The organism is Alkalidesulfovibrio alkalitolerans DSM 16529 (genome assembly GCF_000422245.1).
In the GTDB taxonomy this organism is placed as follows: domain Bacteria; phylum Desulfobacterota; class Desulfovibrionia; order Desulfovibrionales; family Desulfovibrionaceae; genus Alkalidesulfovibrio; species Alkalidesulfovibrio alkalitolerans.
This window is the reverse complement of the sequence record NZ_ATHI01000010.1, coordinates 1-47987: the sequence shown is the minus strand read 5'-3', so window position 1 is coordinate 47987 and position 47987 is coordinate 1. Positions and strand designations below refer to the sequence as shown.

Genomic DNA, 47987 nt, shown 5'->3' with positions numbered 1-47987 from the left:
CGCGAGGGCTTGAATCTTTTCCGCGCCTTGCCTCTGGAGCTTTTCTTATGCGGCCCGAGAGACGAGGCTTGTGAACAGCCGCATGCGAAGAGGTTGCAGCACGCCTTTAGGCAGTGCGCAGGCGGGTTTGCAGCCTGCCCGCCTGGCGTTTTTGCCGTGCTGGATGGTTTTTGAACAGCTCGTTCAAGACTTGGTGAAGGGCACGTCGGCCCGCGCGCAGCGCAGCTCGGCCGCGACGAGGCCCGCGAGGCAGGCCAAGAGCGCGGCGAGCGCGCCGGTCGCCCCGGCCAGGCCGAGCAGGCCGCATGCGGCGCTCAATCCCACGTAGCGCAGGGCCACGGCGTCGTGGCCGAGGCCTGAGCGCATCAGCCGCTGATAGACGTGACTGTGGTGGGCATTGAGGACGTTTTCACGGCGCAGGGCGCGGCGCGCCAGGGTGTAGAGGGCGTCGCCGAAAAGCGGCAGGCCCACGGCCATCATGGGCCAGGAGAAGTCCGGCCCGGCGGCCGGAGCCAGGAAGGCCGCGCACAGGAAAAGTCCGAGCGCGGTGCTGCCCACGTCGCCCATGAAGATGCGCGCCGGATGCCAGTTGAAGAACAGGAAACCCGCCACCGCCCCGGCCAGGGCCCACCACAGCGGGGCCGCGAAGGCCGCGCCCGCGAAGAGCAGGATGACCACGGACACCCCGGCCACGAAGCCGTCCATGCCGTCCATGAAGTTGGTGAAGTTGATTACGGCCACGGCCGCGACCACGCACAGGACGAAGGCCGCCGCGTGCGGCATGATCTGCGTGAGCATCTGGGGCGCGCCGAGCCAGGCCACGAGCGCCGTGGCGCAGGCGAACTGCACCAGCGAGCGCGCGCGGCGCGACAAGCCGCGCTTGTCGTCCAGCCAGCCCGCGAAGGCCAACGGCGCGGCCGCGAGCAGCAGGGGCAGGGGGTCGGGACGGGCGGCCTCGGGCGCAAGGCCGCGCAGGACGAGCGCCACGGCCGCGAAAGACAAAAGGAAGCCAAGGCCGCCGCCGCGCGGCGTGGGCGCGGTGTGCGAGCTGCGGCCGCAAGGGATGTCGAGCAGGCAGCGCGAGGCGTAGCCGAGCACCAGCCGCGTGGCCGCAAGCCCGCACATCAGGGCCAGGACGAAGAGCCCGGCGGCCAGGGACCAGCTCATGAGCGGCCTCCGGCGGCAAAGGCCCGGCCCATGGCGCGTACGCTCTCGCCAAGGTCCGCGAGCGGGGTGTAGCCGAGTTCGGCCCGGATGCGCGCGTCGTCCACGCACAGGTCGCCCAAAAGGCGGCCGCAGGCCGCGCCCTTGCCCGCGAGCCTCGCCAGGAACGAGATCAGGCCCGGCGGCACGGGCAAGAGTCTGGCCGACCGCCCCATGCCCTCGCCCAGCAGGCGGCACAGTTCGGCCGTGGAGATGTCGCGGTCGTCGCGCACGAGATAGGCCTTGCCGGGCGCGGCCTCGTGCTCGGCGGCCAGGGCCAGGGCCAGGGCCAGGTTGGGCAGCGAGACGAGGCTTCGGCGGTTATTCGCCAGCCCAAGCGGCAGCGGCAGCCCGCGCGCCACGGCCGCAGCCAGCCGCGCCAGGTTGCCGCCAGCGCCCGGACCCACGACCAGGGTCGGCCGCACGGCCACGGCCTCGATCACGCCTTCGCGATCCATGGCGAAGAGCCCTTCCTCGGCCTCGCGCTTGCTCACGGCATACGGGTCTTCGGGTGCGGGCGGGTCGTCGTCGCGAAACGGGCGGCCCGGCGCGGTGCGCTCGCCCAGCACCTTGACCGTGGAGCAAAAGACCAGGCGGCGCACGCCTTGGGCCGCGGCCTCGCGCGCCAGGGCCAGGGTCAGGTCGCGGTTGGCGGCGCGGTGCGCGGCCAGGGGGTCGGAGGCGTCCTCGCGCATGCGGTGCACCCGCGCCGCGAGATGCACGACCACGGACACGCCGCGCAGCGCCTCGGCCAGCCCCTGGGGCATGGCCAGATCGCCCACGGCGCGCTCGCGCACGCCCTCGGGTAGATGCCCGGAAGTCCGCGCGTCCGCCGAGCGCGTCAGGGCCGTGACCTCGTGCCCGCGCGCCAAAAGCTCGGCGCACACGGCCCGGCCCACGAATCCGGCCGCGCCGGTCACGGCCATGTGAAGCTTCGCCCCTGCCGCGCTCATGCGGGCCACGCTCCACGCAACAGCCGCCGGTACACGTCGAAGGTCCGGGCCACCACGGCCTCCTTGGAGAAGATGTTCTCGGCTATTTCGCGGCTTTTGGCCCCGAAGGCGCGGCGAAGTTCGGGGTCGCGCGCCAGCCGTTCGAGGTTGTCGGCCAGTGAGACCGGATCGCGGATCTCGGCCAGGAGACCGTTTTCGCCGTGGCGGCAGATCTCGCGGCAGCCGGGCACGTCCGTGGAGACGAGCGGCCGTCCGGCCGCGGCCGACTCGATGAGCGAGAGCGGCAGCCCCTCGCGAAACGAGGGCAGGCAGGCGATGTGGCAGGATGCGAGAAGCTCGGGGATGTCCGCGCGGCGGCCAAGGACGCGCACGCCGTCCTTTCCGTCCCAGGCGGCCAGGGTCTCGGGGCTGATGGCGGCCGGGTTCTTGGGATCGGGCTCGCCCGCGAGCAGAAATTCCATCTCCAGGCCGCGCGCGGCCAAAATCCCGGCCGCCTCCACGAGCACGCCGATGCCCTTGTCCCAGAGCATGCGCGAATGGGTCAAAACCCGCACCGGGCCGTCCACGGGCTCGGGCGCGGGAGTGAAACGTCCGGTGTCAACGCCGGAGCCGGGCACAATGTCCACTTGCCCCGGATCGATCAGGCCGTGGGACAGGAAGTGGGTTTTGTCGTCGGGGTTTTGCACCAGCAGCCGCACATTGGGCCGCCCCTTGAGAAACAGGCGATACCACTTCTCGGCCACGAAGCGCAGCACGCGCCGCTTGCGGCCGCCGGGCAGAAAGACGAAGCCCATGCCCGCCACGGCCGCGACCAGGGAAGGATCGCCCGCCAGGCGTGCGGCCAGCGCGCCGTAAAGGATGGGCTTGATGGCCACGAGGTGGGCCAGATCGGGTCGCACCGCGCGCAGGAGACGCGCGATCGCCACGACGCACGAGGCCTCGCGCAGGGGATTCAGGCCCGCGCGATCGAAGGGCAGGTGATGGGCGATAAAGCCCTCGGCCTCGATGTGCTCGCGGCAGGCGTTCATGGCCGAGGCCACGTGCACCTCGGCTCCGGCCTCGCGGCAGGCGCGGGCAAGGTGCAGGCGGTGGGACCAGAAGTAATAGTCCTCGGCCACCACGAAGAGCAGGCGCGGGGGTGTCGTAACGGTTGCTTCAGTCATCGCGAGCGGGCTCTCGTGTCGTGGCAAGGGATGGTCCGCACGGCTGGCCGGACAAGGGTCCGGACGGCAATTCGCGCAGGCGGGCAAGGGTCGCGGGGGCCGCGTTCGGGGTCTTTTCCAAGCGCGATTGAAGATTCAGCAAATCGGAAAGCGTGTCAACATCGCGCCATTGCGGCAGGAGCGCAGGCTGTACGCCGAGCGCGGCCAGCCGTTCGACGGTCGCGGCCAGGGTGGTTTCGCTGCTCCAGGGAAGGCGGTCGAGCATGTCGGGCGTAAAGACGTGGGCTGAAACCCCGATGCACCAGAAGCCGCCGTCCTCGCAGGGGCCGAGCACGGCGGCATGCGTGCTCAAAAGGTCGAGCGCCTCACGGATGAGCGCGGGCGGCGCGTCTGGCACGTCGCTGCCCATGAGCAGGGCATGCGTCGCCCCGGCCGCGAAGGCCAGCCCCAGGGCATGGGTCATGCGCCGCCCGAGGTCGTCCTCGACCTGCGGCCAGAGCGGAATGTCCGGGCCGAGCCAGGTCGCGATTTCTGTCGCGGCCTCGGCCGGGGTGAAGGATACGGCCAGGGGAGCGCCTGTCTGCCGCGCGGCGGCCAGCGCGTCCTCGGCAAAGGCCTGGGCCAGCCGTGCGGCCTGATCCGGCCCAAGCGCGGCCGCGAGGCGCGTCTTGACCTCGCCTGGGCGCGGGGTCTTGAGCATGACGATTACGCGCTCGGCCGGATTCATGCGCCTCCCATGGGCCGGTAGAAGCGGGCCAGCCGCGCGGGCGGCGCGCCGAGCAGGTAGAGCGAGAGCAGCGTCCAGTTGCGCAAGGTGCAGGCCAGCGGCCCCAACCGCTCGAAGCGGCGGGCCGAAGTCACGACGTTTTCACGGGCCACGACCGGGCGCGCGCCGTTTCTGGCCAGGCGGCGCACGAACTCCACGTCCTCCATGAGCGGCAGGTCCGCGAAGCCGCCAAGATTTTCGAACAGGTCGCGGCGTAGGAAAAGCCCCTGGTCGCCGAATGGCAGTCCCAGGAATCGCGCGCGCAGCGTGGCCATCCGGGCGATGAACCGTATCGAGGCGCGCGGCGAGTCGATCTCAAGGCCGAAGGCCCCGGCTCGCGCGCCGTTGTCCAATAGCCGCGCGGCCGTGGCCAGGGCGGTTTCGGGCAGGCGTGTGTCCGCGTGCAGAAAGAGCAGGATTTCGCCCCTGGCCGCTGCCGCGCCCGCGTTCATCTGCCTGGCCCGGCCCTGCGGCGCGCGCAGGCCACGCACCCCGGCCAGCCGCGAGCGGGCGGCCGGGTCGAGGCGGTCGAGCGCGGACAGGGTCGAACCGCCGTCGCCGGGCTCGGCGTCCGCCACGACGACCTCGGCCACCATGTCCGCGCAAGCGGCAGCCAGGGCCACGGAGGAAACGGCCCGGCAGACGGTCGCGGCCTCGCCAAGCGCCGGAATGACGACGCTCAGGCGGGGGATGGGGTCTTTCGCTCGACTCGTCATGGTGACATAAGGGTCTGCGCGCGGCAAAAGACCGCGCCAGCGGAGGATACCATGCGCAAGGCGCTTCGGGAAATCAAGGACCAGGGTGAAATCGAGGCCCTTCTTCGGCGCGGGCAGGTCATACACCTGGCCCTGAACGCGGCCGAGGGGCCATACGTGGTTCCCATGAACTACGGCTACGAGGACGGCGTGATCTGGCTGCACTGCGCGCGCGAGGGCACGCGGCTCGACCTTTTGGCCCGCGACCCGCGCGCGGGTTTTTCCGTGCTCGTGGACTACGCCGTGGTTTCCGCGCAAAGCCCCTGCGAGGCCACGGCGCATTACGCCAGCGTCTGCGGTTGGGGCAAGCTTCGCGTGGTCGAGGACGAGGCGGAGAAGCGCAAGGGGCTTTCGGTCATCACCCGGCAGCTTCTGCCCGGCGTAGCGCCCGAGTTCCCGGATGCGGCGCTTGCCGCCACCTGCGTGCTGGCGCTCTCGCCCGACATGCTCACCGGCAAGCGCAACCCGGCGGCAGGCCGCTGAAAATGCGCCATCTGCGGCGTTGCAGCGAGAAGTTCAAACCCTCGCGTATTGGCAATACGCGTCGGCCTTGAACTTCCCTTGCGCCTTGCATCTGACGCATTTTGAGCGGCCTGCGAAGATGGAGTAGCGCCATCTGCGGCGTTGCCTCCCTTTACACGCGGCGGATTTTGGATCATGACCGCGCCTTTCCGGACAGCGCCGAACGGCGTGAAAAGAGATCGGGAGAGCCGAGAATGAACACGCTCAAGAGCTTCGCCAGCGACAACGTCAGCGGCGTGCATCCCCGCATCTTGCAGGCCATGGCCAAGGCCAACGACGGCCCGGCCAAGCCCTACGGCCAGGACGGCGCGACCGCGCGGGCGGACGAGCTGTTGCGCAGGCACTTCGGGCCGGACATCGACCCCTATTTCGTCTTCCTGGGCACGGCCGCCAACGTGCTCTCGCTTTCGAGCATGATCCGGCCGCACCAGGCCGTTTTGTGCGCCGACTGCGCCCACATCGCCGTGGACGAGTGCGGCGCGCCCGAGCGCTTCACCGGCGCCAAGCTTTTGACCGTGCCCTCGCGCGACGGCAAGGTCGCGCCCGGCGATTTCCGGCGTTTTCTGCGCGACATCGGCAACGAGCACCACTCCCAGCCCGCGGCCCTGTCCATCACCCAGTGCACGGAATACGGCTCCCTGTACTCGCCCGACGAGATACGGGCCCTAGCGGACTTCGCCCACGAACACCGCATGTTCCTGCACATGGACGGCGCGCGCCTAGCCAACGCCTGCGCCGCGCTCGACCTGCCGCTGGCCGCGCTGACCGCCGAGTGCGGCGTGGATGCGCTGTCCTTCGGGGGCACCAAGAACGGCCTGATGTTCGGCGAGGCCGTGATCTTTTTCGAGCCGCGTCTGGCGGCCCATTTCCGCTTCGAGCGCAAGCAGGCCATGCAGCTCTACTCCAAGATGCGTTTCATCGCGGCCCAGTTCTCGGCCCTGCTCGAAGACGACCTGTGGCTCGCGAACGCCCGCCACGCCAACCGCATGGCCGCGCTGCTCGGCGAACTGGTGCAGGACCTGCCCGGCCTTTCCATCACCCGGCCGGTGCAGACCAACCACGTCTTCGCCCGCCTGCCGCGTGCCGCGCTGACGCGGCTGGAGGCCGACTGGCACTTCTACGTCTGGCGCGACGAGGACCCGGCCAAGGACCCCGAGGTGCGCTGGATGACCGCCTTCGACACCCGCGAGGAGGACGTGCGCGCCTTTGCCGCGGCCGTGCGCTCCTCACTGGACATCTGACAAGACTGCTCGCGCGCGTTGCGACGCGGCCCGCGATGGCGTACAGGCAGGGCATGCGCATCGCGCTCATCCAGACCAATCCCGTGGTGGGGGACGTGCAGGGCAACGCGGCCCGCGTGGAGGCGGCCGTGCGCCGCGCCGCCGTGCTTTCCGCCGACCTGTGTCTGACCACGGAGATGGTCCTCACGGGCTATCCGCCCCGCGACCTGCTGCTCTACTCCGACTTCGCGCGCCGCGCGGCAGAGGGAGCGCGCGATCTGGCCGCGCGGCTGGCCGATTGCCCGCCCGTGCTTCTGGGCTGCATCGAGGAGAACGCCTCGGGCCGGGGCAAGCCGCTGTACAACGCGGCGCTTCTGCTCTCCAAGGGCCGCGTGGCCGCTTCGTATCGCAAATCGCTCCTGCCTTCGTATGACGTTTTCGACGAGACACGGTATTTCGAAGCGTATCCCGGACTGAACATCCTCGAACTTGGCGGACGGCGGTTGGCCGTGACCATCTGCGAGGACATCTGGAACGACGCGGGGTTCTTCGAGCATCCGCTCTACGAGCGCGACCCCGTGGCCGAGATCGGCCGCGCGGGCGTGGACGCGCTCTTGAACCTCTCGGCCTCGCCCTTCACCATGGGCAAGCATCAGGCGCGCGAGGCCATGCTCTCGGCCATCGCGCGAAATCTGGGCGTGCCCGTGCTCTACGCCAACCAGGTCGGCGGCAACGACGACCTGCTCTTCGACGGCCGCTCCTGCGCGGCCGCGCCCGACGGCCGCATCTTCGCGCGCGCCAGCGCCTTTGCCGAGGATCTGCTGCTCGTGGATCTGGCCGACCTTTCCGGGGAGGTGCGCGAGCCTGACCTTTCCGATCTGGAGGAGGTCTGGCAGGGTCTTGTGACCGGCCTTGGCGACTACGCGCGCAAGACCTGCTTCTCCTCGGCGGTGCTCGGGCTTTCCGGCGGCATCGACTCCGCGCTCACGGCCGTGATCGCGGCCCAGGCGCTCGGTCCGGACAACGTGCTCGGGGTCTGCATGCCCTCGCCCTATTCGAGCCGGGGCAGCGTGGACGATTCCCTCGAACTCGCGCGCAGGCTCGGCATCCGCACCTTGACCATGCCCATCGCGGACCTCATGCGCGCCTTCGACGCGGCCCTGGCCCCGGCCTTCGCGGGCCGCGCCCCGGACGTGACCGAGGAGAACATCCAGGCCCGCATCCGGGGCAATCTGCTCATGGCCCTGTCCAACAAGTTCGGCTCGCTGCTGCTCACCACGGGCAACAAGAGCGAACTGGCCGTGGGCTACTGCACCATCTACGGCGACATGTCGGGCGGACTGGCCGTGCTGGCCGATGTGCCCAAGACCATGGTCTACAGGCTTTCCGACCACGTGAACGAGCGTGTCGGCGGGCCCATCCCGCGCGAGATCATCGAGAAGCCGCCCTCGGCCGAGCTTCGGCCCGGGCAAAAGGATCAGGACAGCCTGCCGCCCTACGACGTGCTCGACGCCATCCTGGCCCTGCATGTGGAGTCGGGCCTGTCCGTGGACCAGATCGCGGCCAGGGGTTTCGACGCGGCCACCGTGGCCCGCGTGGCCCGGCTCGTGGCCTCGGCGGAATTCAAGCGCCGTCAGGCTCCGCCTGGGCTCAAGGTCACCCAACGGGCCTTCGGCACGGGCTGGCGGATGCCGCTGGCCTGTCGGCTGGGTTGAGGGCGAACGGGAGGGCGCGGGCATGACGGCGGGCGAAAAGACCATTGCCGAACTGGCCGAAGAGATCGGCATCGCCGAAAACACCGCCCGCCGCTACGTTCGTCTTTTCGATGAATTCTTCGCGGGCCGCCAGCGCGGGCGCACCATGCGCTATCCGGCCGAGGCCGCGGCCCTGTTGTCCTGCATTTCAGGCTTCTACCGCGAGGGGCTGACCACGCCCGAGATATTCGAGCGGCTGCACGCGGAATTGGCCATGCGCCTGCAAGCGCCCCTGCCCGGCCAGGACGGGGCGGACGCCAAAGAAATGGGCGCGCGGACGCTTCCGGCGGTTGCGGCCATAGACGCCCGGCTTGCCGCGCACGAGGCTGCCCTGGCCGACGTGAGCCTGATCCGCAACACCCTGGCCATCCTGTGGCGCGAATACCGGCGCTGGAGGGCCGTGCCCGGCTCCTTCGGCGAGTTGGCCGCGGCGCTCAAGTCGCTTAGGGCCGAGGTGCCCAGGGTGGGGGAGGAGGCGAAGGCCCAGGCCGAGGCCGCGCGGGAGCAGGATCGTCGTGCGTGGGCCAAGGAGGCGGCCGAGCTTCGCGCCGAGATCGCCCGTTTGCGCGCGGAGAAGGAGCGGCTGGCCGAGCAGATGGCTGAATTGCGCCAGACGCTCGGGCCTGGGGAGGAATTCAGGCGGCTGCCGCTGGTTTTTCGCTCCGAGAAGGGCGAATTTCTCGGCGTCAGTGCGGGCACGCACAAGCACTTCAGCCTGGCGGATTTTCTGGGGCTTCTCGAACGAGGGGACCGCTCCGTGGCCGTGCGCTGGGCCGACGGTCACAAGGATCGCTGGCTTTTGCACCTGGTGGAGGGACCTGGGCTGTGCGACGAGCGGCAGCACCATCTGGCCGTGCGCCGCACCAAAACGCCCAAGGGCAACCGGGTCGTGCTCATCGAGCGCCTGAGCTTTGCCGGACGCGACGTGCCGGTCTTTTTTCTCTACGAGTTGTTCAAGCAGATCGGCCGGGACTTCGTCGAAAAGCCCGGCCCTGGAAGGTAGGTGGGCGGGCGAGACCGGCGGTCCGGATCAGTGGTTGTTGTCCGAGGCGGGGAAGGAGCGCACGGTGTCGCGCAGGGTGTTCGCGTCTACGGGTTTGACCAGATAGGCACTCGGCCCGGTCTTCTCGGCCCTGGCCCTGGTGTCGGGGTCGGAATAGGCGGTCACGTAGACCACGGGCACGTCGAAGCGCATTTTGATCCTGGAGCAGGCCTCGATGCCGTCCATGCCGCCTTCGAGATTGATGTCCATGAGCAAAAGATCGGGCGCGGGCTGGGCGTCAAGCAACGCCAAGGCGTCCTCGCCGCTGTGCGCGACGAGCACCTGGACTCCCATGCCGTCGAGAATCTTCTTATAATACAAGGCGATGATCTTTTCGTCTTCGACCAGGAGAACCTTCATCTCCGCCCCTTCCCTTGAAACCGGAAAGCAATACTATGTGCTCCCGTTTCCAGCGGGTCAAGTAGGAAATGCCGACAGAAGCGGAAAACGCGGGAAGGGCGGTCAGGCCTCGGCAGGGCCTTCGTCGGTCTCGATGTCGGCCGTGAAGCGGCATTTGGGGTTGGGGCAGGCGATGTGCTCGCCGCGCGCCTTGGTGGTCTTGCGCACCAGGACGGGAGAGCCGCACTCGGGGCAAGGCTGCGCGATGGGCCAGTCCCACAGGGCGTAGTCGCACCTGGGATACTGGTCGCAGGAATAAAAGACCTTGCCGCGCCTGGAGCTTTTCTCGACCAGCTCGCCCGGGCAGCCCTCGCGCGGGCATTTCACGCCCGTGGAGAAGGGCCGCGAGTGCGTGCAGGCCGGATACCCGGTGCAGGCGATGAAGCGCGAGCCCGTGCGCGAGGTCTTGACCACGAGGTCCTTGCCGCACTCGGGGCAGGTTCCCACCACGCGCGGCGTCTCCTCGCTGCGCGCGCTGACCACGATGGCTCCGGAGGCGTCGCGGGTGAATTCCTTGACGTTGCGGCATTCGGGATAGCCCGAGCAGCCCAGGAATTCACCCTTCTTTCCGAAGCGGATGACCATTTCCTTGCCGCACAGCTCGCAGACGATGCCGGTCTCTTTGCCGCTGCCCTTGACTCCGGCCATCTCGGACTGGGCCTTGTCCAGGGTGGGATAGAAATCGCCGGTGAAGGACTTGAGCAGCCGCACCCAGTCTTCCTTGCCCTCGGCCACCTCGTCGAGCTGCTCCTCCATGCGCGCGGTGAAGCCAACGTCCATGAGGGTCGCGAAGTGGGCCGCGAGCATGTCCGAGACCGTGGAGCCGAGTTCGGAGGGGGCGAAGCGTTTCTCCTCCAGCCGCACGTAGTCGCGGTCAAGCAGGGTGGAGATGATCGCCGCGTAAGTGGAGGGCCGGCCGATGCCCTTGTCCTCCAGCTCCTTGACCAGCGAGGCTTCGGTGAAGCGCGGCGGCGGCTGGGTGAATTTCTGTTCCTTGAGCAGTTTTTGCAGTTTCAGGGCCGTGCCCTTGGTCAGCTTGGGCAGGCTTTCGGGCAGATCGGCGGCGTCGTCCTCGTCGCGGCCCAGAATCTTCAGGAAGCCGGGAAAAAGCAGGCGCTCGCCCTTGACCTTCCACAGGGTATCCTCGGCCGCAATGGTGACCTGGGTGTCCCAAAAGCGCGCCGGGGCGGTCTGGGAGGCCACGAAGCGCTGCCAGATGAGGCGGTAGAGCTTGAAGAGGTCGGCCGGGAGTACGGCCTTGAGCCGCTCCGGAGTGATGGTCACGTCCACGGGGCGGATGGCTTCGTGCGCGTCCTGCGCGCCCGCCTTGGTCTTGAAGGCCCTCGGCTTGGCCGGAAGGTACTCCTCGCCCAGGGTGGCGGCGATGTGCGCCCGTGCGGCCTCGCGCGCCTCGTCGGCGATGCGCACCGAATCGGTGCGCATGTAGGTGATGAGGGCCACGATGCCAAGGTCGCCGAGTTCCACGCCTTCGTAGAGCTTTTGGGCCGCGCCCATGGTCTTCTTGGCCGAGTAGCCCAGGCGGCGGTTGGCCTCTTGCTGGAGCGTGGAAGTGATGAAAGGCGGCGCGGGTTCGCGCTTGCGCTCCTTCTCCGTGACTTCGGCGACGGTGAATTCCGCCGACTCGATACGTCCGGCGAGGGCTTCGGCTTCTTCGGCGGAGCCGATCTGGGCGGGCTTGCCGCCAACCTTCCACAGGTCGACGGTGAACGCGGGCGGCTCGTCTGCAGCCAACTCGGCCTTGAAGGGCCAGTATTCCACAGGCACGAAGGCCTGGCGCTCGCGCTCGCGGTCCACGATCAGGCGAAGCGCCACGGATTGCACGCGGCCGGCCGAGATACCGCGCTTGACCTTCTTCCAGAGCAGGGGGGAAAGCTTGTAACCCACGAGCCGATCCAGAATGCGCCGGGCCTGCTGTGACTCGAAGAGGCGGACGTCCAGTTCGCGGGGATGGGACAGTGCTTCGCGCACGGCCTTGGCCGTGATTTCGTTGAACTGGATGCGGCTGATGGTCTTTTCGGCCGCGGTCTTTTTCTTGCCGCCCGCTTCGCGCAGGATCTCGGCCACATGCCAGGCGATGGCCTCCCCCTCGCGGTCGGGGTCGGGGGCGAGGTAGATGCGCTCGGCCTTGTCCGCGGCCTCGCGCAACTTGCTCACGACCTTCTGTTTGCCGGGGATGACCTGGTACTTCGGGGCGAAGTCGTTGGCCTCGTCCACGCCCAGGTCCTTGGAGGGCAGGTCGCGAACGTGGCCGACCGAGGCTTCGACAGCATAGTCCTTGCCGAGGAATTTCCTGATGGTGCGGACCTTGGCTGGGGACTCGACGATGATGAGGTTTTTGGCCATGTCGAGCGCAGCTATAGACATGCTTCGTGGTCATGGCAAGGGGCGCTTGCCGCTGCAATGTCCCGTAAACGAAGCGTGCGGCCGTACTTCGGCTTCGTTTTCAGGCCGCGTCGCGCCCCTTGTGAGGCCGCGCCACACCAGCTATGGTGCCTCCTGAGCGAAATTTTCGAAAAGGAGATACAGGGGCGGAAAAGCTTTGGACGCGAACGGTTGTCCATTTCTGTCCTGACGACACCATGCGGCATGTTTTCGGCACCGTGGCCCTGATGGGCCCCCCCAACGCAGGCAAGAGCACGCTCATGAACCGCGTGCTCGGCGAAAAGCTGGCCATCGTCACGCCAAAGCCCCAGACCACGCGTAACCGCATCAGCGGCATCTGGACCACGGATGAGGCCCAGGTGGTCTTCATGGATACTCCAGGTCTGCACCGCCTGCGCGGCCGCATGAACCGCTTCCTGCTGCAGACCGCATGGGACGCCCTGGCCCAGGCCGACGCCGTGGCCGTGGTTCTCGACGCCGCGCTGTACGCCAAAAAGCCTGGCCTTTTCGACAAGGAGACCGCGCCTTTGCGCGAGCCTCTGGCCTCGGAGGCGAGGCCGCTCTTCGTCCTGGCCAACAAGGTCGACCTCGTGTCCGACAAGCGGGTCTTGCTCGCTGTCCTGGCGCGCATCGGTGCTCTGTGGCCAAAAGCGGAGATATTTCCCGTCTCCGCGACCCGGGGCGAGGGGGTGGACGGCTTTTTGGCGCGTCTTACGGCCTGCCTGCCCGAGGGACCGGCCATGTTCCCCGAAGACCAACTCTCCACGGTGCCGCTTCGCTTTCTGGTGGCCGAAATCGTGCGCGAGAAGGTTTTTCTGGAACTTTCCCAGGAGCTTCCCTACCAGACGGCCGTGGAAATCGAACAGTGGTCGGAGGAGGGGCGGCTGTTGCGCGTGGGTGCGCTCATCTGGACCGCGCGCGACAACCACAAGGGCATCATCATCGGCAAGCGCGGCGAACGGTTGAAGCGCATCGGCCAGGCCGCCCGCCTGGAAATCGAGGAAATGACCGGCATGAAGGTGCACCTCGAACTGTGGGTCAAGGTGCGCGAGGGCTGGACCGAGGATCCCGGATTTTTGCGTGGTCTGGGATTCGGGGAGTGAGCTGCGGCCGTGAGCGCGGCCGTTTCCGGGGAGGGTTCGATGCAAGCGCGAGAGTCTGAGCCCGTGACGCGGCTTTTGGCCGTGCGCGAGGAAATCGCCCAGGCGGCACGCCGGGCCGGACGCGATCCTGGGGACGTCCGGTTGGTGGCCGTCTCCAAGACTCACGACGCCGAGGCGGTGCGCGAACTGGCCCAGGCCGGGCAGCGCGACTTCGGCGAGAGTTACATGCAGGAGGCTCTGGCCAAACAGGCGGCTCTGCGCGACGTAGAGGGGCTTCGCTGGCACTTCATCGGCGGTTTGCAGACCAACAAGGCCCGCTTCGTCGTCGGGGCCTTTCACCTGGTCCATTCGGTCGACTCTCTCAAGTTGGCCCAAGCCTTGCATAAACGGGCCGTGGCGGCCCAGACCGTCCAAAACGTGCTCGTCCAGGTCAATTTGGCGGGTGAGGCGCAAAAGCGCGGGACCGGGGTTTGCGCGGCCGAGGACCTGGCGCGGGAAGTGGTTGGCCTTGCGGGGCTCAGGCTCTCGGGGCTGATGGTCATGCCGCCCTTTGCCGACGATCCCGAAGCGTCGAGGCCGTTTTTCCGGGCCTTGCGGGAGCTGCGGGACAGTCTTTCGAAGGAGTTGGGGGTGCCACTGCCCGAACTCTCCATGGGGATGACGGGCGACTTCGTCCAGGCCGTGGAGGAAGGGGCCACGCTCGTGCGCGTGGGGACTCGGATTTTCGGGGAGCGCCCCGCCCCGGCATGATGACGCGAGGCGCGACGGCGCCCTCGCTACACGGAAGGAACCGTTAGAGGAGTTCGGTTGCTATGGATCTGGCGACCATCATAGGTTTGGTTCTCGCGTTCGGCTTGGTGCTCTCGGGCATCATGGTCGGTTCCTCGCTGCTCGTCTTCGCCGACGTGCCTTCGGCGCTTATCGTTCTCGGCGGAACCATCGGCTGCACCCTGGTCAACTATCCCCTCAATAAGGTGCTTTCCGTCATCGGCGTCATCAAGAAGACGGTGTTCACCAAGGCCGAAAGCCCCTCCGAAATCATCGGCCGGTTCATGGAATACGCCAACCGCGCCCGCCGCGAGGGCATTCTTTCCCTTGAGCCGCTGCTCAAGGAAATCGACGACGACTATCTGCGTAAGGGGCTGCAGCTCACCGTGGACGGCCTGGAGCCCGCGACCATCGAGAGTATCCTGGACACCGAGGTTTCCTATTTGGAGCAACGGCACGAGGCCGGAGCCGAGATCGTCGGCGTCATGGGGGCTTTCGCTCCGGCCATGGGCATGATCGGCACGGTCATCGGACTCGTGCAGATGCTGCAGACCATGTCCGATCCGAGCACCATCGGCCCGGCCATGGCCGTGGCCCTCATAACCACCTTCTACGGCGCCATACTTGCCAACCTCGTCTTCTTGCCCATGGCCGGAAAGCTCAAGGACCGCAGCCGCGACGAACTCCTGACGCGCGACCTCATCAAGGAAGGCATCCTGGCCATCTCCAAGGGCGAGAACCCGCGCATCATCGAAGAGAAACTGAACAGCTTCCTGCCGCCCAAGCAGCGTCAGGTGACGCCGTAAAGGGGCCGGGTGTCATGGCCAGGGAGAGAAAGGCGAAGGGGGGAGGCGGCGGTCTGCCGGCTTGGCTCATCACCTTCTCCGACATCATGACGCTGCTTTTGACTTTTTTCGTGTTGCTCAACTCCATGGCCGTGCTCGACGAGCGCCGCAAGCTTGTGGTGCTCGGGTCCATCATCGGCACCTTCGGTGAGGGAACGCGCAGCTTCGACGTGCTCAGCACCCGCGACACCCGGCGGAGCATCGAGCCCGGCCCAATGGAGGACATCGGTGACCTCGAACCCCTCAAGCCCATGCTCTGGGAGGACCTCTCCAAGGACCTGAGCTTCGCGGAAAACCGCTTCGTGCAGATATTCTCCATCAGCTCCGACGTCCTCTTCGCGCCGGGATCGGTCACGCTGACCCAGCAAGGGGCCGACATCCTTGCCCGCGTCGCTCCGGTGCTCATGGACGCCGGGTTTCCCATCCTCGTCGGCGGGCACACGTCCACCCTGCGCGAAGAGCTTGGCGAGAGGTTCTCCGTGCAGGAGGAGAGGCGCGTCCTCGATCCTTCATGGAACATTTCGCTTGGTCGCGCCATGGCCGTGTACCGGCACCTGATCGGGTTGGGACTGCCCCCGGACAAGCTGCTTCTGGAGGCTTTCGGCCGCTATCATCCGCGCCACGACAACGCCACGCCGCAAGGCAGGCGGCTCAATCGGCGCGTGGACATCGTGCTGGACAAGCGCAATCAGCTCGAACCCAGGATTGAGCGTGTGCTGCCCGCGGCCCGCAGGACCCGCGATGACTACGAGGTTGGCGGCTTCGTGTTCGAAGTCGGCAGGCCGACCGCGCCGAACGCCACGGAGAACCGCTAGATGGCACGCAGGAAGCGCGCGAAATCGGGCGGACCGGCCCAAATGTGGCTCGTGACCTTCGGCGATCTGGTCACGCTGCTTTTGACTTTTTTCGTGCTCTTGCTCAGTATGTCGTCGATGGATCACAGCTTTCTCACCCGGATCACCGTCTTCACAAAGGATTTTGGTTTTCTGACCGACCGGGGCGCGGGCAAGGTGCCATCGCGGGTTCGCATGGTCTACGAGCTCATCGAACGTCCCCAGGACATGCTCCTGCCCAAGGATCGCATCAAGGATCTTCTCTTCCCCGACGACGTTCTGCCCGATATGATCGATAAGAAGACGTTGCAGGAGAATCTCGAAATCCTTAGTCATCCCGAAGGCGTGGCCCTGGTGCTTTCCGATCGCCTGCTCTTCGAGACGGCCAGCGCCCGGCTCGGGCCAGGGGCCGATGCGATTTTGACCCAGATCGGCTTCCTGCTCATGCTGAACGAGGCTCCGGTGGTCGTTTCCGGACATTCGGACAACGTCGGAGGCGCATCGGACTTCAACTTCGCGCTTTCGGGCGATCGCGCCTTTGCGGTTCTCGGCTTTTTCCTGGCGAAGGAGTTCGATCCCATTCGTTTTTCGGTTGCGGGCTACGGCCCCAACCAGCCCATGTACGACAACGAGACCGAAGAGGGCCGCGCCCGGAACAGGCGGGTCGAAATTCTCCTCAAGACGCACCCGCGCTTGGGCAGCTATTCTTGAGGCACGGGAGACACGGACAATGGCCGAAGAAGAACAGCAAGAAGCCCCGAAGAAGAAAAAGGGCCTCATCAAATGGATTGTCCTCGCCCTGTTGATCCTGGGCTTGGCAGGCGGCGGCTATTTCGCCTACGTCACGTTTTTCGCCTCTCCTTCCGGCGAAAAGGCGGGTGAGGCGGCCGCGCCTGCGCCCGAGAGTGTCAAGGGCTACAAGGATTTGGTCACGCTGCCCACCTTCGTGGTCAACCTGGCCGATCCGCTGGGCCGCCGCTATCTGAAGCTGGGCATGGACGTCGAAGTCGTCGACCTGAAAACCGTTAACGAACTCAAGCAGAACGAGTCGCGCGTGCGTGACGCGGTGATCCTGCTGCTTTCGAGCAAAACCTACAACGATATCGGGACAACCGAGGGGCAGATCCTGCTCCGCAAAGAGATTGTGGAGCGTCTGAATCAGGTTCTGGGCGGTCCCAAGGTGCTGCGGGTCTATTTCACCGAGATGGTCGTGCAGTAGACAGGGCCTACGGCCCTCCCAATGACGCCGGGCGTGTTCCGGCAGAACGAACGAGGTGCGGACATGGTTTCCGACGACATCGATCAAGACAAGCTCGCCGAGGAATGGGCCAAGGCCCTGGCTGACGAGCCCGAGGACGAGTCCCCCGAGACCGGCGAGAGCGGTTCCGGCGACGAGGCCGGTCTGGCCGACGAATGGGCCGCCGCGCTGGCGGATCAGGAAGAGACTGGGCTGAAGAAGGAAAAGGAGCAGGATTACCTCTCCTCCAAAAGCCGCAAGGCCGAGTTCAAGGATTTGACGCAGGAGGCCAAGGCGCCCCGTCACGACGGCTCCAAGCGCGACCTGGACTTCATCCTGGACATTCCCTTGGAGGTCTCAGCCGAGCTTGGGCGGACCAAGCTGCTGATCAACGAGCTTTTGCAGCTGGGCCAAGGGTCGGTGGTTGAATTGAACAAGCTCGCGGGCGAGCCGCTGGAGATCTACGTCAACGGCAAGCTCGTGGCGCGCGGTGAGGCCGTGGTCATCAACGAGAAATTCGGCATCCGGCTGACTGACATCATCAGCCCCATCGAACGGGTGAAACAGCTTGGCTAACGCCACCGAAACCGTTGTCTCGTCCGCGCCGTTCGCCACCGGTGCGGGCCCGGGCCTGGGTGACCTGATGACCGTGGGCGGAGCGCTGCTCTTGCTATTGGGCGTTCTGTACGCGGGCTTTTGGTTGCTCAAGCGTTACGGCCCGCGCGCCGGGCTCGGCGCTTCGCGCGGGGGGCTGAAACTCGAAAGCCAGTTGATGCTCGGACCGCGCCGCGGCGTCGCGGTGGTCCGCTTCTTGAATAAGAGGCTGGTGCTTGGGGTCACCGACCACAGCATCAACCTTTTACACGAAGTGGACGACAACGATGACCGCGACGGACCGCAGTCCTTCCAGAAAGCCATGGACAAAGCCGACCAGGGCGGGCCTTAGTCTTCTCGCCGCCCTAGCGGCGTTGCTCTTCGCAGCACCCGTCCTGGCCCAGGACATCCCCACCCTGACCATGACCCTGGCCGGCGGCCAGGCCGAGCCGGGCAAGGTCTCGCTGCTGCTCGAGATATTGTTCCTGCTCACCGTGCTCTCGCTGGCCCCCGCCATCATGTTGACGGTGACTTCCTTCACGCGGCTCATCATCGTCTTCCATTTCATGCGCCAGGCCATGGGCACGCCGCAGATGCCGCCCAACCAGATCCTGGCCAGCCTGGCCATCTTCATCAGCTTTCTGATCATGATGCCCGTGGGCAAGCAGATCCACGAACAAGCCTTGCAACCCTACATGGACGAGACCATCGGCTTCACCGAGGCTCTCGATCGTGCCCAGGTTCCGCTGCGCGAGTTCCTCTTCAAGCACACGCGCGAAAAGGACCTCTCGATTTTCTACTCCATCAGCAAGATCGAGCGCCCGCAGAACAAGGACGAGGTGCCGACCATGCTCCTCGTGGCCGCCTTCGTCATCTCCGAGATCAAGACGGGCTTCACCATCGGCTTCATGATCTACGTTCCGTTCCTGATCCTGGACATGGTGGTGGCCAGTATTCTTCTGGCCATGGGCATGATGATGCTGCCGCCGGTGATGGTCTCGCTTCCCTTCAAAATCCTGCTCTTCATCATGGTTGACGGCTGGAACCTCCTGGTGGGGTCCGTGGTCAACAGTTTCGCCTGAGGAGGCTTCGCATGACCCCGGAATTCGTGATTGGTTTCGCCCGCCAGGCCATCGAGCTGGCTCTGACCATCGCCCTGCCCATGTTGGCCGTGGGCCTCAGCGTCGGCGTCCTCGTCAGCGTGCTTCAGGCCGCGACCCAGATTCAAGAGATGACGCTCTCCTTCGTGCCCAAAATCGTCGCGATGTTCATCGCGCTCCTCATCTCGTTCCCGTGGATCATGAACAAGATGACGGCTTACACGCGTGAGATATTTATGAATTTTCCAAATTACATCAGGTAGTTCGCACGAAATGAGATAGGCCGGGCCGATGAGCGGCTGAGGTTGCTCGTGAATTCAATTTCGCGGGCCGGTCAAAAGGCTCCGGATGCAAGGCGCAAGAAAAGTTCACGGCCGACGCGTAGTACAGCCCGCGAGGGTGTGAACTTTTTGCGGCAGCACAGCGGATGGGACTTCTTCAACGGCCTGAGCCGCGCGGTTGCAAGGCCGCGCGCGCAAAGTGCGAGATGAGGATGGCTCCGGCCTGAGCCACGTTCAGCGAATCGAACCCTCCCGTCATGGGGATCGTCAGGCGCGATCCGCAGCGCTTGGCCACGCCAGGACGCACTCCCTGGCCCTCGTTGCCCAAGACGAGCACGGCCGGCAGATCGAGCCGCGCCTCGTAGCAGCTTGTCGCGCCGGGGCCGGTCGAGGCGCAATGGATTTCCAGCCCGTGCATGGCCAATGCGTCGAGCGCCTGGGCGAGATTCGTCACGCGGGCCACGGGCAGGCGCGAAAGCGCCCCGGCCGAGGCCTTGAGCGCCCCTGGGCCGAGCCGCGCAGCGCCGTGTTTGGGCAGGATCAGGCCCGCGCCGCCCAGTGCTAGCAGGGTCCGCGCCAGCGCGCCCACGTTGTGGGGATCCTGGACCTGGTCCAGGGCGACGATGAGCGGCAGGGGAGCCTTTTCCATGGCTGTAGTCAGGTCGTCGAGAGTGACGTTCTCCATGGGCGCGAGCAAGGCCACCACGCCCTGGTGCGGCCCTTTGTAGAGCCGATCGAGTTCGGCCTTTTCCGCCAGCTTGAAGCGGACTCCGGACGCGCGGCAGGCGTCGAGGATGCGGTCCGTGGGGCCGCCCTTGTGGCCGCGCAGGACGAGCACGTTCAGCACCCGTCCGGGCGAGTCGCGCAGGGCTTCTTCCACGGGGTGCCGGCCCGCGAGGATGGTCGGTTGTTCGTCATGAAAGTGTGGCGTGTCCGTCATGCGAGCTGTTCTACAGCAAACAGGGCCGGGACGTATACTGGTCACGTCGTGCTTGCCTCGGTTCGCGATTTAGGCTAGCAGAGGGCAGCATTCGGCCCGCACGCCGTGCTGTCCTAGTGGTGCGCCGCAACTGCAACTGAAGATACTAAGCTTGTAACATACCGGGTTGAAATGATTTTTCCAGAGCACACACGTTCGTTCCGCAACTCCGCGAAGGTCTGCGTCAGGCGCGGTTCTCTGCGTATCCTGATGGTCATCGCGGCGCTGCTGTTCGTCACCGCGTGCGCCACCCATACCGTCGGTCCTGATGCCCCCCCCGCGCAGGTGGCGAAAGCCTCCAAGGCCAAGCCGACCCAAGCCGACGCGCGCGACGGCGTCGATTTCAGCGCCGAGGAGGCTGCGGAGGCTAGCGATGACGCGCTGACCCCCGAGCAGCAGAAGGTTCTTTCAGCCGACGACGGCATTACGTTGACTCTGAGTCAGCGCGAGAACCAGGATTTCGTCAACTTCTTCAAATTTTTCACCGCGACCGACGAGAACGGGAAGTCGCGTCGCGGGCGAGTTTCCTTCGAACGCTGGCTCGAACGGGCCAAGATTTATCTCCCCTATGTCCGTCAGGTCGTGCGCGAGCGGGGACTGCCCGACGACGTCATCTTCCTGCCCTTCGCCGAGTCCGGGTACAACCCTTGGGCCGTCTCGCGCGCCGGGGCCGTCGGCATGTGGCAGTTCATGCCCTTCACCGGGCGCAAGTACGGCCTGACCGTGGACTGGTGGATAGACCAGCGTCGCGATCCGTACATGGCCACCCATGCGGCCATGGACTATCTGAGCGTGCTCTACGGGATGTTCGGCGACTGGCATCTGGCCCTGGCCGCGTACAACGCCGGCGAGGGCCGCGTCGGGAGGGCCATCCGTAACAGCGGCAGCGACGATTTCTTCGAGATTTGCCGTCTGGGAAGCCATTTGCCGCGCGAGACGCGTCAGTATGTTCCCAAGATTATGGCTATCAACAAAATCATCCTCCACCTCGAAGAGCTCGGTTTTGAGCCCATCGATTGGAACCATGATCCCGACATAGCCAGTCTGAACGTCCCCGGAGGCACCGATCTACTCGCCTTGTCCAAGGCCGTGGGACTCGACTGGTCCGAGTTCGAGGCGCTGAACCCGGCTTTTCGCCGCACTGTCAGCCCACCGGAAATGGAGACGCCCATCTATCTTCCCTCGGAGAAGGTGGCCCACGCCAACGCATATCTGGCCAAGCCCGAAGCGCGGCCGTTCGCGGGCTATGCGACCTATACCGTTCGCTCCGGCGACTCCTGGTGGGCGATCTCGCGTCGCCATCAGGTGCCCATCAACATCCTGAGGACGCTCAATCGCGGGCTGTCCAGCACGCTGCACCCAGGGCAGACAGTCATGATCCCCGCGCAAGGCGCGAATGCAAACATCGCCGCGGCTCCTTCCGGATCACGCGCCGCTCAGGCGGAATCAGCCGTGGCCAACGCAGAGTCCAGGACAGCCGCGACCCGGGCCTTGGCCGCCAAACGCTCCAACTACATCGTCAAATCCGGTGATTCCCTGTGGTCCATCTCCAAGCGCCATGGCGTGAGCCTGAACAGCCTGCTCGCAGCCAACGGCCTCTCCAATGGCAACAGGATCAAGGCCGGGCAGCGGTTGTACATCCCGGGCGCGGGCGAGGCCCAGACCCGTGAACAACAGGCGCGGGCCAAGGAAACGCTTTCCGAGATCACCTATCGTGTCCAGCAAGGCGACACTATCTGGGGCATCGCTCGCAAGTACAACGTCAATCCCTCCCATCTTCTCGCTTGGAACAGCCTGAACCGGAATTCCGTCCTGCGGCCCGGCCAGGAAATCCGAATCCGACTCCCGTAGTTCTCCGCGACGGGAGAGGTGCGCCCGGACCCTCTCGATTTCCATTCCTATCCATCTGAAATCATTAGTAATTTTTTCGCATATGCGATAAGGGTTGTTCTGTGTCTGATACGGTATTCATATTTAATAAATATTTGTATTCAAAATCAAAAATACAATGAGTAAAATTGAATATATTTTTGTAATACATACTGAATTTCCAATACGTCCTACTTGTAGTCTGGAATGTATGGCACTTGATTCGGACGCGGGCCGGCAGCCTGATCTTTCTGCATTTTTGTCGATATGAATCTAAAATGCTATGCATCACAGTATGTTGAAGAGACGAGGGGCGGGCGTGCGCATTGGCAGGTTCGAGCCAAAAGACCCGCGCACACTTATGCCGGGAAATGCGGGGAAACGGGTATTCCGGGGTGGCTTTTAGGTTCTCAGAAATCCCGCAAGGCTCGCAGACAGACGCTCCTGCCGAACTCTACGTCCATCTCGCGGCCGGTCCAAAGCCGGAACTGCTCGGCAGCTTGGCCGAGAAACATGGCCAACCCGTCAACGATGGTGCATCCGGCCGCCTGGGCCTGGCGCAGAAATAGCGTCTGCTGGGGATTGTAGACCAGATCGTAGGCGAGCATTCCGCTTTTGAACCACGACGCGTCATAGGGGCTGTTGCGTTCGAATTCGCCTTTCATGCCTAGAGGAGTCGCGTTGATCACGATATCCGCGTCCACTTCACCACGTACGTCCCACATCACGGCCGTGCAGCCGAACTCGTCGGCCAGACCTTGCGCGCGCGTGACGTCCCTGTTGCTCACGGCCACGTTCGCCACGTCCATGTCCTGAAGTCCGGCGATGGCCGCGCGTGCCACGCCTCCGGCACCGAGCACCAATGCGCTGCGGATGCTCCGTCCGAGTTCTCCGAGAGGGGCGCAAAATCCTATGATGTCGGTATTTTCCCCGTGGAGCCCTCCGTCGCGCCAATACAACGTGTTTACCGCCCCAATGCGCTGCGCTCGCAAGGATACCTCGTCGCACAGGCTTATAACCGGCTCCTTGTGCGGTATGGTCACGCTCAGGCCATGTACGGGCAACGCACGTACCGCCGCGACGACTTCTATCAATTTGTCCGGGGGCGTAGGCAGGGCAACGTAGGCGAACGGTAGCCCCATGTGCTGGAACATGGCGTTGTGCAGCGTCGGGCTCATGGTGTGGCCGAGGGGATGGCCGATGATTCCGCAGATTTTTTCAAAAACTAAAAAATTTTTTAACATACGTGCTTCCCCTGTTCTGTCAAATCAAACGATTAGTATTACAAGCTGAAGCTAAAATAATCGAAAGAAACTCGCGTGCTGAAGTCCATCTGTATGTCCATTGATGTCCGAATATCCCGTTTTGCCCGTATTGCGCCTTCGTATCGCCGTGATCCAAGGCCTGATCTTCCTCGACAGCATGCGTCAATTTGATATTTTCAGGCAAGCTTTTTATCGCCAGTAGGAATACTGTCTATTTTGCATACGATATACGCTCAGTTATGAAGCAACTAATTCACACCCTCTTATCCCCATGCGCTTGCTTCCGCTGAGACGGGACTTCTGTCCATCGCGTCATGGTCGACAGGTTGCAGCGGAGTGATTATGATTTCTTATTCTGGCAGGTTTTTATGTTTCGGCTACCAGTACTAATGTTCCAGACGGCATTTGATTGAAAGAAAAACTGACTGCATAAATATTCATTTTTCATTTTATTTTTGCCCATGAAATTGCCGTCAAATGTTTTAATTTAGATTTTCACTTGATTCATCCATAATTTTTACTAAATCAATTTTAGTTATTTATTTCAGAAAATTGTGATAGGAAGTAGGGTTCATTATTTTGTATCCTCTGTTCACTGTTGCCATCGAAAAGAATTGGTCCTTGCTTCCGGTTCCTCCGCCAATTTTGGAGTCTTGAAAAGCATAATTTTCAGTGTCGATTTTTTTCCAGATTTTGTTGGCAGTAGGGTTGAACCGTGCGCAGCTTCGGAGGGTTGGTCGATTTTCTTGTAATCTGTGAACCTGACGAATTTCAAATTGCTTTCGCCATCATGCGTTGCGCATAGGATGCTGCGCTGTTGTTATGCCCGGCCCGCCTCTCGCCGGGAATCACCCACGAGCCGCCCGTGGCGCAGTCCGATGTGAGCGCCATGCCGGCGCATCAGCGGCTTGAAATGATGTCAATTTTTTTGTATCCGTGCTCGAACATTCTGTCAAACAAAGGGTATGCGAATGGAAAGATGCGTGAAAACCGCCCGCATGGCGGAGGAGTTGGCCGGAACGAGCATGACCCGACTGGTCGCCGCACTCGAGGACTATGCTGCCCAGCGCAAAAGCGTGCTCTATCTGCGCGAGCACGGACAGAATGCCGCCGCCGAGAAGCTCCGCGCCAAGGTTGTTGCCGATCTCGGTCAGGCCGTTGCCGCCGTCATCGACGAAGGCTATGCCCGGCCACGCCGCACGCGCGGCAAAGTGGCCGAACAGGAGTAACGTTTTCTGTTATCGCCTTTCTCCTCTCTGCCGAGTATAGCGGGAGTCTGATCCCGGGGTTCTACGTACTTCTTCAGGCTGTTCATTCTGCCCAGCGCAGGATTCGGCCTCCATTGGAGGCATGCGAGAACATGACTTTCCGCCCAGCCTGATATCCTTCTGAAATCATGAAGATTCGCCATGCCGTGAAGGCCGCTCGCGTAAACCGTCTTCTGCCGCGTTTTTACACCAAAATGTAGGGTATGCCTTGCGCAGGCGGGCTCTCGCTGTTCTGGCCCTGTTTACAGGCCTATTCTGGCGCTGGCGGATTGATTCGCGGCCTGCCGCCCTGAAACGGTTTGGCGGCAGCAGCCGAGCGGAGGGTTTGGGCAAAAAAGACGGCGCGATCCGTACAGACCGCGCCGTTCCAACTTGGCATGGATGGAGTTTATCCGCGTCAAGCGGCGGCGCGCTCGGCGCCCGCCCTCAGCGCGGCTGCATTCTTGGGTATCAGGTGGCTGTAGTGGGCTGAAATCACGCTCGGCAGGCTTTCTTCCACCGAGTTGAGCGGGATGCAGCCCGTGGCCGCCACGTAAGCCCCGAGTGCGACCATGTTCACGAGCCTGGGGTTGCCCAGCTCGTTGGCGATGTCGTTGCAGGGCAGGGCGACGGTGCGCACACGGTCCTTCTCGATCAGCGCCGGGTCGATCAGCGAGGTGTTCACGACCTGCAATCCGCCGTCCTTGAGTCGGGGCTGGAACTTGTCCAGCGAGGGACGGTTGAGGATGATGGTGCTCACGGGCGAATGGATGATGGGCGAGCCGATGTCGTCGTCGGAGAGGACCACGGTGCAGTTGGCCGTGCCGCCGCGCATCTCCGGCCCGTAGACCGGGATGTAGGTCACGTTGAGCCCGGCGTGCATGCCTGCGTAGGCCAGCAGATTTCCGATGAGCAGCACGCCCTGCCCGCCGAATCCCGCGATGATGGCGTCCTGGTACATTACGCGCACTCCTCTTTGGGGGCGTCCTTGAACACGCCCAGGGGGAAGTAGGGGATCAGTTCGGCCGCGATGCGCTCGTTGGCTTGCACCGGGGTCATGCGCCAGTTGGTGGGGCAGGTGGCCAAAAACTCCACGAAGCCGAAGCCCTGGCCCGTGGCCTGGACCTCGAAGGCGCGGCGCAGAGCCTTCTTGGCCTGGCCCAGGTTCTTGACCGTGTTCACGGCCACGCGCGCGCAATACGCCACTCCGCCGAGTTGGGCGATGATCTCGGACATACGGATGGGCAAGCCCTGCGACTCGGGGCACCTGCCCGAGGGGCAGGTGGTGGTCTTTTGGCCCACCATGGTGGTGGGGGCCATCTGACCGCCGGTCATGCCGTAGACAGTGTTGTTGACGAAGACCACGGAGAGCCGTTCGCCCCGGTTGGCGGCGTGCACGATCTCGGCCAGGCCGATGGAGGCAAGATCGCCGTCGCCCTGGTAGGTGAAGACGAAATTGTCGGGCCGCGCGCGCTTGACGCCCGTGGCCACGGCCGGGGCGCGGCCGTGCGGCGCCTCCACGGCGTCCACGTCGAGGTAATTGTAGAGGAAGACCGAGCAGCCGATGGAACTGACGAGCAGTGTATCCTCGCGCAGCTTCATTTCGTCCAGCACCTCGCCCACCAGGCGGTGGATGGTGCCGTGCTGGCAGCCCGGACAGTAGTGTGTGGCCCGGTCGATGACGCTCTGGGGCACATCGAAGACGCATTTTTCAGTCATGATCCTATCCTCCCAGGCAGTCGCGGATGGGCTGCTCGAAGTCGTCGGGCATGGGCAGGTTGCCAGGCATCACGCCGAAGAAGGCGCTGTCGGCGTGGGGCAGCACGCTCAGACGCACGTCCTCCACCATCTGACCCAGGTTGTGTTCGATGGTCAAAAAGCGTTTGCCCTGCCTGGCGAGCTCGGCCAGGGCCTCGCTCGGGAAGGGAAAGAGAGTGATGGGCCGGAAGAGCCCCACCTTGAAACCGGCCGCGCGCAGGGTGCGCACAGCGCTTTTGGCAATGCGGCCGATGCTGCCGAAGGCCACGACCACGAGTTCGGCATCCTCGCACTGGAAGGACTCGAAGCGGATCTCGGCCTTCATGCGCTCGTATTTTTCCTTGAGCCGCAGGTTCTGGCCCGCAAGCGCGCCGTCTTCCAGGAACAGCGATTTGATGAGCCGCTTGGGCCGTCCCTTGGCGCCGCTCAGGCGCCAGGACGCGGCCTCGTCGGCCGATCGGGCCTCGGGCTTCCAAGCCGTCACGGGTTCCTTCATCTGGCCGAGGATGGCGTCGCCGAGGATCAGGACGGGGTTTTTGTAGGCGAATGCCAAGTCGAAGGCGGCGATGGTCAGATCGTAGGCCTCCTGGCAGGTGGCCGGGGCCAGCACCAGCGTCCGGTAGTCGCCGTGCCCGCCGCCCTTCACGGCCTGGAAGTAGTCGCCCTGCGAGGGGCCGATGTCGCCAAGGCCGGGACCGCCGCGGTTCATGTTCACGATCACGCCCGGGAGTTCGGAACCCGCCATGTAGGAGATGGCTTCCTGCTTGAGCGACATGCCCGGCGAAGACGATGAGGTCATGGCCCGTTTTCCGGCCGCGGCTGCGCCCAGCAGCATGTTCACCGCGCCGATCTCGCTCTCGGCCTGCACGAATTGCCCGCCTGCCTCGCAGATGGCCGTGGACATGAACTCGGGGATGTCGTTTTGCGGGGTGATGGGGTAGCCGAAGTAGCAGACGCACCCGGCGGCCAGCGCGCCGTGCGCGATGGCTTCGTTGCCCTTGATGAAGATGCGCTCTGCCATCACTTCTTCTCCTTGGCGGGCTTTTCGGTCTTGAAAACCGTGATGCAGTAGTCGGGGCAGACCTTTGCGCAGGAGGCGCAGCCCGTACACTCCTCCATGCGGCCTTCGGGCACTTCGGCGACCTTGTAGCCCATGGCGTTGAATCGCTCCGATTGCGCGATGATCTCCTTGGGGCAGACCACCGTGCACAGGAGACAGCCTTTGCAGCGTTCCTCGCGAATGACGATGCGCGACATAGTATGGACTCCAATAGGGCGGTATGGCCTTTCGGCCTAGAGGATGAGCATGGCGTCGCCGTAGGAGAAGAATCGGTATCCTTCCCGAACCGCCTGGTCATAGGCGGACAGTACGCGGGCTCGTCCGGCAAATCCCGATATCATGATTATCAGCGAAGATAAAGGGAGATGGAAATTCGTGAGCATGTGGTCCACGACCCTGAAGCGATAGCCTGGCGTGATGAATATGTCGGTGGACCCGGCAAAGGCCTGGATTTCTCCGCTCGCCTGGAAGGCGCCTTCAAGGGTTCTGGCCGAGGTGGTGCCCACGGCCAGGACCGGGCGGCCCTCCATCTTGGCGGTGCGGATCATCCCGGCTGTCTGTTCGGGTATCTCGATGTATTCCGCGTGCATGCGGTGCTCGCGCAGATCCTTGGCTCGTACCGGGCTGAAAGTGCCGTAGCCCACGTACAGGGTCACGAAGGCAAATTCGAAGCCTCGCTGGGCGAGCCGCTCCCTGATCACGGGGGTGAAGTGCAGTCCGGCCGTGGGCGCGGCCACGGAGCCGGTTTTTTGGGGGTCTGCGTAGATGGTCTGGTAGCGCGTCGCGTCCTCGACTCCGGGATCGCGCCGGATGTAGGGCGGCAGGGGGATCGCGCCGCACCGCTCCAGAACGACCGAGAGCTCGCCACGCCACGACAACTCTATCTCGTGGCGGCCGAATTCGCCCTTGGCCACGATCCGGGCCGCGAGATCCTCGCCGAAATGCACGGTCTCGCCGGGCCTGAGAGTCTTCGAGGCGCGCAGCAGGGCTTCGGCCCGTGCGGTTGTCCAATCGGACGCGCCGCCAGGACTTGGCCGGAGCAGAGGAGGGGGCGTTAGCAGGAGCATTTCGACCCGGCCGCCCGTCTCGCGCGCGCCCATGACGCGCGCAGGCGCCACGCGCGAGTCGTTGGCCACCAGCAGCGCGCCGTCTGGCAGGCGCTCGGCGAGGATGTCCGGCAGGTCGGCGAAACGCGCCGAGACAACCTTGTCCCGGCTGCGGTCGAGGATCATCAGCCGCGAGGCGTCGCGACGCTCGGCTGGGTGCTGGGCTATCTGCTCCTGCGGCAGTTCGAAGTCGTAACTTTCGAGGAGGAGATCGGCCTCGTCGGTCGTTGCGATGAGATCGGGTTTCATTGCGCTTTGTCGGAACCTAAGGTATCGACGGGCTTCAGTGGTTGCCCGACGAGCTGTTCGTGAAGGATTGTTCGTCGCGCACCCGCATAGCCCAACATGTGACGGACGACAAGGAGGACATCGGGCATGCAAGCGAAACGCGCGCTTCCCTTGGCGGCCCTGCTGGTGGCCGCTTTTCTGGTATTCCCTGGATGCACCCTCAAATCCACCACGCCCGGCACGGGCGGCCAGGGCGGCGATGGCGCGGGAGGAGAGGAGTATCAAGAGGTTCATTATTATTATGATTTCAACGACGTGCTCATCCATCGCGATCTGAAGTACGATTCCAAACGCTCCATGGTCATGGAGACCAGCGACTTCAAGATCGGTTTCCAGACTTTCAACGGGCGACTCGAACACCTCAGCCTGGTCAATTTCTTCATCGAGAACATGACCAAGGACGGCTGGAAGAACGTGTACGTCATGAAGGCCGAGACCTCGGACCTCATATTCGAAAAGCCACGCAAGCGCGCGGTCATCAAGGTTATCGACCAGAGCTTCACCAACACCCGCGTGGAGTTGCAGATCGTCGAGCTCAAAGTCCAGGCGGAAGAACGCCTGCGTTCCTCGCCGCAGGACAGCTCCCCGCCCTACGGCGGACAGCAACCCACGAACAGGACTCTGACCCAGTAGGTGCCCATGCGCGCGTTGCCTGTTTTCACCAATTTCGGGGGCAAGCGTGCGCACTTGCTGGCGCACGGCAGCGTCGCCATTTGCAAGACTCCGGAATTGTTGCGAATGCTGCTTGCATCCGGCATGAATGCCGGGGCGACGCTGACCCGTGCCGCGCAGCGTTTCGTGCGTCCGCTGCTCCTCGAATCGCTCGGCGCCACACCGGTCTACGGCGGCCTGTGGGCAGACGAGGGAGGCGAACCGCACGACGTGTTCGGCCATCTCGAACCGGCCCAGAACGCGGACGTCATGGCTGTGGTTCCTGCCACGGCCAATGCCCTGGCCAAGCTCGCCCACGGTCTGGCCGATGACATGGCCTCCACTCAGGCCCTTGCCTTCGGCGGCCCGCTCGTCATCGCCCCGGCCATGAACCAGCGCCTGTGGGAGGCCCCGGCCACCCGCGAGAACTGGGAGACGCTGAAACGGCGCGGGTGCATCTGCCTCGAACCCGGCTTGGGCTGCATGGCCTGCGGGGAGGAGGGACAGGGAAGGCTGCCCGACGTCGAGGAAATCCTTTATCACGTGCTGCGCGCGGCTGGCCCCGGCGATCTCGCGGGCAAGCGGGTGCTCGTGACGCTCGGGCCCACACGCGAGATGTGGGACGGCGTGCGTTTTCTTTCCAACTCCTCGTCCGGAGCCATGGGCGCGGCCTTGGCCGCGGCGGCATGGCTGCGCGGGGCCGAGGTTACGGCTGTTGTCGGCCCCTGCGAGGCGCGACTGCCGTCCGGGATCAGCGTCGTGCGTGTGGTTTCGGCGCGCGAAATGCACGAGGCCGCGCTCGCCCTGTGGCCTGGCGCGAACATCGCCTGCCTCACTGCTGCGGTCTCCGATTTCAGGCCGATCCCCTACGGCGCAGAGAAATTCAAGAAGAAGACTGCCCAGGGCGGTCAGCTTGGATTCGATCTGGAAGAGAACCCCGACATTCTGCTGAACATGGGGCAAAGCAAAAAGTCCGGACAGACCCTCATCGGGTTCGCTGCCGAAACCTCGTCGCTGGCCGAAAACGCCCGCGCGAAGCTTGTAGGCAAGAATTGCGACCTCCTCGTCGCCAATCTCGTGGGTGTGCCCGAGTCGGGGTTCGAAACCTCGACCAACCGCATCACTCTCCTCGACCGAGCGGGCAGGGAGGAATCCTGGCCAGTACTGCCTAAGCCAGAGGTTGCGTGGCGCATATGGGATCACGTTTCGCTGCTCTAGATCTGCCCGAATTCCTGCGCCCCTGGCGCGAACTCGGCGTGCGATTCCTCTACGGTTTTGCTCCGGTCGGTACGCCGGTCAGCGCGTCTGGTCATGTTCGGGAAAGGGCCGCTGGGACCGCGCCGCAGCAACGACGGGTCGATCACGAGGGCGCGGCGTCAACCGGGCGCACGGCCCGCACCGGCAATCTGGAAAGGGCTCGACAGCAACCGTCCGCAAGCCTTGCTTCCCGTCCTGTCAGACCAGCGCGAAACGCTTTCCCCCTGGCAGTTCACGAAGGTGAATTGTCCCCCCCGTGGGATACGTATCTGCAACGCGTCTGCAAATCTCCAAGAGTCGTCTTCACCTACTGGGAACTCCACGAGGACCTCGGAAATTCTCCCAGTGCCGCGCGCCGCGCCATATGGACTAGGCTGCTCAAGCACCTCGCCTGGCCATCGGGCACAGTGGCCTTTTGGCCCGTGTGCGAGTCGGTCCAGGACGCGGTTCGCGCAAGGCGTGACCTGTTCTGGCGTGGGGTGTCCGAGTTCGCCGCCGACACGGTGGTCGTGTTCGGACGCAAGGCGTTCATGGCGCTCTTTCCCGACAGGCCGTTCACCTTCCGCGCGTTCACTGTTGGCGGCCTGCGCGTCATAGCCCTCCCCGATCCAGACCTGCTTGTGGCCGAGGACAGGCAGGCCATGGGCCTTGTCGTGCGGAGCCTCGAACCGTTGCGCTTCGGCTGAACCCGCACGGCATCGCTTTGGCAATTTGCCTTGCCGAGTCCATGGCTCCTGCGATACAGGAAGATCATGGAGAAAAATCGCTCCCTTTCCTTCCCCTGCCGTACCCGTCTCCGCATTCTTGCGGCGTGGCCACTCGTCCTTCTCGCCCTGGGCTTCCTCCTTCTGCCCCTTTCTTTGTCCCGCGCCGCCCCGCAGACCAATGGAGAGAGTTTTCTGGTCCGCGAGGTGACCATCAAGGGGGGCATCAGCCCCGCCCAAAGCGATCTCCTTTCCGACGCGTTGCGCGCCGCCGTGGATGACGGGGCCGCGTTGCTCGTGGTGCGCCTTGATACTCCCGGTGGAACCGTGCAGGCCATGCGCGACATGGTCATGACCATCCTGAACGCGCCCTTGCCTGTGGCCGTGCATGTCGCCCCCGCAGGGGCCAGGGCGACCTCGGCCGGGGTCTTTCTCGTCGCGGCGTCGCACGTCGCGGTCATGCACCCGCAGTCCACCATCGGCGCGGCCACACCCGTGAAAATGGACGGCGAGGATGTCGATCAGACCATGGCGGCCAAGATCATGAACGACATCCTCAGTTTCGTGCGCAGTGTCGCCCAGTCACGAGGACGCAACGTAGATTGGTACGAACGCGCCGTGCGCGAGGCCGAGAGCATCACCGCGCAAGAAGCCGCGCTGCTCAAAGTGGTGGACTTTCTGGCTGAGGACACCTTGGATCTGCTCGAACAAACAGGTTCTCGGGGCATTCCCTTTGCCGGACAGACAATCAAGTTTTCGCCCTCTGACGCCCGCGTCGAGATTCATGAACCAGGTTTTCGGCATTCGGTCCTTTCCTGGCTATTGGACCCGCAAATCGCCTACCTCCTCCTGCTGGGCGGCATGGCAGGGCTCTTCTTCGAACTGACGTCGCCCGGAGCGGTGTTTCCCGGCGTTCTCGGCGGGCTGTGCCTGTTGCTCGGGCTTTACGCCATGTCGGTCCTGCCAACCAACGTGGCTGGCCTAGTGTTGCTGCTTTTCGGAGTCGTTTTGTTCCTGCTCGAAGTGCACGTCACGAGTTACGGCTTGTTGTCCGTCGCGGGCGTGGTGTCCCTTTTCGTTGGCTCCACGATCCTTTTTAGGGCAGGGGAGGGGGCCCAGGTGGACCAGATGACCGTCATCGTCACCGTGGCCGGAGTCTCAGCGCTGCTTGGCCTGGCCGTCTGGCTTACCGCCAAGGCGCATCACGAGAAGCCAGTCGGTGGGCTCGAAGGCATGGTCGGGGCGCGCGGCGTGGTCCAGCGCTGGAGCGGCAACCGCGGCTCCATCCTCGTTCATGGAGAGCTGTGGAGCGCCGTCTCCGCAGACAATCTGGAATATTCCGCAGGCGACGTCGTCCGGGTGATCCGGGCCGAGAGCCTGACCCTCGAGGTCATGCTCGAGGCGCACACGGATTCCGGCCACGGCCCGGTCAACTGAACTTCACGGAGGTGTGTATGATTTCCGTTCTTCCCATTGCGGCCATTGTCTTGTTCCTGCTCATGAGCGCCCTGCGCGTGCTCAACGAGTACGAACGAGGGGTCATCTTCCGCCTCGGTCGGGTCATCAAGGCCAAGGGGCCGGGACTGATTCTGCTCATCCCGGTGATCGACAAGATGACCCGTGTCTCGCTACGCATCGTGACGCTCGACGTTCCGCACCAGGACGTCATCACCCGTGACAACGTCAGCGTAAAGGTCAACGCGGTCGTGTATTTCCGCGTCGTTGATCCTGTGAAGTCGATCATAGAGGTCGAGGACTTCATCTTTGCCACGTCGCAACTCGCCCAAACCACGCTGCGCAGCGTCTGCGGAGGAGTGGAGCTCGATGATCTCCTCGCACATCGCGAGGAGGTCAACCAGCGCATCCAGGACATATTGGACAAGCACACCGATCCCTGGGGCATCAAGGTCACGACGGTCGAGGTGAAGTACATCGACCTCCCGCAGGAGATGCAGCGCGCCATGGCCAAGCAGGCCGAAGCCGAACGCGAACGGCGCGCCAAGGTCATCGCCGCCGAGGGCGAGTTTCAGGCCGCGGACAAGCTGACCCAGGCCGCCAAGATCATCGCCGAGTCCCCCCAGGCCCTGCAGCTTCGCTACCTGCAGACCTTGCGAGAGATGTCTTCCGAGAGCAAGGCAGCGACGGTCATACCCGTCCCTCTCGACCTCTTGCGCATGGCCATGAAGCCCTAGAGACTGGCGCAGCGCTTCGTTTTGGGCTATACTTTTTACGCGCGCGGGGACGGACACGAATCGTCCGTTCGCCCCGCGCGCGAAATCGTTTTCCAGGATCGCCACATGAAAGTACTTGTCACCGGAGCCGCCGGCTTCATTGGTTATCATCTCTCAGCGCGTCTGTTGGCTGACGGCTTCGAGGTCGTCGGGCTCGACGCCCTGACCGACTACTACGACGTCAATCTCAAAAAGGCCCGCTTGGCCCGCCTTCAGGCGAACAAGGCCTTCACGTTCGTCAATGTGGATTTGAACGACGAGTCGGGGGTGGCGACGCTGTTCAAGGCCCATTCATTCGATTACGTGGTCAACCTGGCCGCCCAAGCGGGCGTACGCTACAGCCTCATCAATCCCAAATCGTACATCAACGCCAACATCAACGGCTTTGGGCATATTCTCGAAGGCTGTCGGCACACGGGCGTCAAGCATCTGGTCTTCGCTTCCTCAAGCTCGGTCTACGGCCTGAACACCAAGATGCCCTTCAGCGTTCACGACAACGTGGACCATCCCATCAGTTTGTACGCCGCCTCGAAGAAGGCGAACGAACTCATGGCGCATTCCTACAGCTATCTTTTTAAGCTCCCTTGCACCGGGCTTCGTTTTTTCACGGTCTACGGACCTTGGGGTCGCCCGGACATGGCACTTTTTCTTTTCACCAAGGGAATTCTCGAAGGAACTCCCATCAACGTTTTCAATCATGGAAAAATGAAACGCGACTTCACGTATATTGATGACATCATCGAGGGCGTTGTTCGGGTTATGCTCAAAGCCCCGACGCCGAATGACGAATGGTCGAGCCTTTCGCCTGATCCTTCCTCCAGCCCGGCACCTTATAAAATCTACAACATCGGCAACAACAACTGCGTCGAGCTTGAGCGCTACATAGAAGTCCTGGAAGAGCAATTGGGAGCGAAGGCGATCAAAAACTACATGGACATGCAGCCCGGCGATGTTCCTGCTACTTATGCCGACGTTGACGACTTGATCCGCGATGTCGGCTTTAAGCCCAGCACGACAATTGAAACCGGTATTGCCAACTTCGTTGCCTGGTATCGCGAATACTACAACTGTTGACTTGAACGATCCGCATCAATGTTTTTTCAAAAGCCCGGCCATGCCGGGCTTTTTTATTTTTTATTTCATTTTTTGCAGCTTTTCCTCTTTTCATGGAACGCCGATAGGGCTAGAGATTTGTCCATCGAGTACTTGCCTCGGCCCCAGCCGCATGTTTCACGTGAAACATGAACGCGTATGCGCCCTTAGGGGCGAAAAGGGCGCAAGCCCAAGGAGTACGGTGGACTGATCCATGGCACGACAGATAGTCATCGCGAACCAGAAGGGTGGAGTGGGCAAGACCACGACGGCCGTCAATCTTGCGGCCTGTCTCGCGGTCATGGAGAAGCGGGTGCTGCTGGTCGATTGCGATCCACAGGCCAACGCATCAAGCGGTCTTGGAACTTACGCCGAGGACGGCAACCTCAACCTCTACTCGGTGCTGTTCCAGCCGGAGAAAGGGACTCAGGCCATCGTGCCCACGGCGCTTCCCTTTCTGTCCATCATCCCGTCCTCACAGGATCTCGTCGGCGCGGAGTTGGAGTTGGCCGACAAGCTCGGCCGCGAGTTTTACCTGCGCGACCTCATGGAGTCGGTTTCCAGGGACTTCGACTTCATCATCCTGGACTGCCCGCCGTCGCTCGGGCTGCTCACGGTCAACGCCCTGTGCGCGGCCACGGAGCTGCTCATTCCCTTGCAGTGCGAGTACTACGCCATGGAGGGAATCGCCCAGCTCCTGAAGACCTTCACGCTCGTGCGGCGCAGACTGAACCCGACGCTCGCGCTTCTCGGCGTCGTCCTGACGATGTATGACAAGCGCAATCGTCTTTCGGGACAGGTCAAGAACGAGGTGCGCCGCACCCTCCCGAATTTCCTCTTCGACACCGTGGTGCCACGCAACGTCCGGCTCTCCGAGGCGCCGAGCTTTGGCAAGCCGGTGATCTCCTACGACATAAAGTCCGTGGGGGCGACCGCCTATCTGCAATTGGCGCAAGAGGTCGTGCGCCGCAAGGCTGGGACCGTTTAAGCGCCGGGCAATGAAAAAGCCCGCAGGGCGGCGGGCTTATGGAACAGGTGTTCTGGTGGGGTCGGATAGGGCCGGAGGCGATCCGACCAGGATCAGGTGAAGTACTGGCGCTTGTCACCGTAGACCGCATTGAGCTTGGGATCTTTCTGTTCGCAATAGGGCTTGGTTTCGACGGTTACGCGATCCTTGAAATGGCGGTGGATGATCCTCGTCTTGCAGTGGCTGCAGGTCAGGGTCACCATCCCAGCCAGGGTTGCGGTCGCGAGGCGAAACTTTCGGGGCTCGTCGGCGCGCCAGTCGGTGGTCGCTGCGCCGCAAGTCTCGCAGCGAGCCTCGGCGGAATAGGGATATTTGAAGTCCCAGAAGCTCAGCAGGGTCTCAAGATCGGCCATGGGCTCGGGCAGCTCGGGTTCCGTCTCGGTTTCGCCGAGAATTTTCAGGGCGTGTGGCTCCAAGGCTGTCCACATCTCAGGGCTGACCAGAACGCCCTTGAGCGCGCCGCTGGCGTCGTACAGGGCAAGATAGGGATTTTCGATGTTCACGGTGTGCTCCTTGATCGGTGTAATGACGTCGTGGCTGCTGTGTTGCCACGGCTCGTGCTGGAACATAGGGCACATTCGCCAAGAGTCAAGAAATCGCCGCCAGGCGTGAAGGAGAGAGAACATGCCGGAACCGTCGCGTGGACTTGGCAGGGGGCTTGACGCGCTGCTCGGTGGAGCAGCCCAGGAGGTCGGAACGACCGATGTGAGGCGGCTGCCCATCACGTCCATCTTCCCCAACCCGCAACAGCCGCGCCGCACCTTCGACCCCGAAGGACTGAAGGATCTGGCGCGTTCGATCAAGACGCAAGGGGTCTTGCAGCCCATTCTCGTACGACGCATGCCGGGCGGCAAGCACGACGAATACGAACTCGTGGCTGGCGAGCGCCGTTGGCGCGCGTCGCAAATGGCGGGCCTGACCGAGATCCCGGCCATGATACGGAATCTGGACGATGAAGAGAGTCTGGCCATCGCCCTCATCGAGAACCTGCAGCGCGAGGATCTGAATCCTATTGAGGAGGCGAGGGGCTTGCGCGAGCTTCAGGAGCGCCTTTCCCTCTCCCAGGAGGAGTTGGCCAATCGCGTGGGCAAGAGTAGGCCTGCCGTGGCCAACGCCCTGCGCCTTTTAAGTCTCCCGGAGAGCATTCAGGAAGACATCCTCAAGGGCGGGCTTAGCGCGGGCCACGCGCGGGCGATCCTGGCCATCGCCGACCAGGAGGCGCAGCTTGCGCTCATGGAGCGCATCGCCCATTTCGGTCTTTCCGTTCGCCAAGCCGAGGCCCAGGCCGCGTTCTGGAAGAAGAACAGCGAGCTGCCCCAGGAGGGCGCGGTGGTGCGCATCGGCGCAGGCAAGCGCAAAGGGGCGGGCAGGGAGAAGAGTCCGTCGCTCGATGACCTCGCGGCCGAACTGACCGGCAGGTTCGGCGTGAAAGTGACCTGCACGGGCAAGGAAGAGCGCGGACGCATCAGCTTCTACTTCGGCAGCCGCGAGGAGCGGGACGGCCTGCTCAGGCGCTTCTCGGACTAGCCGGGAAGACGGACGGCCAAACGCAGGAAGGGAGGCGTCCATGGAAGACAACGCAGCGGGCAAGTGGCGGGCGGTCGAGGAGGGCGACGTCCTGCGCATCTCGGGCGAGATCGACTCCACCGTGCATGAGGATGTGCGTGCCGCGCTCCGTGCGCATGTGGACAAAAGCGCGGGCGAGTTGGTCCTAGACCTCGGTGCCCTGGAATACATGGACAGTTCGGGCCTGGCCGCACTCCTGGAGATTCGCAAGGCCCTGCATGCTTCGGGCCGCGGCATGCGCATCACTGCAGTCACGCCGCTCGTGGCCAAAATATTCCAGATCACACAGGTCGGCCGGTTCTTCGGCCTGGAAGAGGGCGGAAACTGATGTTTTCCGCCATCGCCATCGTGGCCGAGGAGCGCATCCGGGTGGCGCGTGAGCGTGGCGAGTTCGACGACCTGCCCGGCGCTGGCAGACCGCTCGATCTCGACGACTACTTTCGCGTTCCAGAGGATCTGCGCATGGCCTACACGCTGTTGCGCAATTCGGGTCACCTGGCCGAGGACGCCTCGCCCCGCGACATCGAATCCACGCGCGATCTGCTCGCCACGTGTCACGACGAGCGCGCCGCGCACGGCAGGCTGCAAAAGCTCGACGTCCTGATCATGCGTATGAACAAGGCGCGCAAGCGCCCTGCCAAACTGCTGGTCGATGGATACGAACTGAAAGTGGCCGAGCGCGTCCAGGCCCAGGCCAGTGCACTCAAGGATTAGTCTTTTCGCAGCGTGACGCCGAAGAAGAATTCCCCGAAAGGTCCGTCCGGCGGTGTGACGTAGGCGATCTCCTCGCGCACGTCCGGCCGCTGCCGCAGCAGGGCGTGGACCACGTCCTGGTTTTCTTTCCTGTTCAGGGTGCAGGTCAGATAGACCACGCGGCCGCCGGAATCCACGAGATCGAGGGCGGATTCGAGGATGTGGCGTTGCAGCCGCGCGAGTCCGGCGCATTCGGCGGGTGTGCGTTTCCATTTACTGTCCGGCCGCCGGGAGAGCACGCCAAGGCCCGAGCAGGGCGCGTCAAGAAGGATGGTCCCGCGCCAGCCGCGCAAGGGAGGCTCTTCGGCCTGGCAGAGCAAGGCGGGTATGCGGGGCAGCCCCAGCCGCCGACATTCGCCGGGCAGGGCGGCTATGCGGCGCAGACTGACGTCCGAGGCGAGTAGCGGGGCGCGCCCCTGTTCGGCCAAAAGCAGGGTTTTGCCGCCGCGTCCGGCGCAGGCGTCCCAGATCGCCGAGTCGCCGCCGCTTTCCCACTCCAGGCAATCGAGGCCGTGCATGGCTGCCTGCGCGGCAGCGCTTTGGCGCGAGAGCCTACCCTGCGCCAGATGCGTCTCGATCTCGCGCAGCGGCAGGCTGCCCGGTGCGAATGCCAGGCAAAAATCGTCGCGCAGCAAGAGGCCGGGCCGGGCCGCGAGTTCGTCGCAAAGCGCGGCATGGCCCTCGCGACGCGCGTTGACGCGGAGGCCGAGCGGCGCGGGCGCGGCCTGGGCCTTCAGGTAGTCGAGCGCGCCTTCCTCGCCGTACTGCGTGAGCCACAGGCTGACGATCCACTCCGGACAGGACCAGAAGCGGGCCAGGAAGGCGGCGTGCGAGGCCGCGTCCTGGCGGTAGAAGGCGGGGTCGTGGGCCTGCGCGCCAAGGCGCGCGACGTTGCGCAGGACCGCGTTGGTCAGGCCGCCAAGGCCGTTGCCGAAGACGGAGCGCGCGAAGGTCACAGCCCAGTCAACGGCCGCGTAGTCGGGCACGCGGTCGCAGAAATGCAGTTCATAGGCGGCCACGCGCAGGGCGTCGCGGAGCCTTGCGGGGATCTTGCCAGGAGCCTTCAGAAAGGCGTCGCACATGGCGTCGAGACGCGCCAGCAGACGCAGCGAGCCGTAGCACAGTTCGGCCGCAAGGGCCGCGTCGCGCTGGTCCAGGGAGAGGCCGCGCACGGTCTCGTCAAGCGCGGGCTGCAGATCCTGACCTTCGCGCAGGCAGGCCCGCAGCACGTGCAATGCGGCCGCGCGAGCAGGGGGGATGCGCGGGGCGGCCATGTCAGTTCGACGCGCGCACGGGCGCGTCGCCGTCCGGGGAGGCAGGGGATTCGTGCACCGGAATCGTCGGAATCGAAAGGGCTTTGGCGTCCGCAGCCGCGATGTCGGCGGGATCGAGGAAGCGGCGTATGGCCTCGTCAAGGTGCTTGAGCGAGACCAGGGTGTCCAGGCAGGGGCCGTGCGGGCGCTCGTTGAGCACGCCGTAGACCGGCAGGGGGTAGGTGTCCTGGATGCCCTCGGCGAGGTCGCGTTCGCAGGCCACGGCCAGGATCAGCTTGGGCCGCTTCTGGACCACGATGCGTCGCGCGATGGTGCCGCCCGTGGCGATGGCCAGTTCGATGCCGTAGTGGTCGGAGATGGCGAGCAGGCCGTCAATTGGGCAGCGGCCGCAGCGCTTGCAGTTGCGGATGTCGTAGGTCAGGCGGCGCGCGCAGTCGCTACGCTGCAGGCAGTGCGGCATAAGCAGGAGGATGCGCGAGGCCGGGTAGGTGCTGGCTTCGCCCGCCACGAGCTCGTTGTTGACCTTGATGAACGAGGAGCGGACCTGCTGCTTGGAAAAGCCGAGGAATTTGCCGAGCAGGGTCATGAGCGGCAGAAAGAGCTTGACCGTGAGGCCGCGCATGCGCCGGAAAAAGGGCAGGGTGCGGCCGGTCATGATGTTCACCACCAGGCCGACCGTGGCCCAGACGACGAGGAGCATGGCCGCGAGCACGAGCGCGCCGAAGACCCAGGCGGCGGCGGGGTGGATGGCCTCGAAGCCGACCGTCGGCACCAGCCAGACAAGAGCCAGGAGCAGGCAGACGATGGTGCTCGTGCCCGCGATAAGGCCGATGAAAAGGCGCTTGCGCACCGGGCCCTCGATGGCGTCGTTCAGGTCGGCGTTGACGGAGTTACGTGTCATGTCGTTGGTCCCGTGCCGAGTATGGCACAATTCGACCGGGATTGAAAAGTCTGGAAGCGCTTCGGCAGGGTTGTCCCGGTCGGGCATGGACGGGGCAGGGCGGGCGTCATCCTATTCGTCGAGGACGCAGGCCTTGGCCGCACCCTCGGGACAGTTCTCCAGGTAGCCGCAGGCAAAGGCGCGACCGTCCATGCTCTTTTTACCCTGGGGCGTGATCGCGTCGATGAGGTACACGCGGTCGGCAGTGGCTATCGCCAGGGCGCAGTCTTCGATTCCGATAACGTCTCCGGGCGCGGCCCAGGAAGGTTTCTCGGGCCCGATGCGGCCGGGCGCGAGGGCGATGCGCAAGGGGTGCTCGCGGCCGGGCAGGGCGAGGTGGAAGTATGCTCCGGGCCAGGGGGTCATGGCGCGAATGCGGCGATGCACGGCCAGGGCGGGCTCGCTCCAGTCGATGCGGCCCTCCTCTCTGCGCAGTTTGGGCGCATAGGTGGCCAAGTCGTGGTTCTGGGGAATGGCCACAAGCTTTCCGGCCAGAAGCCTATCCATGACCTCGCAGAGCATCTCGCCACCCATTTCGGCCAACTCGTCGTGCAGGGTCTGGGCGGTATCGTCGATGCCGATGGCCAGCGCGCGCTGCAGCAGCATGTCGCCCGTGTCCAGGCCTTCGGCCATGCGCATGATGGTGATGCCCGTGGCCGGGTCGCCGTTCAGGATGGAGCGCTGGATGGGGGCAGCGCCCCGCCACTTGGGCAGAAGCGAGGCGTGCACGTTGAACGCTCCGTATTTCGGAATGTCCAGCACGCTGCAGGGCAGAATGAGGCCGTAGGCGGCGACGAGGAGGAGGTCGGGAGCGAGCGCTGCCAAGTCGGCCACGGTCTCGGAGCGTTTGAAATTCTCGGGCTGGAGCACGGGCAGACCGTGTTCGAGGGCGAGCGTCTTGACGGGAGAAGGGCGGCAGACCTGACCCCGGCCGCAGGGGCGGTCAGGCTGGGTGTACACGGCCGCGACCGTACCGCGCGGCCAGGCGAGCACCGTACGCAGCACACTTGCCGCGAAGTCGGGCGTACCCATGAAGACGAGTTTCAGGCTTTTTTGCCCTGTCGCTGCCATTTCTTCACCTTGGCGTCGTAGAGGGTGCGCTTGAGGCGCGATATCCGGTCGATGAAGAGCACGCCGTCGAGGTGGTCGATCTCGTGTTGCAGGCACACGGAGAGCACGCCATCGGCCGCAATTTCCACTGGATTGCCATCGAGGTCCAGGCCCTTGACCGTGCAGGTCGCGGATCGGCAGACCTCGGATCGCATGGCCGTGACCGAGAGGCAGCCTTCGTCCGACGTGATTTCCCCTTCGGAGCAGACGATCTCGGGATTGACGATGACGCGCGGCTCGGCGCGCACCTCGGGGCCGGTCACGTCCACCACGATGAGGCGCACGGATTCGCCCACCTGCGGCGCGGCCAAGCCGATCCCCTCGCTCTCGTACATGGTTTCCAGCATGTCCTCGGCTAGGGCGCGCACCTCGGGCGTGATCGCCTCGATGGGCCGCGCCTTTTCCTTGAGCACGGGATCGGGATATTTCTTGATCTCTCGCTTCATGCCGTCCTTACGAGGGCTTTGGGTCCGTGGGACGCTCGCGCAGCTTGACGTGCAGGTCGCGAAGCTGCCGCGAGGAGACCTCGGAGGGCGAATCCGTCATCAGGCACGATCCCTTCTGCGTCTTGGGGAAAGCGATGACGTCGCGGATCGAGGCCGAGCCGGTCATGAGCATGATAAGCCTGTCCAGGCCGAAGGCAATCCCCCCGTGCGGTGGCGCGCCGAATTGCAGCGCGTCGAGCAGGAAGCCGAACTGGGACTTGGCGGTCGCGTCGTCGATGCCGAGCGCCGCGAGCATCTTGAGCTGCGCTTCCATGTTGTGGATGCGTATGGAGCCGCCGCCGACCTCGTAGCCGTTGATGACCATGTCGTAGGCGCGCGAGAGGACCTTGCCCGGCTCGCTGTCGAGCAGATCCTCGTGGCCGGGCTGCACGGCCGTGAAGGGGTGGTGCTTGGCGGCCCAGCGCTTCTCGTCCGCGTCCCACTCCAGGAGCGGGAAATCCGTGACCCAAAGCGGCGCGAAAGTGTTCTCGGGAATGAGTCCCATGCGCTCGCCCATGCGGTTGCGCAGGTTGCCCAGCGCGGTGTTGACCATCTCGGCCGGACCCGCCTGGAAGAAGAGGATGTCGCCGGGCTTCACGTCCATGCGCTCGCCCAGGGCGGCCTTCTCGGCCTCGGAGAAGAACTTGACGATGGGCGACTGCCACTCGCCTTCCTTGACCTTGATCCAGGCCAGCCCTTGCGCGCCGTAGATCTTCACGAACTCGGTCAGCTCGTCGATCTCCTTGCGCGTCAGGGCTTCGCCGCCCTCGATCTTCATGCACTTCACGAGCTCGGACTTGGCGAAGACCTTGAATCCGGAATCCGCGAAGATGTCAGAGCATTCGACTAGCTTGAGGCCGAAGCGCACGTCGGGCTTGTCCAGGCCGTAGTCGCGGATCGCCTCGGCATAGGTCATGCGCGGGAAGGGGTCGGGAAGGGCCGCGCCCAGAACCTCGGCGAAGAGCGTGCGGATCATGCCCTCGGCCATGTCCATGACCAGGGCCTCGTCCGCGAAGCTCATCTCGATGTCGATCTGGGTGAACTCGGGCTGGCGGTCGGCGCGCAAATCCTCGTCCCGGAAGCATTTGACGATCTGGTAGTAGCGGTCCAGGCCCGAGACCATGAGGAGCTGCTTGAAGAGTTGCGGCGACTGGGGCAGGGCGTAGAATTGCCCAGCGTTCAGGCGGCTGGGCACCAGGAAGTCGCGCGCGCCTTCGGGCGTGGATTTGGTCAGGATGGGCGTCTCGATCTCCAGGAAGCGCAGGCCGTCGAGGTAGCGGCGCACGCTCTGCGCGGCCTTGTGCCGCAGCACGAAGTTGCGGGCCAGCTTGGGCCGCCGCAGGTCGAGATAGCGGTACTTCAGGCGCATCTGCTCGCCCGCCTCGATGCGGTCCTCGATCTCGAAGGGCGGCGTCTGGGCCACGTTCAGGAGCTTGAGCGCCGTGATCTCGACCTCGATCTCACCGGTGCGCAGGTTGGGGTTGGCCATGCCTGCGGGCCGTGGCCGCACCGTGCCCTTGCAGGCAAGCACGTATTCCGAGCGCAGGGCGTGCGCGCGCGCGTGGGCCTTCTCGTCCACGGCCGGGTCGAAGACGAGCTGCGTCAGGCCGTCGCGGTCGCGCAGGTCGATGAATATCAGCCCGCCGTGGTCGCGGCGGTATTGCACGAATCCCATCAGGCAGACTTCCTGCCCGATGTTGGCGGCCGTCAGTTCGTTGTTGCCGTGTGTGCGGCGCCAGCCGCCCAGGTCGTCGATAGTGCGCGCGTGTTCCATTCTGTCTTCGGCTCCGTTGCCGTGGCGAGGGGGTACCGTTTCCGGATGTCACGTCCCCTCTCCCGGAAAACCCCGCCCCTGCATCCAAGACATTTGGCTGCAAAGGGAAGGGCGGGTTGGTGAATTACGGCAGGATCGCGTTCTCCACGCTGTCCTGCGAAACCGTGGTCTGCTCGCCCGTGGCCAGATTCTTGACCACGACCGTGCCGCTCGAAATCTCATCGCCGCCAAGGATCAGGCACAAGCGAGCGCCGACGCGGTTGGCTGCGCGAAGCTGGCTCTTCATGCTGCCCGCCTCGAAGGCCGTCTGGCCCGAGAGGCCGCGCGCGCGAAGCCGTCGGGCCATGAGCAGGGCCGCCGAGAGCCCGGACGGGTCGAGCACCGCGATGTGGAAGTCGGGCGCGGGCGCAGGCTGTTCGGGCAAGAGCAGGGCCAGGCGCTCCATGCCGCAGGCAAAGCCCACGCCGGGCACGTCCGGACCGCCAAGTGTCTTCACAAGCCCGTCGTAGCGGCCGCCGCCCGCCACCGAGGACTGCGAGCCGATGTCGCCGGAGACGACCTCGAAGGTCGTGCCCTGGTAGTAGTCCAGGCCGCGCACCAGCCGGGGGTTGACCGTGAAGGCCAGACCCGAGGCCGAGAGCGCCTCGCGCACCACGTCGAAATTCTCGCGGCAGGTGGGGCAGCAGTGGTCCTGCACGCTCGGCGCGCCTTGCGTGGCCTCGCGGCAGCCGGGCACCTTGCAGTCCAGCACGCGCAGGGGGTTGGTGGCCATGCGGCGGCGGCAGTCCTCGCACAGGGTGTCGGCCGAGAGCGACTCGAAATAGTTCGTCAGAAAGCCCCGGTAGGAGGGGCGGCACTCGGGGCAGCCCAGGGTGTTGATCTCGAAGGAGAGCCTAGTCAGGCCCACGGCCGAGAGATAGTCGTGCAGCATGAGCAGCACTTCGGCGTCCGTATAGGGCGAGGCCGAGCCGAAGCATTCCACGTTGATCTGGTGGAACTGGCGCATGCGGCCCTTTTGCGGCCGTTCGTAGCGGAACATGGGGCCGAAGGTGAAGTATTTGTGGACCCCGCCGGGCTGGTATGTCCCGGACTCGACGAAGGCGCGCACGACCCCGGCCGTGGCCTCGGGCCGAAGCGTCAGGGAGCGGCCCTTGCGGTCGGCGAAGGTGTACATCTCCTTGCCCACCACGTCGGTGTCCTGGCCGATGCCCTTGGCGAACAACTCGGTGAACTCGACCACGGGCGTGCGCAGCTCACCGTAGCCGTAGCGCGAGAAGACCGCGCGGGCGGTGTTTTCGAGGAACGTGTATTTGCCGGCCTCGGCCGTGAAGAGGTCTGCGAAGCCTTTTATTTTCTGGATTTTGGACATGTGCGCTCCCGGGTGCTGAACCGCCTGTCCTTAGGCGATTTGCAGGGGCTTGTCAAAAACGGCGGAATCGCGTTCCCGGCCCGGCCCGCGGGCCCTTGCGCGGGCTCTTGCGAGATGGTCGAGAAACCGCGCAGGCAAGGCGCCCACTGGACGGCCTGCTACATGGTCTGCACGCCGACGCGGATCATGTGCACCGCGAAGGCCACCAGGAGCAGGGCGATGAGCTTGGAGACCGCGCGGATGCCGCGCTTGCCCAGCACCCGGACCACGGCGCGCACGTGGCGCATGCACAGGTAGGTCAGCCACATGTTCAGGACGATGGCCGCGATGGTCGGTCCGAGCCCGGCCGTGTCCTTCAGCACCAGCACGGCCGAGAGCGAGGCCGGACCCGCGATCAGGGGCAGGCCCAGCGGCACCACGCCGAAGTCCTCGTGCAGCGGCACGGCCTTGCGCTCCTGGTCGAGCAGGGCGCGGGTGCTGACGATGAGCAGGATGAGTCCGCCCGCGACCTGGAAATCCGAGATGGTGATGCCGATGGCCTTGAAGATGAAGGCCCCAAGCGCCATGAAGCCGAGCGTGACCACGAGCGCCGTGATGGCGGCCTGACGCGCGATGCGCGCTCGCAGGCTGTTGTCGATTCCCTCGGTGAGGCCGATGAACAGCCCGGCCATGCCGATGGGGTCGATGGCCACGAAGAGGGGGATGAAGGCGAGCAGAAAATTGGCGAACCACGATTCCATGAAGGCTCCGGATGGATTGATCTTTGCCCGGAACGGCAGGGGCGCACGGTTTCGTGCTCCGGGTCGGTGCGGCGCGCCGGGTGACTTGGCAAATAGGCCCTTTTGGGGCAGATTGCAAAGGCCCATGCGACGCTTTGCCCTCTTTGCCCTCTTGTGCGCCCTTGGCGCCGCCCCGCTGCTGCTCACGGCCTGCACGAGCCGCACGGTGTCCGACGCCGTGACCATCGCCAGGAGCCCGTCTTCGACCACCGTGAGCCAGGTGCTCGGCCGTCGCGCCGTGGACTACGCCGCCAACCCCCAGGTGCTCGAACGTGACCTCAAGGCCTTTGCCACAGCTCTGCAGAAGCTCTTCGAAAGGCTCGAAGACAGAGCCGAGGAACGCTGGGGCAAGGGCGAGGCCGAGCTGCCCGGTCCAAAGAAGTACGTAAAATATCTGGACAACTATCAGAGCCGTTGCATCGTCGATTTCGAGGCGGGCACCGTGGTGGTGGAGACCGTGGATCAGGACAGGCCCATGGAGGCGCTACGCGAGGCCGTGGTCGTGACTTTGCTCACCCCGCGCGACCCAAGGGCCGTGGACCTCTTCACCGACAGCAGCGTGCAGCTTGGGGCCGAGCCGTACCTTTACGGCCTGGTCAAGGACCACGAGGGCGAGGACATCCGCTGGGAATGGCGGGCCGGGCGCTTCGCGGACTGGCTGGTGCAGCGCCGCCTGCAGACGCGCTCGGTGACGCGCGACGGCAAGGCCCTGACCGTGCGTTCCGTGCGTGTGGACATGGTGCCCGGCCACCTGGAGGCTCGCGCCCGGCAGTATCTGCCCCTGGCACGCAAGCACGCCGAGGCCTTCGGCCTGGACCCGACCCTGGTGCTGGCCATCATGCGCGTGGAGTCGGATTTCAACCCCTTTGCCGTGTCCCACGCCGGGGCGCTGGGCCTGATGCAGGTCGTACCCTCAACGGCCGGGCGCGATGTCTACCAGTTCCTCAACGGCAGGCCGGGCCATCCGTCGGGCGACGAGCTTTTCGATCCGGACTTCAACATCCGCTACGGCTCGGCCTATCTGCACCTGGTCAAGAACCGCTACCTGCCCGCGGCCGACCCCATCAGCCGAGAATACTGCGCCATCGCGGCCTACAACGGGGGGCCTGGCAGCGTGCAGCGGGTCTTCGCCGCCGACCGGGCCGAGGCGCTACGTCGCATCGACGCCATGCCCCCGGACGCGGTCTACGACCATCTCACCGAGCGCCATCCGGCCTCGGAAACGCGCCGCTATCTCTGGAAGGTTGTCATGGCCCGCCGCGAGTTCAGGGCCATCTGATGATCCCGGCTTTGCCGCGTATCTTTCTCAGAGTTCGTTGAGCCAGAGGCGGAAGACTGGATCGACGACACGCCAGACTCCTCTGGCATCCTTTTCGATCAGATCCTCGGATTCGAGTTTCTTGATCGCGAACCCGACGGAAGAGGCCGGAGTGCCGGATAAGGCGGTGAATTCCGCGCTTTGGGGCTCCGAGGTTGGATGTTTCGTCAAGGCCCGGAGAACCTTGATCTGGCTTGGCGTGAGCGTGGAGAGGACCGCCTGGAATCCGTAACGCTCGCCGTGGGCGACGCGGGCAAGGGCGCGAACCACGTCTTCTCGCGAAACGGGGCCTTCAGCCGCCTCGAAGGCTTCCCCTGCCAAGCGCTGGACATAATAGGGATATCCCTCGACCAGCGCGTGAACAGCCTTTGCCCCCTCGGTCGTGATGCTTTTGCCTTCCTGTTTGAAAAGGTTTTCGACGAACGGCACGACATCCGCGTACGGCAAGGGGTCAAGCTGCATGTGAATGGCGGATTGGAATAGCGGCCGCTTGCGTTCGTTGAAGATCGCCCGCAGCACACCGCGCCTGCTTCCGAGAAAAAGATAACTCGCGTCCTGCCCCTGGATGCAGGTCCGGATTATGCCCTCGATCTGCCCGGACTCCTTGAGTCGCGTGACTTCCTGGAACTCGTCGAAGGTGACGTGCAGGGAGAATTCCTTTCGCCCCACCACCTCGGCGAGATCCTCCAGAACGTTTTCCAGGAGTCTGACGGGGTCACCCGATTCGCTGACCCGTTCCACGGTCAGTGTGATGCCGCCGTCTTCGCGGGGGTGGAATGCAGGACGAAAAGCCTTCAACCCCTTGAGCAGCCGCCTGCCCTTGCCCAGAAGCGTTTCACGGCGGTCCAGCGCCTTGAGCAGCGCCCGGCCGATCCTGCGGGCGACGTCTTCCATGGAATCCACGCCAAAGAAATCGGCGTGCAGGCAGGCCCATCCCTCGCTCTCCAATTGGCTTTGAACACGCAGCGCCAGGGACGTTTTGCCGTAACGCCGCGGCGACGAGAGCACCACATTGCGGAAGTCGCGGGCATGGGCGAGCAGTACGCGCGTTTCTTCCTCCCTGTCGCAGAAGGGCTGCCCCGGTCGTATGGTTTCCAGACGAAATGGATTGGGCATGGCGACCTCATCGCAGAAGTGTTGTGAC

The 47987-nt window shown here is 64.4% G+C and carries 50 protein-coding genes; 27 read left to right on the top strand and 23 right to left on the bottom strand.

Features of this window, described 5'->3' with window-relative positions; genetic code table 11:
* Window positions 1–183 precede the first annotated feature (183 nt).
* Genes DSAT_RS05935 through DSAT_RS05915 form a run of 5 tightly spaced genes read right to left on the bottom strand, consistent with a single transcriptional unit; the run spans window position 184 to window position 4801 of the window.
* Window positions 184–1167: an MraY family glycosyltransferase gene (locus tag DSAT_RS05935; RefSeq protein ID WP_020886688.1), complete on the bottom strand. Its 984-nt coding sequence runs from the start codon at window positions 1165–1167 to the stop codon at window positions 184–186.
* On the bottom strand, window positions 1164–2156 hold the full coding sequence (locus DSAT_RS05930) for an NAD-dependent epimerase/dehydratase family protein (protein WP_020886687.1): 993 nt from the start codon (window positions 2154–2156) through the stop codon (window positions 1164–1166). The genes DSAT_RS05935 and DSAT_RS05930 overlap by 4 nt, the downstream gene beginning before the upstream one ends.
* The gene (locus DSAT_RS05925; RefSeq protein WP_020886686.1) at window positions 2153–3319 is read right to left on the bottom strand and encodes a glycosyltransferase family 4 protein; all 1167 of its coding nucleotides are present in this window, start codon (window positions 3317–3319) and stop codon (window positions 2153–2155) included. The genes DSAT_RS05930 and DSAT_RS05925 overlap by 4 nt, the downstream gene beginning before the upstream one ends.
* Complete coding sequence (locus DSAT_RS05920) at window positions 3312–4046, bottom strand: TIGR04282 family arsenosugar biosynthesis glycosyltransferase (protein WP_020886685.1); 735 nt, start codon at window positions 4044–4046, stop codon at window positions 3312–3314. Before DSAT_RS05920 ends, DSAT_RS05925 begins: the two co-directional genes overlap by 8 nt.
* On the bottom strand, window positions 4043–4801 hold the full coding sequence (locus tag DSAT_RS05915) for a TIGR04283 family arsenosugar biosynthesis glycosyltransferase (RefSeq protein WP_020886684.1): 759 nt from the start codon (window positions 4799–4801) through the stop codon (window positions 4043–4045). Before DSAT_RS05915 ends, DSAT_RS05920 begins: the two co-directional genes overlap by 4 nt.
* Window positions 4802–4852: 51 nt before the next feature.
* On the opposite strand from DSAT_RS05915, the gene DSAT_RS05910 reads away from it, so the two are divergent.
* From DSAT_RS05910 to DSAT_RS05895, 4 genes are all read left to right on the top strand, one after another.
* On the top strand, window positions 4853–5323 hold the full coding sequence (locus DSAT_RS05910; RefSeq protein WP_020886683.1) for a pyridoxamine 5'-phosphate oxidase family protein: 471 nt from the start codon (window positions 4853–4855) through the stop codon (window positions 5321–5323).
* Between the two features lie 233 nt (window positions 5324–5556).
* Entirely contained in the window at window positions 5557–6603 is a 1047-nt protein-coding gene (locus DSAT_RS05905; RefSeq protein WP_020886682.1) for a threonine aldolase family protein, read from the top strand.
* 53 nt (window positions 6604–6656) lie between these two features.
* Window positions 6657–8297 carry an NAD+ synthase gene (locus DSAT_RS05900; protein WP_020886681.1) on the top strand — a complete coding sequence of 547 codons (1641 nt, stop codon included), beginning with the start codon at window positions 6657–6659 and terminating at the stop codon, window positions 8295–8297.
* A gap of 22 nt (window positions 8298–8319) precedes the next feature.
* Entirely contained in the window at window positions 8320–9339 is a 1020-nt protein-coding gene (locus DSAT_RS05895) for a MerR family transcriptional regulator (protein ID WP_020886680.1), read from the top strand.
* A gap of 27 nt (window positions 9340–9366) precedes the next feature.
* On the opposite strand, the gene DSAT_RS05890 is transcribed toward DSAT_RS05895, so the two are convergent.
* Window positions 9367–9738 carry a response regulator gene (locus tag DSAT_RS05890; protein WP_020886679.1) on the bottom strand — a complete coding sequence of 124 codons (372 nt, stop codon included), beginning with the start codon at window positions 9736–9738 and terminating at the stop codon, window positions 9367–9369.
* A gap of 102 nt (window positions 9739–9840) precedes the next feature.
* The gene (gene topA, locus DSAT_RS05885) at window positions 9841–12141 is read right to left on the bottom strand and encodes a type I DNA topoisomerase (RefSeq protein WP_040370877.1); all 2301 of its coding nucleotides are present in this window, start codon (window positions 12139–12141) and stop codon (window positions 9841–9843) included.
* A 236-nt stretch (window positions 12142–12377) separates the two neighbouring features.
* Between topA and era the strand changes: the two genes are divergently transcribed.
* The 10 genes from era (at window position 12378) to fliQ (ending at window position 18923) form a co-directional block, all read left to right on the top strand.
* The gene (gene era / locus DSAT_RS05880; RefSeq protein WP_020886677.1) at window positions 12378–13283 is read left to right on the top strand and encodes a GTPase Era; all 906 of its coding nucleotides are present in this window, start codon (window positions 12378–12380) and stop codon (window positions 13281–13283) included.
* Between the two features lie 39 nt (window positions 13284–13322).
* Window positions 13323–14033: a YggS family pyridoxal phosphate-dependent enzyme gene (locus DSAT_RS05875; RefSeq protein WP_020886676.1), complete on the top strand. Its 711-nt coding sequence runs from the start codon at window positions 13323–13325 to the stop codon at window positions 14031–14033.
* Window positions 14034–14095: 62 nt separating this feature from the next.
* Entirely contained in the window at window positions 14096–14857 is a 762-nt protein-coding gene (locus DSAT_RS05870; RefSeq protein ID WP_020886675.1) for a motility protein A, read from the top strand.
* 14 nt (window positions 14858–14871) lie between these two features.
* Window positions 14872–15711 carry an OmpA/MotB family protein gene (locus DSAT_RS05865; protein WP_020886674.1) on the top strand — a complete coding sequence of 280 codons (840 nt, stop codon included), beginning with the start codon at window positions 14872–14874 and terminating at the stop codon, window positions 15709–15711.
* Complete coding sequence (locus DSAT_RS05860; RefSeq protein ID WP_020886673.1) at window positions 15712–16440, top strand: OmpA/MotB family protein; 729 nt, start codon at window positions 15712–15714, stop codon at window positions 16438–16440.
* A gap of 19 nt (window positions 16441–16459) precedes the next feature.
* Window positions 16460–16948 (top strand): flagellar basal body-associated FliL family protein, encoded by a 489-nt coding sequence (locus DSAT_RS05855; protein ID WP_020886672.1) that lies wholly within the window; start codon window positions 16460–16462, stop codon window positions 16946–16948.
* A gap of 63 nt (window positions 16949–17011) precedes the next feature.
* Window positions 17012–17542 carry a flagellar motor switch protein FliN gene (gene fliN, locus DSAT_RS05850; RefSeq protein WP_020886671.1) on the top strand — a complete coding sequence of 177 codons (531 nt, stop codon included), beginning with the start codon at window positions 17012–17014 and terminating at the stop codon, window positions 17540–17542.
* Window positions 17535–17912, top strand: a complete 378-nt coding sequence (gene fliO, locus DSAT_RS05845; protein WP_020886670.1) for a flagellar biosynthetic protein FliO — start codon at window positions 17535–17537, stop codon at window positions 17910–17912. Before fliN ends, fliO begins: the two co-directional genes overlap by 8 nt.
* Window positions 17848–18642 carry a flagellar type III secretion system pore protein FliP gene (fliP, locus tag DSAT_RS05840; protein WP_040370875.1) on the top strand — a complete coding sequence of 265 codons (795 nt, stop codon included), beginning with the start codon at window positions 17848–17850 and terminating at the stop codon, window positions 18640–18642. The genes fliO and fliP overlap by 65 nt, the downstream gene beginning before the upstream one ends.
* 11 nt (window positions 18643–18653) lie before the next feature.
* Entirely contained in the window at window positions 18654–18923 is a 270-nt protein-coding gene (fliQ, locus tag DSAT_RS05835; protein WP_020886668.1) for a flagellar biosynthesis protein FliQ, read from the top strand.
* Window positions 18924–19098: 175 nt separating this feature from the next.
* Here fliQ and rlmB read toward each other — a convergent pair whose 3' ends face one another.
* Window positions 19099–19881, bottom strand: a complete 783-nt coding sequence (gene rlmB, locus DSAT_RS05830) for a 23S rRNA (guanosine(2251)-2'-O)-methyltransferase RlmB (protein ID WP_020886667.1) — start codon at window positions 19879–19881, stop codon at window positions 19099–19101.
* A 171-nt stretch (window positions 19882–20052) separates the two neighbouring features.
* On the opposite strand from rlmB, the gene DSAT_RS05825 reads away from it, so the two are divergent.
* A complete protein-coding gene (locus DSAT_RS05825; RefSeq protein ID WP_020886666.1) occupies window positions 20053–21771 on the top strand; it encodes a LysM peptidoglycan-binding domain-containing protein in 1719 nt (572 codons plus the stop codon).
* A gap of 428 nt (window positions 21772–22199) precedes the next feature.
* Here DSAT_RS05825 and aroE read toward each other — a convergent pair whose 3' ends face one another.
* The gene (gene aroE / locus DSAT_RS05820) at window positions 22200–23033 is read right to left on the bottom strand and encodes a shikimate dehydrogenase (protein ID WP_020886665.1); all 834 of its coding nucleotides are present in this window, start codon (window positions 23031–23033) and stop codon (window positions 22200–22202) included.
* 1004 nt (window positions 23034–24037) lie between these two features.
* Here aroE and DSAT_RS05815 point away from each other — a divergent pair.
* Window positions 24038–24283 carry a hypothetical protein gene (locus tag DSAT_RS05815; RefSeq protein ID WP_040370873.1) on the top strand — a complete coding sequence of 82 codons (246 nt, stop codon included), beginning with the start codon at window positions 24038–24040 and terminating at the stop codon, window positions 24281–24283.
* A gap of 436 nt (window positions 24284–24719) precedes the next feature.
* Here the strand turns inward: DSAT_RS05815 and DSAT_RS05810 are convergent, their stop codons facing one another.
* Genes DSAT_RS05810 through queA form a run of 5 tightly spaced genes read right to left on the bottom strand, consistent with a single transcriptional unit; the run spans window position 24720 to window position 28474 of the window.
* Window positions 24720–25262, bottom strand: a complete 543-nt coding sequence (locus DSAT_RS05810; RefSeq protein WP_020886663.1) for a 2-oxoacid:ferredoxin oxidoreductase subunit gamma family protein — start codon at window positions 25260–25262, stop codon at window positions 24720–24722.
* Entirely contained in the window at window positions 25262–26020 is a 759-nt protein-coding gene (locus DSAT_RS05805) for a thiamine pyrophosphate-dependent enzyme (RefSeq protein ID WP_020886662.1), read from the bottom strand. Before DSAT_RS05805 ends, DSAT_RS05810 begins: the two co-directional genes overlap by 1 nt.
* Before the next feature lie 4 nt (window positions 26021–26024).
* Entirely contained in the window at window positions 26025–27080 is a 1056-nt protein-coding gene (locus DSAT_RS05800) for a 3-methyl-2-oxobutanoate dehydrogenase subunit VorB (protein ID WP_020886661.1), read from the bottom strand.
* Complete coding sequence (locus tag DSAT_RS05795) at window positions 27080–27316, bottom strand: 4Fe-4S dicluster domain-containing protein (RefSeq protein WP_020886660.1); 237 nt, start codon at window positions 27314–27316, stop codon at window positions 27080–27082. The genes DSAT_RS05800 and DSAT_RS05795 overlap by 1 nt, the downstream gene beginning before the upstream one ends.
* A 36-nt stretch (window positions 27317–27352) precedes the next feature.
* Entirely contained in the window at window positions 27353–28474 is a 1122-nt protein-coding gene (gene queA / locus DSAT_RS05790) for a tRNA preQ1(34) S-adenosylmethionine ribosyltransferase-isomerase QueA (RefSeq protein WP_020886659.1), read from the bottom strand.
* Window positions 28475–28600: 126 nt separating this feature from the next.
* On the opposite strand from queA, the gene DSAT_RS05785 reads away from it, so the two are divergent.
* The 7 genes from DSAT_RS05785 to DSAT_RS05755 all read left to right on the top strand — a co-directional run bounded on the left by DSAT_RS05785 (window position 28601) and on the right by DSAT_RS05755 (window position 35436).
* Window positions 28601–29146 carry a hypothetical protein gene (locus DSAT_RS05785; RefSeq protein WP_020886658.1) on the top strand — a complete coding sequence of 182 codons (546 nt, stop codon included), beginning with the start codon at window positions 28601–28603 and terminating at the stop codon, window positions 29144–29146.
* Between the two features lie 6 nt (window positions 29147–29152).
* Window positions 29153–30382, top strand: a complete 1230-nt coding sequence (coaBC, locus tag DSAT_RS05780) for a bifunctional phosphopantothenoylcysteine decarboxylase/phosphopantothenate--cysteine ligase CoaBC (RefSeq protein WP_020886657.1) — start codon at window positions 29153–29155, stop codon at window positions 30380–30382.
* A gap of 518 nt (window positions 30383–30900) precedes the next feature.
* Window positions 30901–31107 carry a hypothetical protein gene (locus tag DSAT_RS05775; RefSeq protein ID WP_040370871.1) on the top strand — a complete coding sequence of 69 codons (207 nt, stop codon included), beginning with the start codon at window positions 30901–30903 and terminating at the stop codon, window positions 31105–31107.
* Between the two features lie 66 nt (window positions 31108–31173).
* Window positions 31174–32562 (top strand): NfeD family protein, encoded by a 1389-nt coding sequence (locus DSAT_RS05770; RefSeq protein WP_020886655.1) that lies wholly within the window; start codon window positions 31174–31176, stop codon window positions 32560–32562.
* Window positions 32563–32579: 17 nt separating this feature from the next.
* On the top strand, window positions 32580–33317 hold the full coding sequence (locus DSAT_RS05765) for a slipin family protein (protein WP_020886654.1): 738 nt from the start codon (window positions 32580–32582) through the stop codon (window positions 33315–33317).
* 105 nt (window positions 33318–33422) lie between these two features.
* Complete coding sequence (locus DSAT_RS05760; protein WP_020886653.1) at window positions 33423–34430, top strand: NAD-dependent epimerase; 1008 nt, start codon at window positions 33423–33425, stop codon at window positions 34428–34430.
* Between the two features lie 232 nt (window positions 34431–34662).
* Window positions 34663–35436, top strand: coding sequence for a ParA family protein (locus DSAT_RS05755; RefSeq protein ID WP_020886652.1), 774 nt, complete (start codon window positions 34663–34665; stop codon window positions 35434–35436).
* Between the two features lie 92 nt (window positions 35437–35528).
* Here the strand turns inward: DSAT_RS05755 and DSAT_RS05750 are convergent, their stop codons facing one another.
* Window positions 35529–35978, bottom strand: a complete 450-nt coding sequence (locus DSAT_RS05750; protein WP_020886651.1) for a hypothetical protein — start codon at window positions 35976–35978, stop codon at window positions 35529–35531.
* Between the two features lie 121 nt (window positions 35979–36099).
* Here DSAT_RS05750 and DSAT_RS05745 point away from each other — a divergent pair, with 121 nt between their 5' ends.
* The 3 genes from DSAT_RS05745 to DSAT_RS05735 are packed head-to-tail and all read left to right on the top strand — an operon-like array spanning window position 36100 to window position 37755.
* On the top strand, window positions 36100–37002 hold the full coding sequence (locus tag DSAT_RS05745; protein WP_020886650.1) for a ParB/RepB/Spo0J family partition protein: 903 nt from the start codon (window positions 36100–36102) through the stop codon (window positions 37000–37002).
* Window positions 37003–37042: 40 nt separating this feature from the next.
* Window positions 37043–37369, top strand: a complete 327-nt coding sequence (locus DSAT_RS05740) for an STAS domain-containing protein (RefSeq protein WP_020886649.1) — start codon at window positions 37043–37045, stop codon at window positions 37367–37369.
* On the top strand, window positions 37369–37755 hold the full coding sequence (locus tag DSAT_RS05735) for a DnaJ family domain-containing protein (RefSeq protein WP_020886648.1): 387 nt from the start codon (window positions 37369–37371) through the stop codon (window positions 37753–37755). Before DSAT_RS05740 ends, DSAT_RS05735 begins: the two co-directional genes overlap by 1 nt.
* On the opposite strand, the gene DSAT_RS05730 is transcribed toward DSAT_RS05735, so the two are convergent.
* From DSAT_RS05730 to DSAT_RS05700, 7 genes are all read right to left on the bottom strand, one after another.
* Window positions 37752–39068, bottom strand: coding sequence for a transcription antitermination factor NusB (locus DSAT_RS05730; RefSeq protein ID WP_020886647.1), 1317 nt, complete (start codon window positions 39066–39068; stop codon window positions 37752–37754). The genes DSAT_RS05735 and DSAT_RS05730 overlap by 4 nt on opposite strands.
* A 1-nt stretch (window position 39069) precedes the next feature.
* The gene (locus tag DSAT_RS05725) at window positions 39070–39969 is read right to left on the bottom strand and encodes a DUF116 domain-containing protein (RefSeq protein WP_020886646.1); all 900 of its coding nucleotides are present in this window, start codon (window positions 39967–39969) and stop codon (window positions 39070–39072) included.
* 111 nt (window positions 39970–40080) lie between these two features.
* Window positions 40081–41079: a methionyl-tRNA formyltransferase gene (gene fmt / locus DSAT_RS05720; protein ID WP_020886645.1), complete on the bottom strand. Its 999-nt coding sequence runs from the start codon at window positions 41077–41079 to the stop codon at window positions 40081–40083.
* Window positions 41052–41564 carry a peptide deformylase gene (gene def, locus DSAT_RS05715; RefSeq protein WP_020886644.1) on the bottom strand — a complete coding sequence of 171 codons (513 nt, stop codon included), beginning with the start codon at window positions 41562–41564 and terminating at the stop codon, window positions 41052–41054. The genes fmt and def overlap by 28 nt, the downstream gene beginning before the upstream one ends.
* 7 nt (window positions 41565–41571) lie before the next feature.
* On the bottom strand, window positions 41572–43377 hold the full coding sequence (gene aspS, locus DSAT_RS05710) for an aspartate--tRNA ligase (protein ID WP_020886643.1): 1806 nt from the start codon (window positions 43375–43377) through the stop codon (window positions 41572–41574).
* A gap of 124 nt (window positions 43378–43501) precedes the next feature.
* Entirely contained in the window at window positions 43502–44746 is a 1245-nt protein-coding gene (gene hisS, locus DSAT_RS05705) for a histidine--tRNA ligase (protein ID WP_020886642.1), read from the bottom strand.
* Window positions 44747–44904: 158 nt separating this feature from the next.
* A complete protein-coding gene (locus DSAT_RS05700; protein ID WP_020886641.1) occupies window positions 44905–45486 on the bottom strand; it encodes a MarC family protein in 582 nt (193 codons plus the stop codon).
* Between the two features lie 124 nt (window positions 45487–45610).
* On the opposite strand from DSAT_RS05700, the gene DSAT_RS05695 reads away from it, so the two are divergent.
* Window positions 45611–46804 (top strand): murein transglycosylase domain-containing protein, encoded by a 1194-nt coding sequence (locus DSAT_RS05695; protein ID WP_020886640.1) that lies wholly within the window; start codon window positions 45611–45613, stop codon window positions 46802–46804.
* 27 nt (window positions 46805–46831) lie between these two features.
* On the opposite strand, the gene DSAT_RS05690 is transcribed toward DSAT_RS05695, so the two are convergent.
* A partial coding sequence (locus DSAT_RS05690; RefSeq protein WP_235695924.1) for an AAA family ATPase occupies window positions 46832–47987 on the bottom strand: 1156 nt, incomplete at its 5' end.

Excerpts from the sequence above, each read along its gene's own strand:
- DSAT_RS05935 (WP_020886688.1), bottom strand. The coding sequence starts at position 1,167 with ATGAGCTGGTCCCTGGCCGCCGGGCTCTTCGTCCTGGCCCTGATGTGC.
- DSAT_RS05930 (WP_020886687.1), bottom strand. The coding sequence starts at position 2,156 with ATGAGCGCGGCAGGGGCGAAGCTTCACATGGCCGTGACCGGCGCGGCC.
- DSAT_RS05925 (WP_020886686.1), bottom strand. The coding sequence starts at position 3,319 with ATGACTGAAGCAACCGTTACGACACCCCCGCGCCTGCTCTTCGTGGTG.
- DSAT_RS05920 (WP_020886685.1), bottom strand. The coding sequence starts at position 4,046 with ATGAATCCGGCCGAGCGCGTAATCGTCATGCTCAAGACCCCGCGCCCA.
- DSAT_RS05915 (WP_020886684.1), bottom strand. The coding sequence starts at position 4,801 with ATGACGAGTCGAGCGAAAGACCCCATCCCCCGCCTGAGCGTCGTCATT.
- DSAT_RS05910 (WP_020886683.1), top strand. The coding sequence starts at position 4,853 with ATGCGCAAGGCGCTTCGGGAAATCAAGGACCAGGGTGAAATCGAGGCC.
- DSAT_RS05905 (WP_020886682.1), top strand. The coding sequence starts at position 5,557 with ATGAACACGCTCAAGAGCTTCGCCAGCGACAACGTCAGCGGCGTGCAT.
- DSAT_RS05900 (WP_020886681.1), top strand. The coding sequence starts at position 6,657 with ATGCGCATCGCGCTCATCCAGACCAATCCCGTGGTGGGGGACGTGCAG.
- DSAT_RS05895 (WP_020886680.1), top strand. The coding sequence starts at position 8,320 with ATGACGGCGGGCGAAAAGACCATTGCCGAACTGGCCGAAGAGATCGGC.
- DSAT_RS05890 (WP_020886679.1), bottom strand. The coding sequence starts at position 9,738 with ATGAAGGTTCTCCTGGTCGAAGACGAAAAGATCATCGCCTTGTATTAT.
- topA (WP_040370877.1), bottom strand. The coding sequence starts at position 12,141 with ATGGCCAAAAACCTCATCATCGTCGAGTCCCCAGCCAAGGTCCGCACC.
- era (WP_020886677.1), top strand. The coding sequence starts at position 12,378 with ATGCGGCATGTTTTCGGCACCGTGGCCCTGATGGGCCCCCCCAACGCA.
- DSAT_RS05875 (WP_020886676.1), top strand. The coding sequence starts at position 13,323 with ATGCAAGCGCGAGAGTCTGAGCCCGTGACGCGGCTTTTGGCCGTGCGC.
- DSAT_RS05870 (WP_020886675.1), top strand. The coding sequence starts at position 14,096 with ATGGATCTGGCGACCATCATAGGTTTGGTTCTCGCGTTCGGCTTGGTG.
- DSAT_RS05865 (WP_020886674.1), top strand. The coding sequence starts at position 14,872 with ATGGCCAGGGAGAGAAAGGCGAAGGGGGGAGGCGGCGGTCTGCCGGCT.
- DSAT_RS05860 (WP_020886673.1), top strand. The coding sequence starts at position 15,712 with ATGGCACGCAGGAAGCGCGCGAAATCGGGCGGACCGGCCCAAATGTGG.
- DSAT_RS05855 (WP_020886672.1), top strand. The coding sequence starts at position 16,460 with ATGGCCGAAGAAGAACAGCAAGAAGCCCCGAAGAAGAAAAAGGGCCTC.
- fliN (WP_020886671.1), top strand. The coding sequence starts at position 17,012 with ATGGTTTCCGACGACATCGATCAAGACAAGCTCGCCGAGGAATGGGCC.
- fliP (WP_040370875.1), top strand. The coding sequence starts at position 17,848 with ATGACCGCGACGGACCGCAGTCCTTCCAGAAAGCCATGGACAAAGCCG.
- fliQ (WP_020886668.1), top strand. The coding sequence starts at position 18,654 with ATGACCCCGGAATTCGTGATTGGTTTCGCCCGCCAGGCCATCGAGCTG.
- rlmB (WP_020886667.1), bottom strand. The coding sequence starts at position 19,881 with ATGACGGACACGCCACACTTTCATGACGAACAACCGACCATCCTCGCG.
- DSAT_RS05825 (WP_020886666.1), top strand. The coding sequence starts at position 20,053 with ATGATTTTTCCAGAGCACACACGTTCGTTCCGCAACTCCGCGAAGGTC.
- aroE (WP_020886665.1), bottom strand. The coding sequence starts at position 23,033 with ATGTTAAAAAATTTTTTAGTTTTTGAAAAAATCTGCGGAATCATCGGC.
- DSAT_RS05810 (WP_020886663.1), bottom strand. The coding sequence starts at position 25,262 with ATGTACCAGGACGCCATCATCGCGGGATTCGGCGGGCAGGGCGTGCTG.
- DSAT_RS05805 (WP_020886662.1), bottom strand. The coding sequence starts at position 26,020 with ATGACTGAAAAATGCGTCTTCGATGTGCCCCAGAGCGTCATCGACCGG.
- DSAT_RS05800 (WP_020886661.1), bottom strand. The coding sequence starts at position 27,080 with ATGGCAGAGCGCATCTTCATCAAGGGCAACGAAGCCATCGCGCACGGC.
- DSAT_RS05795 (WP_020886660.1), bottom strand. The coding sequence starts at position 27,316 with ATGTCGCGCATCGTCATTCGCGAGGAACGCTGCAAAGGCTGTCTCCTG.
- queA (WP_020886659.1), bottom strand. The coding sequence starts at position 28,474 with ATGAAACCCGATCTCATCGCAACGACCGACGAGGCCGATCTCCTCCTC.
- DSAT_RS05785 (WP_020886658.1), top strand. The coding sequence starts at position 28,601 with ATGCAAGCGAAACGCGCGCTTCCCTTGGCGGCCCTGCTGGTGGCCGCT.
- coaBC (WP_020886657.1), top strand. The coding sequence starts at position 29,153 with ATGCGCGCGTTGCCTGTTTTCACCAATTTCGGGGGCAAGCGTGCGCAC.
- DSAT_RS05770 (WP_020886655.1), top strand. The coding sequence starts at position 31,174 with ATGGAGAAAAATCGCTCCCTTTCCTTCCCCTGCCGTACCCGTCTCCGC.
- DSAT_RS05765 (WP_020886654.1), top strand. The coding sequence starts at position 32,580 with ATGATTTCCGTTCTTCCCATTGCGGCCATTGTCTTGTTCCTGCTCATG.
- DSAT_RS05760 (WP_020886653.1), top strand. The coding sequence starts at position 33,423 with ATGAAAGTACTTGTCACCGGAGCCGCCGGCTTCATTGGTTATCATCTC.
- DSAT_RS05755 (WP_020886652.1), top strand. The coding sequence starts at position 34,663 with ATGGCACGACAGATAGTCATCGCGAACCAGAAGGGTGGAGTGGGCAAG.
- DSAT_RS05745 (WP_020886650.1), top strand. The coding sequence starts at position 36,100 with ATGCCGGAACCGTCGCGTGGACTTGGCAGGGGGCTTGACGCGCTGCTC.
- DSAT_RS05740 (WP_020886649.1), top strand. The coding sequence starts at position 37,043 with ATGGAAGACAACGCAGCGGGCAAGTGGCGGGCGGTCGAGGAGGGCGAC.
- DSAT_RS05735 (WP_020886648.1), top strand. The coding sequence starts at position 37,369 with ATGTTTTCCGCCATCGCCATCGTGGCCGAGGAGCGCATCCGGGTGGCG.
- DSAT_RS05730 (WP_020886647.1), bottom strand. The coding sequence starts at position 39,068 with ATGGCCGCCCCGCGCATCCCCCCTGCTCGCGCGGCCGCATTGCACGTG.
- DSAT_RS05725 (WP_020886646.1), bottom strand. The coding sequence starts at position 39,969 with ATGACACGTAACTCCGTCAACGCCGACCTGAACGACGCCATCGAGGGC.
- fmt (WP_020886645.1), bottom strand. The coding sequence starts at position 41,079 with ATGGCAGCGACAGGGCAAAAAAGCCTGAAACTCGTCTTCATGGGTACG.
- def (WP_020886644.1), bottom strand. The coding sequence starts at position 41,564 with ATGAAGCGAGAGATCAAGAAATATCCCGATCCCGTGCTCAAGGAAAAG.
- aspS (WP_020886643.1), bottom strand. The coding sequence starts at position 43,377 with ATGGAACACGCGCGCACTATCGACGACCTGGGCGGCTGGCGCCGCACA.
- hisS (WP_020886642.1), bottom strand. The coding sequence starts at position 44,746 with ATGTCCAAAATCCAGAAAATAAAAGGCTTCGCAGACCTCTTCACGGCC.
- DSAT_RS05700 (WP_020886641.1), bottom strand. The coding sequence starts at position 45,486 with ATGGAATCGTGGTTCGCCAATTTTCTGCTCGCCTTCATCCCCCTCTTC.
- DSAT_RS05695 (WP_020886640.1), top strand. The coding sequence starts at position 45,611 with ATGCGACGCTTTGCCCTCTTTGCCCTCTTGTGCGCCCTTGGCGCCGCC.